This is a genomic window from Methylophilus sp. VKM B-3414 (genome assembly GCF_032248435.1).
Taxonomy (GTDB): domain Bacteria; phylum Pseudomonadota; class Gammaproteobacteria; order Burkholderiales; family Methylophilaceae; genus Methylophilus; species Methylophilus glucosoxydans.
In genome coordinates this window covers 115343-170955 of record NZ_JAVTLI010000006.1, presented here as the reverse complement: position 1 = coordinate 170955, position 55613 = coordinate 115343, and the positions used below count along the sequence as shown (strand labels likewise).

The following is a 55613-nucleotide window of genomic DNA, read 5'->3' as shown; positions in this document are numbered from 1 at the left end:
CGCTCCCGCAGAGTTTGAACGGCGGTATTTCGAGAGGCTCGAAAATATCTAGGCTAGCCGGGGCGATTCAGGCTCTTTAGCAATCTTTTTAACAATCTGTATTAAGTTGATATCTTTTTCACCTACTAATCCTACATTAGGGTGGTAGCGATAACCTGCATCTTCAGCTTCAACTTCTGCGAGTGAAAGTTTGGCATACTCTCTTGCCTTCTCAAACTCTTCGTTTCTACAGCAAATTGCAGCCATAACACCATAGTATCGGAAGCGTGAGCTTGCAAATGACAATATTAAATGCTCAGCATTCGCTTGGCTTAGTTTCTTTTCAGCTATCGACAGAAACTCGTCAAAATACTCTGGCATGCTGTACTCAACTGCAATCACTCCAAAAGTTAGCCATGCCCCAGTAAGATAATTGGGAAGTTTAACTTCACAGTTTATGGCATGTCTCAACTCTTCAATCGCCTGTCCCGGTTTACCAAGCTTTAACAGGCATGTAGCTCGCTGATGATGCACTTCTGCGAGATCAAAAGTTGTGGGATATTCGGATACAATTCGCTCAAGCAACTCGAATGCTGCGTTAATTTCACCAGCTTGCTCTAGATGTTCTGCTTGAATTCTAATTATTTGAGATCGTGAATCTGGATGCCGTGTACGTGAGAGCTTCTTCCAGAACTCCTCAGCATCAAGTTCACTCCATGTAGTCTTAGTGTACCAATCAGTACTGCTGGCCATATTCTATTGTTTCTTTTTTGAAATTCTTTTTAGTTTACCTCACGCAAAACAAAAAAGACCCAAGGCGTTAACCTTGAGTCTCTCTATAAATGGTGGCCCCTCTGTGAGTCGAACACAGCACCAACGGATTATGAGTCCGCTGCTCTAACCAAGCATGAGCTAAGGGGCCGGGAAGCGTGGGATTATAAACTAATCCTGACCGTTTTCTAAGAAGCTGCGCAGACGTTCCGAGCGGGTCGGGTGACGCAGTTTACGCAGGGCCTTGGCTTCGATCTGGCGGATACGTTCACGGGTGACATCAAACTGTTTGCCGACTTCTTCCAGCGTGTGGTCGGTGTTCATTTCGATACCAAAGCGCATACGCAATACTTTGGCCTCGCGTGGGGTGAGTGATTCCAGCACTTCACTGGTAGCGTCACGCAGGCTGGCGTAAACCGCTGCGTCCATTGGGGCCAGTGTGGTGTTGTCTTCAATAAAGTCGCCCAAGTGGCTGTCTTCGTCGTCACCAATCGGCGTTTCCATGGAGATCGGCTCTTTGCTGATTTTGAGGATTTTGCGGATTTTTTCTTCCGGCATATCCATTTTTTCAGCCAGAGTGGCAGGATCAGGCTCAAGACCAGTTTCTTGCAAGATCTGGCGGCTGATACGGTTCATCTTGTTGATGGTTTCGATCATGTGGACCGGAATACGGATGGTACGTGCCTGGTCAGCGATAGACCGGGTGATGGCCTGACGGATCCACCAAGTGGCATAAGTAGAGAATTTGTAACCACGGCGGTATTCAAACTTGTCCACGGCTTTCATCAGGCCGATGTTACCTTCCTGGATCAGATCGAGGAATTGCAGGCCACGGTTGGTGTACTTTTTAGCAATAGAGATCACCAGACGCAGGTTGGCCTCGATCATTTCGCGTTTGGCGCGACGGGCACGGGCTTCGCCAGTGGTCATTTGCTTGTTGATTTCACGCAACTCTTTAATTGGCAAGCCAACGCGGATTTGCAGATTTTGCAACCGCTCTTGCTGGTCCAGAATAGAGTGTCTAAAACGCTCTAAACGCTCACCGTAGGCAGGTTTACCTGCCAGCTCGTCATCCAGCCAGTTGAGGTTGATTTCGTTGCCAACAAAGCTCTTGATGAATTGCTGGCGGGGCATATTGGCTTTTTCTACGCAGAAATCCATGATTTTGCGTTCGTGCGTACGCACTTCTTCGACCATGTTACGCACTTGGTCGCACAAAGCTTCAACCTGTTTGGCAGAAAAGCGGAAAGCGGTCAGCTCGTCGAGCACTTGCTGATGCAAAGTCTTGTACTCGGCATCGTTGGTACCTTTAGCCTCGCGGATATTGTTCATTTTGGTATTGGCGGCACGAATCACGGCAAAGCGTGACAGGACCTCTTCTTTGAGTTTTGCCAAGGCCTCGGCCGAAAGCGCAGATGCTTTGGCATCGCTGTCTTCGTCCTCGTCTTCGTCTTCCTCGTCGGCGGCTTCCTCTTCTTCAGCATCCGCCACGGCCAAGGCGTCATCCAGACCGAGGTCGCTGTCGATCAAACCATCGACCAGCTCATCCACGCTCATTTCGTCTTTTTCGACTTTGTCCACCATCTCCAGCAATTGGGCGATGGTGGTTGGGCAGGCGGCAATCGCCTGCACCATATGCTTGAGGCCGTCCTCAATACGCTTGGCGATCTCAATCTCGCCTTCACGGGTCAACAGATCAACGGTACCCATTTCGCGCATGTACATACGCACGGGGTCAGTTGTACGCCCAAACTCTGAATCAACCGTAGCCAATGCCTGCTCTGCTTCTTCAGCGGCATCTTCATCTGTCACGGCAGGGGGTGCATCAGACATCAGCAACACTTCGGCGTCCGGGGCTTCTTCATACACCTGGATACCCATGTCGTTGATCATGCCGATAATGCTCTCGATCTGCTCGGAGTCTTGTACATCATCCGGCAGGTGGTCATTAATTTCGGCGTAGGTCAGGTAACCGCGCTCTTTACCTAATACAATCAGGGTTTTGAGGCGTGTACGACGTGCCTCGGCATCCATTGCCTGGGTGGCGGGGTCTTTGTGTGTTTCGACTTCGTTGATTCCGAGTTCTTTGTCTAAACTTTTATCTGCTTTGGGTCTGGCCATGGCCGATTCCACCTCTAAAATGATTGATGCCGAGTGCTGGCAAACGCTGCAGGCACATCACTCGATTTAACATTACGGGAAACCCTCTATTTTACCAGATTTTTGCACGTTTTTTAAGCATGCCCTCACGGTTTTTAGGGAATTACCGACTAGCGCTTGCTGGTTAATTGCCGCAAGGCTTCACGCTCTGCTTCAGACAACATTGAAAATGGCTTTTCAGTTAACTGCCCCAACAGGGAATTTTCACGTGCAGTGACCGCCATGTCTGATAATTGGGTACATGCCCCCTCAAATTCAAGCGTAAAGTCCAGGCTTTCATCCAACAAAGACAACTCGCGCTGCAATTGGTGTCGTAGCGACTCAGAAATATAGGGCGCAATCATCTGCAACAGCACCACAGGACGAGACTCAGGCTTGGCAATCGCTGCCTTCAACACCACGCGCAACATCTGCGCCTCATCACTCTCACCCGCCACCTGCTCGAGTAGCGCGGCCTGCGCCCATTGTGGCCGCATGAGCAACATCAACGCCAAACGCAGATGCAAAGATAACGGCGTACGCGAGCGTTGACGCACGGCTTTTTCCTTGGCTTTGGCGGTATTCGGCAATTTCAGCATGCGCTGCATTTCGCCTTGCGCCAGGCCGGTCATCTCGGCAACCTTTTTACGCAACAGCATGGCATAACGCGGCGCCTGAATTTGCTTAAGAATGGGCTCGGCGTCATTCAAGAATTGCACTTTATCCTCTTGCGAGGCCAGCGGGTTATGCTCACTTAAATGCTGAATGATATATTGCGACAAGGGCATGGCCTGATTCATCTCGGCCTCAAAGGCTTCTTTGCCAAACTCGCGCACAAAGCTGTCGGGGTCATGCTCGGCAGGCAAGAATAAAAACCGCAACTTAAGGCCATCTTTGATGGCAGGCAAGGCATTCATCACCGCCCGCCAGGCCGCAGTCCGCCCGGCTTTATCGCCATCAAAACTGAAAACGATTTCATCGGTTTGCCGCATCAGCTTGGCAATATGAAAAGGCGTAGTCGCCGTGCCCAACGCCGCGACGGCATATTCAATGCCATACTGCGCCAGCGCCACCACATCCATATATCCCTCCACCACCAACACCCGCCCCGCATCACGGATGGCGCGGCGCGCCATAAACAAGCCATACAATTCGTGCCCTTTTTGAAACACGGGCGTTTCCGGCGAGTTGTAATATTTGGGACTGTCTTCAGGGTTAATTACACGCCCCCCAAAGCCGATGACTTCCCCTTTTTGGTTATGGATAGGGAACATGATGCGGTCACGGAAACGATCGTAGCGACGACCCTGCTCGTTTTGCACCACCAGCCCGGCAGTTTCCAGCGGCTCGGCATCATATTGCGGAAAAACCGTTTGCAAATTTTGCCACCCGGCTGGCGCATAACCAATCTGGAATTTTGCTGCGACCTGCCCGCTTAAGCCGCGTGCTTTCAGGTAATCAATCGCCCGCGGTGATTTTTTTAACTCAGCTTTGTAATAATTGGCGGCCTGCTGCAAAGTCTCTTGCAAACTGAGTAGCACGGCTTTAGATGTTGGTGCAGGTTGGTTGGGATCACGCTGCTCCTGCGGCACGATCATACCGACTTGCTTGGCGAGGTCATGTACGGCCTCGACAAAACTCAAGCCGTTATATTCCATTAAAAAACTCAAGGCCGAACCATGCGCGCCACAGCCAAAGCAATGGTAAAACTGCTTGGTCGGACTCACGGTAAAACTGGGGGATTTTTCGTTATGAAACGGACAACAGGCTGAATAATTGGCCCCGGCTTTTTTCAGCGGAACAGACTTGTCGATGACATCGACAATATCTACGCGATTAAGCAGTTCTTGAATAAAACTTTCCGGGATCATAAATGCAAGTATCGCTGATGCGGGTCAAAAAAACAAAGGGCGCAAATGCGCCCCTGACTCAATGCCTGCAAAAACACACTACCCCAAGGCAACCTTGATCAAGCCAGACACTTTCGCCATATCTGCCTTACCGGCGACCAATGGTTTCACTGCACCCACCACTTTACCCATATCCTTGGCACCCGCTGCACCCGTTTCAGCAATCACTTTGGCGATCACCGCATTGATTTCTTCTTCGCTCAACTGGGCAGGCAAATAAGCCTGCAACACGGTGACTTCAAATTTTTCCTGATCAGCCAAATCCATGCGGTTAGCGCCTTCAAATGCAGCAATCGAATCACGACGCTGCTTGAGCATTTTCTCAATGGCGGCAATCACGGCATCGTCGTCCAACTCAATACGCTCATCCACCTCGCGCTGCTTGATGGCGGCTTGCAACAAACGAATCACGCCCAGCTTGGGCATGTCTTTCGCCCGCATCGCGGTTTTCATGTCTTCAGAGATTTGTGCTTTCAGGCTCATAGCGGGGATTATTCTCAATTAAAGAAGGACGTTAAAGCGTATGCTTTAAAAACAGCTAAAGGTTGCGGAAATCCACAACCTTCGCATATTTGTTTTTTCAAACCGGGTAGCCAAGGGATGACTTACCCGATCTGCACATCTACTTAAAAAATTAGTAGAGTTTGGTAGGCAACTGTTGGTTGCGCAGACGGCGGTATTGACGCTTAACCGCGGCAGCCGCTTTACGCTTACGCTCCCAAGTTGGCTTCTCGTAGAACTCGCGAGCACGCAAGTCGTTCAACAAACCGGTTTTCTCAATCAAACGCTTGAAACGGCGCATTGCAACGTCAAACGGTTCGTTCTCTTTCACACGAATAGCGGTCATGTAAATCCCTATCCTTCAAATATTGGTTAGACAATGGTGCTTGCGGATTGATGCAGCACTGAAAACCGCGTATTCTATCGCGCTTATTTGGATTTATCAATCCTTTCTGCAAAAAAACGTATGCGAGACTTATCTTAGATGTTGGTATTGGGCATTGAATCCTCTTGTGACGAAACCGGGGTGGCGTTATACGACACGCGCCGCGGATTGCTGGCGCACGCCCTGCACTCACAAATTGACATGCATGCAGCCTATGGCGGCGTCGTGCCGGAGCTGGCCTCCCGTGACCATATCCGCCGCGCACTCCCGCTCACACAGCAAGTCCTGGCGCAAGCCGATAAAACCCTGCAAGACCTCGAAGGCATCGCTTACACGCAAGGCCCCGGCCTGGCGGGCGCCTTGCTGGTCGGCACCAGCATTGCACAATCGCTGGCCATGGCCCTCAATGTCCCGTCTGTGGGAGTGCATCACCTGGAAGGCCATCTACTGGCACCCATGCTCGAAGAAAACCCACCCGCCTTCCCGTTTGTCGCCTTGCTGGTCTCGGGCGGACATAGCCAACTCATGCGCGTGGATGGCATTGGCCAATATGAACTATTAGGTGACACGCTGGACGATGCGGCTGGCGAAGCCTTTGATAAAACGGCGAAACTCTTGGGCCTGGGCTATCCCGGCGGCCCAGCGGTGTCTAAACTGGCCGATCAGGGCAAGCCACAGTTTCAACTGCCGCGTCCCATGCTCAACAGCCCGGATTTAAACTTCAGCTTTAGCGGCCTGAAAACGGCCGTGTTGACGCTGGTGAACAACCAGCCAGAATTGAATGAAGAAACAATTAAAGATATTGCCTGGGAATTTCAAGAATCCGTCACCGAGATTCTGGTGCACAAATGCCTGAAGGCACTCAAACAGACCAAACTCAAACGACTGGTGGTGTCTGGCGGCGTAGGCGCCAACAAACGCCTGCGTACCCGGCTCAATGAAGCCGCCGCCAAACGTGGTATCAGCGTCAATTATCCACGCCTAGAATTCTGCACCGATAACGGCGCCATGATTGCCTTTGCCGGTGCGATGCGCCTGCACGCCATGCAGCCAGGCAAGCAGGATTACAGCTTTAGCATCCGCCCACGTTGGGATTTGGCTGAGCTCAAAGCCCCTCAGTGATTGCCTGCTAAAGGGCGTTGCTGGGCTGTATTTCTACCGCCGATAAAATCTAAAAAAGACTCACAAAACGATCTTCCCAGTTTTCATATCTGGGTTTATCGGCAGTTAGCTATTTCTTTCCAAAACGGCTTTCAGTGCCGGCCAACAGTTTTTCAATATTCGATTGATGACGAATAATCAAAAACGCGGACATCACCACGACCACCGCCACATACACCGGATAAGGTGACAGAAACTGCCAGGCAATCAACGGTGCCAATACGGCAGCGACAAGCGCAGACAACGAAGAAATGCGGCTGATTAAAAACACCGCCAGCCAGACGGCAACCACACTCAACGCCAGCCAACCCGAAAAGGCAATCATCACACCCAATGCCGTCGCCACACCTTTGCCACCTTTGAATTTATGATAAATCGGGTACAAGTGACCAATAAACACCGCCAACCCCACCAGTGCAACCACGTCCATCAACATGCCTGCCTGCAGTGCCAACCAAGTGGGCAACCAGCCTTTGAACGCATCGCCCAGCAAGGTCAAAATGGCAGCAGATTTTTTACCACTGCGCGCCACATTGGTCGCGCCGATATTGCCACTCCCCACGGTGCGTGGATCTGGCAGGCGGTACAGCTTGCTGATAATAATGCCAAAAGCAATCGAGCCTATCAGGTAAGCCGCAGCGATCCACACCAATGCTTCAATATCAAAACCAATTTCGTTCATGCGCTTAATTCCACTGAAATGCAGCCGCTTAGCCAGCCACTGCACGATGTTGTATGATGCCGAATCATACTGGATTCCAGCCTGCGCGGAAATAAAAGGACACAGATTCATGGACACAATTTTTCTCGAACAAGTCAAAGTGCAAACCAAACTGGGCGTGCCAGAATGGGAGCGCACCGTGCCACAAACTGTGATTCTGGATATTGAAATCGGCTACGACTTTAGCAAAGCCTGCCTCAGTGACGCGATTGAAGACACGATTGATTATGGTCAGGTAGTCGCCCGCATTCGCGAAACATTAGCCGAGCATAGCTTTAAACTGGTTGAGGCCTTGGGTGAACATGTGTGCCAGCTGATTTTGCAGGAATTTAAAGCGCAGAATGTGAAGTTGAAGGTGAGTAAACCGGGGATATTGCCAGGATTGAAAGCGTTGGGGGTTACGCTTTATCGGACTGCTTAATTCTTAAGTTTTTTCGCTTAAGATATATTCTATATTCGCCTTTAGGCGACCGTTCTCTCTTATGCTTGCCCATAAGAAGAAGGCAAAGAACAAGACACCCTAGCTTCCAGTTGTTGCCTGCGCTACTCGGCGCAGCAAATAGGGGCTCGAAAAATCCGTGAGCGCCACTGGTAGTGGATTAAAGAAAAGAATTTTGGTTTTTAACTATTACAAACTTCTGCAATGCTTGTTTGGCGAGATAAATCCCATTCCATCACGCTGAGTAGCGGAAACAAAGTAAGGAAAAAGGGAGCGACTGTCTGAGCTCCGCGGCAGCTTGCGGGGTGTGCAAGCTGCTAGGGCGAGTTTCGTGACCGCTTACTTTGTTGAGCAACGCAAGGGAGCCGCAAGGCCGTGATGGCTGGGTGCCCTCCTCTTTGGTTACTTTCTGTGGGGCAAGCAACAGAAAGTAACTCGCCTAGAGGCGAAAGAAAACTTACCAATAAATAAAATCCGCTTGAAACGACATACAAGTGGACTCCGACCTCCGCCGGAATGGCGATACACAAGGCAACTATCCCCTCGGATGATGCGCCTTATGTAACTGCTGCAACCGCTCCCTCGCCACATGCGTATAAATCTGCGTGGTCGAAATATCTGCATGTCCCAGCAACATCTGCACTACGCGTAAATCCGCGCCATGATTGAGCAAATGCGTGGCAAACGCATGGCGTAACACATGCGGGCTGATATGCTGTGAAATCCCCGCCTGCAAGGCATACCGCTGAATAATGTGCCAGAACGCATGCCGTGTCATGGCATCGCCACGTGTGGTGACAAACACCGCATCACTCAGACTGCCTTTTAAAATCTCAGCGCGGGCGCTTGCCAAGTAACGGTCTATCCACTCGGCCGCTTCCTGACCCATGGGCACCAGGCGCGTTTTGCTGCCTTTACCGGTGACGCGCACCACGCCATCTTGCGTACTGACCTCGCTGATTTTGATATTCACCAGCTCTGAGACACGCAATCCGCTGGCATAGAGCAGCTCAAGCATGGCACGGTCTCGCATACCAAGCGGCACATTCACATCCGGGGCATTGAGCAAATCTTCCACCTGCGACTCACTCAGCGTTTTTGGTAGTGACCTAGGCATTTTGGGCGCTTCGATATGCAAGGTGGGGTCTTGATGAATCAGATTGGCGGCCAGCGCGTACCGGTAAAAACGGCGCAAGGTGGCTATCAGACGGTTGATACTCCGCACCTTCACTTGCGGGAAACGATGGGCAAGATACGCTTGCACATCATGCGACTGCACCTCCCACAAAGTATGGGTGTGCTGTCTGCACCACTCTGCAAAACCTTTTAAATCATTGCGGTAGCTGGATAAGGTATTGGGCGACAAGCCATCTTCCAGCCAGAGCTGGTCGATAAAGGTATCGATTTCAGGAAATGCTGCCGCCTCGGTCAAAGAATGCGCTTTTTGCTGCATCGGCGTTTATTTGTGGCCTTGCTCATGGGCGAGCAGCCAGCGTTTAATCTCCAAACCACCGCCCAAGCCTTGCATAAATCCGCCCAGCCCATGGCTGGCAACCACCCGGTGACAGGGATTAAACAAGGGCAAGGGATTGGCACCGCAGGCATTAGCCACGGCACGTGGGCCAGAGTCAACCGCTGCCGCTAACTGGCTGTAAGTCCAGGTTTCACCGACAGGGATCGCACGCATGGCCTGCCAGACGCGTTGCTGAAAAGCCGTGCCGAGAGTGGATTGAATGGGTTGCCAGACCATATGCGGATTTTCAAGATAAGTGGCGACTTGATCGGCCACGGCTTGCGCACGCGGATTGGGGCTGGCTTTGACGGGCAATGCATGTAGCAAGAATTGCAGCCGCTCACCGGCCTCATCGCTACGCACACCAACAAAGCCAAAGGGCGCAGGTACCAATGCATCGAGTTCATCATCAAGACGGTTCATGCGCCTATTTAACTGTAATCTTGGCCCGGGTGCAACCAACGATCGTTGGAATATGGCAATAAAAAAGCCCTTCAACTGAAGGGCTTTTTGCTGCAACGCTTGAATTAAGAGTTGTCTGCTGCGATGTCTTTTTCGCGCGCAACCAGTTTCTCTTTAATACGTGCAGATTTACCTGAACGCTCACGCAAGTAGTACAGTTTAGCGCGACGCACGTCACCACGGCGTTTCACTTCGATAGAAGCGATCAGTGGGGAGTAAGTCTGGAATGTACGCTCAACGCCTTCACCTGAAGAGATTTTACGCACGATGAAAGAGGAGTTCAGACCTCTGTTACGCTTGGCGATTACAACGCCTTCGTAAGCCTGCACCCGTTTACGGTTACCTTCAACCACGTTTACACCTACAACTACGGTGTCACCTGGCGCGAAGTCAGGGATAGCTTTGTTTAAACGAGCAATTTCTTCTTGCTCTAACATTTTGATAATGTCTGCCATGTCAGTTCCTTTTAATTGTAAAGTGACTCGTTCCTACTCGACGCCTTTTGATGCAACGTCTTTAAGTAGCCTAGCCTCTTCTTTCGTCAACGGCCTTTCAGCCAATAAATCCGGGCGTTTAGCCCTTGTTAGCAGCAGCGATTGTTGTAATCGCCATTGTCTAATCTTTTCATGGTGTCCAGACAGCAATACGTCGGGCACCTTTAATCCTGCAAATTCTTCCGGGCGCGTGTAGTGCGGATAATCGAGCAGGCCATTCACAAATGAATCTTCCTGCGCCGAATCAGCATCGCCAAGTGCCCCAGGCAATTGGCGGATGATGGCATCCAGCAACACCATGGCAGGCAACTCACCGCCACTTAACACATAATCGCCGATGGAGAGTTCTTCATCCACCAAGGTATCCAGCACGCGCTGGTCTACGCCTTCATAGCGGCTGGCTAACAGCACCAGCCCCGGTAATGCTTTGAGCTGCACCACTTTTTCGTGTGTCAGCGGTTTGCCCCGTGGCGATAAGTGGATCACCCTGGGCGTTATTTCTTTCGCACTTAAGCGCGCTTTGGCTTCGCCTATGGCATGTGCAAGCGGCTCCGCCAGCATCACCATGCCTGGTCCACCACCATATGGCCGATCATCAACGGTGTGATGCACATCCTGCGTATATTGGCGCGGATTGGTCAGCGTTAACTGATATAAGCCACGCTGTCTGGCACGACTAGTAATCCCGTATTCCGTCAGTGCTGCAAACATCTCAGGAAACAAACTGATCACTTCAATCTGCATCATGAGCTGCGCTTTCTTTTAAAAATCGGCATCCCACTCCACAAGCACGGTACCCGCCTGGATATCCACCTCTGGCACAGCGTCACTGGTAAACGGGATCAAACGCTCGCGATACTCTTCGCGCAGTTTGCCATCCTTGCCTTTGACCTGTGTCGGCTGCTTTTCACGCACGACCAGCACATCGTTTGCGCCGGTTTCCAGCACTTGCGTAATCTTGCCGAAGTCCACGCCTTCAGTATTGCTGACTTGCAAACCGATCAGATCAGACCAGTAATACTCGCCCTCTTCTGTCTCGGGCAAGGCCTCACGCGGTACAGCAATTTGCTGACCTTTGAGCGCAAAGGCGGCATCTCTATCGCCCACCCCTGACAACTTGATCAGCAACACATCGTTATGGATTTTGGCTTGCTCTACCGTCGTTTCACGCCAATTCGGCGCTTTACCGATCCACCAGGCTTCGTAGTCCAGCAGGCCATCCAGATACTCAGTATCAGGCACGACTTTTACCCAGCCATAAACGCCATATGGGGCGACAATGCGCCCCATCACAACCATGTTCTCAAACGCCATCTGTATTCAGGCGTTGAAACAATTACTCAGCAGCTGGCGCTTCAGCGGCAGCTGCTTGTGCGGCGGCAGCTTCTGCAGCAGCAGCGTCGGCTTCTGCTTTAGCCTTGGCAGCGGCTTCTGCAGCGGCAGCAGCAATGGCTTTCTCTTTGGCAGCTTCAGCTTTAGCAACTTCTTTCGCTTTAGCAGCAGCCATGCCTTCAACGCCTTTAGCGTGGAATTTAACCAGACGTGCTACGGTGTCGGACAGTTGTGCACCGTTCTCAACCCAGTATTGTGTACGTGCTTCATCGATACGCAGGCCTTCAGCGCCAGCGCGTGCAGATGGATTGTAGAAACCAACGCGCTCGATAAAACGACCGTCACGACGGTTGCGGGAATCTGCCACAACAACGCTGTAAAACGGGTTCTTTTTGGAGCCACCACGTGATAAACGAATAACGACCATAATCTTGTTCTCTTAAAAATGAATTTCTTTGCAGAAAGGCGCGGATTATACTTGATTTTTTAAAACAGTGGCAAGTCTTTTTCACTCACCTGACGATGCATTCCTGTACAGCGTCGGATCAGCCACGCCCGCTTGTATAAATCCCGCTTTACGGAAGCGGCAGGAGTCACACACGCCACACGCGGCGCCTTGACCATCGGCCTGATAACAAGAAACGGTTAAGCCATAATCCACGCCCAGCGCATGGCCGGTGCGGATAATGTCAGCCTTGGTCATATCGATCAACGGTGCATGCACGGTAATGGTTTGTCCCTCTACCGCTGCTTTGGTAGCCAGATTGGCCATTTGCTGGAAGGCTTTGACATATTCACCACGGCAATCAGGGTAGCCGGAATAATCCAGCGCATTGACGCCGATAAAAATATCCCGCGCCTGTAACACCTCGGCCCAGGCGAGGGACAAGGATAGCATAATCGTATTGCGTGCCGGCACGTAAGTGACAGGAATGCCCTGCGTCTCTTGCTCAGGGACGGCGATCGCATTGTCAGTCAGTGCCGAACCACCAAACAAGGACAAATCCAGCTGTACGGTTTTATGCTCGGCTGCCCCCAAGGCTGCCGCAACGCGTTGGGCGGCCTGCAGCTCGACATTATGGCGCTGATGATAATCCAGACTCAGGCAATAACAGTCATAGCCTTGCGATTTGGCAATCGCCAATACCGTACTTGAGTCCAGGCCGCCCGATAATAAAATCACCGCCTTAGGGTTTGCTGCTGTCACGCTTATACTCCTTGTTTCTCGCCCCAGAGAATTTTATGTAATTGAAGCTGCATACGCACCTTGAGGTGATCTTGCAAAATCCAGCTGGCCAAAGTTTCGCCACTGACCTCATGAAAGCTGGGCGAAAATAACTGATCGCAATCGACCGGGAATGCCCGGGTCTGCAACATCAATTTGGCCCAGTCATAATCTTCCCGGCTGCAAATCACCCATTTCACTTCATCACCGGCTTTCAGCAAAGGCAAGTTTTCCCAGCGGTTTTTTTCTACTTCACCCGACCCAGGCGTTTTGATGTCCATAATGACTTTCACGCGTGAATCGACCTCGGCGATATCCATGGCACCACTGGTCTCCAAAGACACCTGATAGCCAGCATCGCCCAGCCTGGTCAGCAATTCGATACAGCCCTTTTGCGCCAGCGGCTCGCCGCCGGTCACGCAGACGTAACGGGTATCGTAGGCTGCAATCTGCTGCATGATGTCATCCAGCGTCATATTGCTGCCGCCTTTAAACGCATACTCCGTATCACAATAACCACAACGCAATGGGCAGCCGGTCAGGCGGATAAAAATCGTAGGCAGCCCGACACGTGAGCTCTCGCCCTGCAGGGAGTAAAAAATCTCGAAAATTTTGAGTGTGGTCATGGGGAAACTAAAAGTAAACGGGCAGATATTGCTATCTGCCCGCTATTATCGCTGAAATAAGGTCATTTCAATAACGAAAATCTGCTATTTGATCGTTTCGAGCACTTTCAAGCGTTTTTGTGCGCTAGGCGTCACTTCAGCCGATGGATAAGCCGCAATGAGATCCTTCAAGGTCTTTTTGGCGGCCGGAATCTGCCCCAACTGAATCTGACTATTCGCCAGATTCAGCATGGCATTCGGTGCCAAGGGATGCGTCGCATAACTCTCCAGAAACTTCTGCTGTGTGGCAGCAGAAGATTTGTAGCTCTTCAGTGCAAACTGGGTATATCCCATGCCGTACATGGCATCTGGCACCAGCTTGCTATTAGAGTAAGTCTTCAGGAACGCATCATAGGCATTAAAGGCCTCTTTGTACTTGCCTGCCTGGTTGAGCGACTCTGCCTCGGCAAACGCGCTGGTTTCCTGCTGGGAAACATCAGCTTTTGCATCGCCAGTCGTGCCACTCGCGCCTGCGACAGGTAAGCCTTGACCATTTGTCACTGATTGTGCCAAGGTTTCCAGCTTGCGCACACGCGTATCCAGATCGGTGTAAGACGCATTCTGCTTGGTACGCATATCCTCAAGCTGATGGGTCACCACTTCAAGATCACCCTTCAGTTGTGCCACATCCTGACGGAGCTGCTCCAGCTGATTCTGCATGTCCAGCAAACCCTTGCCGTTGATCAGCATTTCCAGACTTTGCACGCGCCTGTCCAGCGATTGCTGGGTGCGTGTCAGGTCTGTGATGGCTTTTTGCTGTGCATCATAATCTGCACCCTGCTTGGTTTCGAGCTCAAGAATACGCTTTCTGGCTTCAGTATCATCGAATAAAGCCGCCTGGCTGACGGTAGACACCGTCAAGCCAAGGGCCATCAATACCGCAGCGTATCGCAAATTACTGACCTGCATAAACGATGTCTACGCGGCGGTCTTGCTGGAAGCAACCGTCATCCGCGCAGTTTTGTTTCGCACGCTCTTCACCGTAGCTCACGGTTTCGATCTGGCTATCGCTCACGCCCAATACGTTCAGCGCATTTTTCACAGCCACGGAACGACGCTGACCCAATGCCAGGTTGTACTCGTGTGTGCCACGCTCGTCGGTGTTACCCTGCAGTACCACTTTAGTTTGTGGGTGGGCGATCAGGTATTTGGCGTGGTTAGCGATCAGGCTCTTGTACTCTTCACGAATCGCGTCGCTGTCGTAGTCAAAAAATACCTGACGCTTGGCCAATTCAGCGGCACTCAACTCGTCTTTGCTGGTATCCACATCAACGGTTTTGATATTGATTTTGTCTGTGTTTGCAGAGCCATCATTACCATTGCCGTTTTGTTTTGCCATTGGGCGAGTCACGCTGGAATCTTCAACCTTGGCTGGGTTCATCGGGGTGCTTTTACAAGCGGTTAGCACTAATGCCAGTGCTGCAATTGTCCAAATACTCTTGTTCATACTTTCTCCTTAAAAATGATTGACTGAATAAAATTAACCAAAAAGACGATAATTGTTACGACTACTTGGCTGAAGCTTGTGCAGGACCCCAGGCGGGCTCACGAATATCACCGCCGGCCTCAGACAGACGCTGCCTGACCAGGCCATCCACGGTCACTGTCGCCAAGGTCCCTTTGCCGCCCACCCGGGTGGCATACATGATGGTACGTGCGTTCGGGGCAAAGCTCGGCGACTCATCTTGCGAACCATTGCTCAGCAGTTTGACATTGCCAGACGCCAACTCCTGAACGGCTACTTTAAAAGAACCGCCGTCATTGCGAATGTAGGTTAAATACTTGCCATCGGGGGAAAAGCGCGGGCTCACGTTATAGCCACCCTCAAAAGTCACGCGCGAAGGGGAGCCACCAGAAGCAGGCACCTTGTAAATCTGAGGGCGTCCGCCACGGTCTGAGCTGAAGTAAATAAACTGGCCATCAGGCGAGAACGCTGGCTCGGTATCAATCGCACTGCTTTTGGTGATTTGCTGCAAGTTGGAACCATCCGCAGCAATAGTATAAATCTGTGAGTTGGCACCATAGGTCAACACCACCGCCAATTTGCTACCGTCTGGCGACCAGGCCGGGGCACTGTTATTCCCCTTGAAGTTAGCCACCACTTTGCGCTCACCCGTATACAAGGACTGCACAAAGACAATCGGTTTCTTTTTCTCAAAAGACACGTAAGCCATCTTGGTGCCATCTGGCGACCAGGCCGGTGAAATAATCGGCTCATTCGACGACACCAGCGTTTGCGCATTGTAGCCATCGTAATCCGCAATTTGCAGCGTAAAGCGCTTACCTGTTTTGGTAACGTAAGCAATGCGCGTGGCAAAGGCGCCGGGCTGACCGGTAAACTTTTCATAAATCTGGTCGGCAATCATGTGCGCGACATGGCGGTATTGACTAGCAGAGACGGTATACGTCAGTTGCAGCAACGCCGTTTGACGCAACACATCCATCACCTGCACCGAGATCTTGAGATTGCCGTTGCCTGTTGACTGCACTTCACCCAGGCTCAAGCCTTGTGCCTTGAGCGCAGTCCAGTCGGTATATTTGATTTGAGAAGCATTGGTCGGCAACGCTGGCATGCCGCTGGTATTGATAATACGGAACATGCCACTGCTACGCAGGTCGTTACTGATGATCTCATGCAAACGGCTTTGTGCTTGCGGATTGTCTGTCTCGGCCATCGGCAGAATCGCGACTGGAATCTGAATGGCACTACCGCCACTGATCTCAAGCTCTAGTGCCGCATGGGCAGGGATAACCGCCAGCAGCGCAACGAATCCGGCAAAAATAGCAGTAGCAAATGCGTGCATCAAACCTCGTGTGTGTGTTTTCATGGTAACAATATTATTCATCTGGTTTGCTTATATATCTGAATTATAACGAAAAGCCGCTTCATCGTCATTGCTTGCTTAGCCACGTGGCTTCAACTTCAAGCGAATCTGATCTACCATTTTTCTACGTGCCGCAGGATCATCCGGCAAATCGAAGGGCTTGGCCGCCAAAATGGCACGGATCACAGCATCATCACAAATGGCATCGCCCGACCCTCGCACCAGCTTGGGCATGCCGGAAATATCTCCCGAATTCATCATCTGGATATCTACCAGCAACTCGGGGTTAGAAACAGGGCACAAGCCGGGGTTCACATTGCTACGGATTTTGCGGCTCATCAAGCCCATGTAATAACTGAGCACAGACGGATCAACCGCTGCAGCCGCCGCCGACTGCTGTGCGTCCAACTCTTGCTGGCGCATCGCATCCTGAATTTTTTTCAGCTTTTCTTCTTCCTCTTGTTTACGCAAGGCTTCCTGAATTTTTTTCAGTTTTTCTTCCTGCTTTTTCTGCTCAAGTTCCTTCTTTTTCTCTTCATCTAGCAGGCGCTTCTTCTCTTCCTCCTGCTTTTTGAGTGCAATTTCCGCCTCTTGTTCCGCTTGCTTGACTTGAGGCGCAGGCTCAGGCTTGGGTTGCGGTTTAGGTTCTGGCTCAGGCGGCTTGGGCGGCGGTGTCGGTTCTGGTTTGGGTTCAGGCGGTGGTGGCGTCGGTTCTACTGGCTTTTCCACTGGCTTGGCAGGCTGTTTACTAGGCAAGCTATCCCACAAGGTCGCCTCCATCACACTGGGGGTCACGTGGACCGCTTTCCAGTCAACCATAAAGATCATGCCCAAGCACAGTAACACGTGCATGAGCACGGATAAGATCGCTGCCCGTTTGCGTATCGCCTGATCTTGTGGGGAGTAAGTGACTTTCATGCGCTTTAAGCAACCTGCCCGTTATTTCTCATTCTGAAACAGCAAACCAACTTGATTCACCTGCGCCTGTTTGAGCAAATCCATGACGGACACCACCTCACCATAAGGCGTGTTTTTATCTGCAGACACCACCACCGGCTTTTGTGTCTCAGACAGGCGCTGACGAATCAAAGCCAGCATATCGTCACGCTGCATCTCTTTGCCTTCCATCATCACTGTGCCTTCTTTTTGCACGGTGATCACAATCGGGTCACCACTCTGCTTGAGGGCCTGCCCGACTTTGGGCAACTCCACCATGCCGGGATTGGTCATGGGCGCGGTCACCATAAAAATCACCAGCAACACCAGCGTGACGTCGATATAGGGGACGACGTTAATCTGGTTCATCATGCGACGTTTACGCGTTCTGCTCATCGCGGCTCCTATCAGGCTCTACGTTGCAAAATGTTGGTAAATTCTTCGATAAAGCTCTCGTAACGGACAGAGAGGCGGTCTACGCCCGCAGCAAAGCGGTTATAGGCAATCACGGCTGGGATCGCGGCAAACAACCCGATCGCAGTCGCCACCAGCGCCTCGGCAATGCCAGGGGCAACCTGGCTCAATGTCGCCTGCGCAACGTTAGACAAGCCACGGAAGGCGTTCATGATGCCCCATACGGTGCCGAACAGGCCGATGTAAGGACTGACCGAACCTACGGAAGCCAAGAATGGCAGGTGCGCATCCAGATAATCCAGTTCGCGGTTATACGCTGCACGCATGGCACGACGCGTCGCCTCCATCACATCACTGACTTCGGTATCTTTTTGCTGCTTGTAACGGATAAATTCTTTTAACCCGGCCTGAAAAATGCTGGCCATGCCTTGAGGTGTTTTGCGACCAGTCGTGATGCGCTCGTACAGCTCGTTCAAATCACCGCCGGACCAGAATTGCGCTTCAAACTGATCCACATTTTCGTTGGCAGCCTTGAGTGAAAAAACCTTAATGAAGATATACCACCAGGAGGCGAGTGAGGTCAGCAGCAGAATCAGCATCACCAGCTGAACTGGCAAACTGGCCCCGCTCACCAGGGTAAAAATCGACATATCGTTCGCTACATTCATGAAGACTCCAGTGCAATTTTGATACGGGCCGGAATACCCGTGGGTTTAAATGAATCCGCATCAACACAGGCGACTTTCACCTGTGCCTCAATTAAAAGCGTGTCGCCACGCATGACCTGCTGCTGGCAGCTAAAACTGCCACGCCCCATCTCCAGCAACTGCGAAGCCACCCGCAACTGGTCATCCAGCCGGGCCGGTTTTTTAAATTGTAGCTGCATGCTGTGGACGACAAACAACACATGTTCTTGCTGCTTGAGCGCGCTTTGGTCAAAGCCCGCAGTCCGCAACCACTCGGTGCGCGCACGCTCCATAAAATTCAGGTAGCGGCTGTGATAGACCACACCACCGGCATCGGTATCCTCGTAATACACACGTACAGGAAACTCAACCATGTTATTGCCCGGCATCTTGCCATAAATCGGCTGACACCATGCTGACAGGCGCTTTCAAGCCAAAATGCTGGTAAGTCAACTGCGTGGCCACGCGTCCGCGCGGCGTGCGCATCAGATAGCCTTGCTGAATCAGATAGGGCTCCAGCACATCTTCTATGGTGTCACGCTCTTCACCAATGGCCGCGGCAAGATTGTCCAGTCCCACTGGCCCGCCACCAAACTTTTCAACCACCGCCTGCAATAACTTGCGATCCATCACATCCAGCCCTTGCTGATCGACATCCAGCATTTTCAAGGCGGCATCGGCAATCGTATCGGTCACAATGCCATCCGATTTGACTTGCGCATAATCCCTAACCCGGCGTAGCAGGCGGTTGGCAATCCGCGGTGTGCCGCGTGAACGTCTGGCAATCTCCAGTGCCCCGGCAGCTTGCATTTCAACCTCGAGCAAGTTGGCCGACCGCATGACAATCTTGGAGAGCTCGGCGTGACTGTAAAACTCCAGCCGCGCCACAATGCCAAAGCGGTCACGCAAGGGGTTGGTCAACATGCCCGCGCGCGTGGTCGCCCCCACCAGCGTAAAAGGCGGCAAATCCAGTCGCACACTGCGTGCTGCAGGTCCTTCACCGATCATGATATCGAGTCGGTAATCTTCCATGGCCGGATACAAAATCTCCTCAACCACCGGGCTCAGGCGATGAATCTCGTCAATAAATAAGACGTCGTTGGGTTCAAGATTGGTCAGCAATGCAGCCAGATCGCCGGCTCGCTCCAACACTGGGCCCGAGGTCATGCGCAGGTTTACGCCCATCTCTTTAGCCACAATGTGAGCAAGCGTGGTTTTACCCAGACCAGGCGGGCCGAACAGCAGCACATGATCAAGTGCCTCTTGTCGGCCACGGGCCGCATTAATAAAGATTTCGAGTTGACCGCGCGCCTTCTCCTGCCCCACATACTCATCCAGATGCTTGGGACGCAAGGCACGCTCAAGCGCCTCTTCTTGAGTGCTGGCAGTAGCGGGAGCGACGAGTCTATCGGTTTCTATCATGGGTGATGGGCGATGAAGTGCAATGCAATACTCAACAATGAAGGCCTCATGCCGCGATTGAATCAGTTATTTTTGTCATCATACCATGCAGCGTATGACTATTACAGACTCGCGCTCGGCCTGGCCGGACTACTTGGCCAGATACTTGAGCGCCTGCCGGATACCATCGCTCACACTAATGCCAGGCTCCAGCAACTTCAGGGTCGCAGCCGCCTCACGCTCATGGTAACCAAGCGCCACCAGTGCATTGAGGATATCATCTGTCGCCGCTTTGACGGCCGGTTGCGCCGAGGTGGACCCCGTCACTACAAACTTGTCTTTAAGCTCCAGCAACAGGCGCTCGGCCGTTTTTTTGCCAATGCCGGGAATCCGCGTCAGCAAGCCGACTTCTTGCTGGCTGACAGCGAGCATCAAATCATTCACGCTGACACCACTCAAAATCGCCAGCGCAGACTTGGCACCAATGCCATTCACCTTCAACAACTGCTTGAAGGTATTTTTCTCTTGCTCACTGCCAAAGCCATACAGCAGTTGCGCATCCTCGCGCACCACCATATGCGTCAAAATCTGCACAGGTTGCCCCAGATCGGGCAAATTATAAAAAGTGCTCATCGGCACCTCTACTTCATAGCCCACGCCATTGCAATCCACCACAATCAAGGGTGGGGACTTTTCCAGCAAGCGGCCATTCAGGCGTGCGATCATATCAATCTTCCATTTCTAACTCTGAAGCCGGTCGTCGCCAAAGCCCCTAAGCCCTGACCGCCATGCGCATGACAAATCGCGCAAGCCAAGGCATCCGCAGAGTCCGGGCTAGGCGTAGCTGGTAATTTAAGCAGGCGCTTGACCATCTCTTGCACCTGCTCTTTTTGCGCATGGCCGTTACCCACGACCGATTGTTTCACTTGCAGCGCCGTATATTCAGCCACCGGCAGTTGACGGATCACCGCCGCAGAAATGGCAGCGCCGCGCGCCTGACCCAACAATAGCGTGGACTGAGGGTTGACATTAACAAACACTTTTTCAATCGCCACTTGCGTGGGCTGATAGGTTGAAATCACCTCAAACAAGCCGTCCAGAATAACCTTCAGGCGCTCGGGCAAGGCCTCTTTTTCCGATTCGCCCTCTGCGGTTTTTTTAGCTGAAGCGGTTTTAATCACGCCACTGGTCACGTAGGACAATTTGCCATCCACGGCCTCGATGACGCCAAAACCCGTAATTCTCAGGCCGGGGTCTATGCCCAAAATACGCTGACTACTCACGTCAAGACACCCAGTTCAAGCTGGTTGGCCAGAAAGGCGTGCACCGCCAATCGCGCCATTTAATCTTCTTCAATCACGGCAGAAGTGTAGACCTCTTGCACGTCATCGAGGTCTTCGAGCATGTCGAGAATTTTTTGCATTTTGACCGCATCATCGCCAGTAAACACCACTTCATTCAGCGGCTTCATGGTCACTTGCGCCATCACCGCCTTCAGGCCCGCAGCCTCAAGCGCTTCTTTCACCGTCACAAAATCGCCAGGGGCCGTGATCACTTCTATGCTGCCATCCTCATCGGCAATCACATCTTCCGCACCTGCTTCCAGTGCCGCTTCCATGACGGCATCTTCTGACACACCAGGCTCAAACACCAGCTGACCACAGTGCTTGAACATAAAAGCCACGCTACCATCAGTGCCGAGGTTGCCACCATGCTTGGTTAGGGCATGGCGCACATCCATCACCGCACGCTGACGGTTATCGGTCAGACAATCAATAATGATGGCTGCACCATTAATGCCATAGCCTTCATAACGAATTTCTTCGTAGTTAACACCCTCGAGCTCACCCGTGCCTTTTTTGATCGCACGCGTGATATTGTCTGAAGGCATATTCTCTTCTTTGGCCGCTGCCACGGCCGCACGCAGACGCGGGTTCATGGCTGTATCACCGCCACCCATGCGCGCAGAGACCGTGATCTCTTTAATCAGCTTGGTGAAGATTTTGCCGCGCTTGGCATCCTGACGACCTTTACGATGTTGGATATTGGCCCATTTACTATGTCCAGCCATATAACTTCCTTGTATTTTTTAACAACGGGATGAAATGTTTTAACTGGCGGATTTTACCACAGGCGCAAGCAGGCTTGGCGGCGGCTTGATTGAAGGCAGATAGGCAAGACAAATAAGAACAGGGCCTGATTTACGCAAGCCCTGCGCAATGAAAAAACCGGGAGAACAGCGAAAAATGCCGCTAAACGTTGGCACTCGCCGGCGGGATACCGTGATAGGCAGGCCGCATCATCAGAATGGAAACCAGGCTGAGCGAAAACAAAATCAGTGCCATGCCGATCATCTCCATGCCATCCGGCACTTCATGCAACTGTATCCAGGCCGCAATCACCCCAATCACGGGTGCCAGCATGGAGGCCATACTGGCCACCCCGGCGGGCAACCGCTGCAAGGCAAACAGCCAGAGTAACCAGGCCAACGCGCCACATAACACCACATTAAACAATACCGCGCCGATCAGATAACCCGACCATTGCATAGTCGGCGCAGGGACCAGAAAGGCAATCAGCACCATGGGCAGCGAACCCAGCAACATTGGCCAGGCAGTCAGATTGATCAGGTCTAGCGTTGGATGACGTCTATGCAATTGCTTGGTCATAATCGCAGACACCGCCCACGACACGCCGGACAACACAGCCAACAGCATGCTGAAGCTGTCTGCACGCAAATGCAAAGGATCAAAAATAAACAGCATGCCCAACACAGCCGAAATCACCGCCAGCCATTGCCAGCCGTGGATACGCTCACCGAGCATGGGCCAGGCAAACAGCAAGGTCCAGAAAGGCATGGTATAAGTCAGCACCGCCGTCTTGCCCGCGCCGCCTTGCACCAGCGCCCACATGAGCACGCCGGTAAACCCCACATTCTGCAAAATGCCGAGCAGCAGCATGGTTGGAAACTCGGTCAAGCCCATTGGCCGCCGCGTCACATACAGCACCAAAAACAACACCAGCGCGCCAAAAAAGGTACGCATGGCGGCAAACTGGAACGGCCCCGCATATTGCAACGCGCTTTTCATCACCACCCAGTTATAGCCCCAGATCAGCGTCAGCACCAGCAGTGCTGTCAGTGCCTGTGAACGCTGTTTAACCAATTGATCCATGACGTTATCCGCTGATTTAGTTCCAGATATGGGTCACTGCCAGCCACTGCCCATCAGGCTGCTTTTGAAACACCACTTGTACATTGCCGCCAAACTGCTGCTTGACGCCATCCTCAGCAATCATGGCTGCTGCCCAATGTCCGGTTTGAGTGACCAGCGTTTCGCTGACCACCGCCTCGTTCATCGTCAGCGCATGTTCAATGACCCCAGCCTGAATCAGGCCAGCAAAAAAATCTGCCACCGCCTGACGGCCCTTCACGACCTGGCCAGCGGGCGCAGGCATCACGATCGCCTGCTCTGCATACAAGGCCGTAATCGCCTGTGGATTTTTGCTGTTAAAGGCGGCATCAAACTGCTGGTTTAACGCAATGAAGTGATCAACATTAGTCATACAAAACTCCTGAATTAAAGACACATTACTATTTAAAATCCCAGGCTGAAATGCCCTGGTCTATCACCCCTAACAGCGCTTGCAAATCCTGGCGCTGCTGCTCGTTTAACCCTTGCATAGACTGGCGCAGCCGCGTGTAATAATCCGGCATCACGGCATCCAGCCGGGCTTGCCCGGCTTCAGTCAGACGCACTTTGACACTGCGCCTGTCTTCTGGCACCAAGATACGCTGGACCAGGCCACCTTGCTCCAGGCCATCCAACAACCCAGTCATGGTGGCGCGCGTCACCCCCAGCTTTTCTGCCAACACCGAGGGCGTAGAAGTCAGGTCAACTTCGCGCATCAACAAAATCAACACCCACCAGCGCCCCTGTAACAAATCGTGTTTACTCAGGCAGGCATCCAGCGCCACTGACAAATCGGTGGCCACACGCAGCAACATCAAGAAGCTGGCAATGGCCGTGACATCGGCTTCCGGATAGCGCTGGGCAAACCGTTGCAGGACTTCTGGGCTAGGAAGATCTCTAAGCTGTAACATAATTAGCCACATTATAGTTAGCCAGCTAATTATGTCAATAAAAATCTGAGGTTTTACTCCACGACACATCGGTGTATATTTAGACGCTCGTGCCCTATGAAAGGAGGAAGTCATGAAGACGCTTCAGCAAGTACTCACTCATAAAACACATCAAGGCATCATTAGTATTGCGCCCAACCGACCGGTGTTTGACGCACTGGTGATTCTGGCGGAATACCAGATTGGTGCACTGGCTGTGATCAAAGACGGCGAACTGGTGGGAATCTTCTCGGAACGCGATTATGCGCGCGAGATTATCCTGAAAGGCCGCTCATCCAAAACCACGCAAGTCAGTGAAGTGATGACAGAAAAAGTCATCACAGGCAAACCGGGTGACCTGGTCGAGTCGGCCATGAACACCATGCTGGAAAAGCGTATCCGCCACTTGCCCGTGGTCGATCATGGCAAACTGCTAGGCATGCTTTCGATCGGGGATATTCTCAAAGAGACGATAGACTACCAGCAATCACTGATCAAGCAGCTGGAAAGCTATATTCATAGCTGATGCATTTCAGCAGACAACAAAAAAGGGGAGCTGACTCCCCTTTTTTGATTGCCTAGTTTGATTCGCACTTACAGATATTTGGCAACCATGGCATTATCCAGGGCAGATGCGGCAATCGGCAGTTTGACAAAATGCCCGCTGCCAGCAGCCTGCTGCACGGCTTCGCCCCGCTTATCAAAAAGCTGCTCCACCACAATGTCGCGGTTACCACTGGGGTGTATCAGTTGCAATTTGTCGCCTACGGCAAATTTGTTACGCGCCTGAATGGAAGCCAGTCCCTGCTCTGCATCATAGGCCACCACATCGCCGACATACTGGCTGCGATTGGCACTCGAGTGCCCCTGGACGTAATTTTGGTGCTCGGCGGTATGGTGACGCTGGTAAAAACCATCGGTGTAGCCCCGGTTGGCCAGGTTCTCCAACTCGCCCAGCAAACGCCAGTCAAACGGACGCCCAGCCACGGCATCATCAATCGCCTGGCGGTAATTCTGGCTGGTACGCGCCACGTAGTAGCGCGACTTGGTACGTCCTTCAATCTTGAGCGAATCGACGCCAATGGCAATTAGCTTCTCCACGTGCTCAATCGCCCGCAAGTCCTTGCTATTCATGATATAGGTGCCGTGTTCGTCTTCCATGATAGGCAAAAGCTCGCCAGGACGGCCTTTTTCCTCGATCAGGTAAACCTGGTCTGCCGCCGGATGGCGCGGTAATGAGCCACAGGAAGACAGATTGGATTGTTCCAGCTCGGCCTGAAAATCAAACTCTTTTAAACGGATCACGCCTGCGGCATCGGGCTGGGCATCATGCACCTTATAATCCCAGCGGCAACTGTTAGTACAGGTCCCCTGATTGGGATCGCGCGAATTGAAATAGCCTGACAGCAGGCAACGGCCGGAATAAGCGATACACAAGGCACCGTGAATAAACACCTCAAGCTCCATATCCGGGCATTCCTGGCGGATTTCGGCAATCTCGTCCAGCGATAACTCACGTGACAAAATCACCCGTGTCAGGCCCATTCGCTGCCAGAACTTAACCGAAGCGTAATTGACCGCATTGGCCTGCACCGACAGATGGACAGGCATGTCCGGCCATTGCTCGCGTACCATCATGATCAGGCCAGGGTCGGCCATAATCAATGCGTCGGGCTGCATGTCAATCACCGGCGCCATGTCGCGCATATAGGTTTTCACTTTGGCGTTATGCGGTGAAATATTGCTGGCGACAAAAAACTTTTTGCCGCGTGCATGCGCCTCCTGAATGCCAATTGCCAAGTTTTGCATTGAAAAATCATTTTCACGCACGCGCAAGCTATAGCGCGGCTGTCCGGCATACACCGCGTCGGCGCCATAATCAAACGCCGTACGCATGCGATCAAGATCACCGGCGGGCGCTAACAATTCAGGGGATTTCATTTCAATTTAGTCCATTAAAAAAGCTTATAGGTCAATCACTTGCAGCGAATGCCATTTATTCGCCGATAATTTTCACCAGTACACGCTTGTTACGGCGGCCATCAAACTCACCGTAAAAAATCTGTTCCCATGGGCCGAAATCCAGCTTGCCTTCAGTAATCGCCACCACCACTTCGCGACCCATGATCTGGCGCTTGATATGCGCATCTGCATTATCCTCACCAGTATCGTTATGGCGATAGCCACTCACCGGCTCGTGGGGCGCCAACTTTTCCAGCCATATTTTGTAATCATGGTGCAGGCCGCGCTCATCGTCGTTGATAAACACGCTGGCAGAAATATGCATGGCGTTAATCAGCACCAGGCCTTCTTGCACGCCACTTTCACGCACACACGCAACCACGTCACTGGTGATATTCTTGAAATCCATGCGTGCCGGAATGTTAAACCACAGCTCTTTACGAAAACTTTTCATGCTTTCCCTTTCCCCAAATAATGTTATTTTAACATTGACGGTGAGCAGGCCAAACGCGCCCACGCAGCGCAAATAAAAAAGGCCTCCTGAGAGACCTTTTTATGCATGCATCACGACTAACTATGGACATCCAGGCTTTGGCTAAACGTTTTGCCTTCATTATCCGTGGCGACCACTTCGAGCTTGCCCGGCGCATCGGGGATAAAACTGAACTTCATGTAAGGATCTTCACTGGTGCCCACACCGACATCGACCGTCATCAACTCCTTGCCGTTGTAGGTAAAGGTGGTTTTGTTAATATAAAACGCAGGCACATAGCCTTGTGAAACCAGATCGCGCTGCAAGCCGGTTCGCATCACATGTTTGATGTTAAACGTGGCCGTGGCGGGCTCACCAAATTTTGGCGCATCCACACTCATTTTGATCTTGCCCGCCGCCGCCCGCACTTCGGATTCATTATTATCGACGGTACCGCCACAGCCGCCCGCCGCACGAATCTCACGCTTACCCATATACAGCTTGCCATCTGCAGTTTCGCCAATCAGGCGCACATAAGAATCGGTTTCCTGACGGATACGGGTCGCCATCTGAAAGCCGTTCAAGCTGTCGGTCAAATGATAAGTGGACGCCAATTGTATCGGGTTGGCATCGACGATCACATACAGTTTCTTTAACTGGATGCCGTTGGCCGCCGCCTTGTCGTAAATGAAAGTGACGGGCACCTGTGCGCCGCTCTCGGCGCGGCGTGGCCCCTCCACTTTCAGGAAGTCAACTTCCTGAATCTCCCGCTTGGGGAAAAAAGCCTCTTTCACTACTGACCATAACTTGGGATCCGCCTCTGCATGCACCACACTTGCCGCACAGAAAGCCAACAACCCCACGACCATCATCCATGTTTTTTTCATACGATTCCCCATCTTCCATTTTTATCTTAGATTGCATGAAAAGGATTTTCTTATGCTTTGACAAATACAATATGTGATACGCATCACATTGCCACTCACATTTTGCTCGGGTCGCCAGATGGCCGCATCACATACGCCGGGTCACGGTACTCTTCAAAATTCAGCTCTACGCCATTACCGGCCGGATCCCGCAAGTTGATCTGGCGAACCCCATTGGCCAAGATGCGCGTGGTGTAAGTGATGCCGTGCGCCTGCAAGTGCACCTCCATGGCAGGCATGTCTGTGCAGGTGAATGAAACATGGTCATAGGTGCCATGCACATGCAACTGCGGCGCTTCTGCCGTTTTGTACTCGGCCAGATGAATCACATCGTTATCCCCGATATACAGCCAATAGCCATAGGTGGTACTCGCCACCCGCTTGCCCACCGTCAGCCCAAGCACCTCGCAATAAAAATCGCGCAGTTTGTGCATGGTTTCGCGGTCAGAGCGAAAATTGACATGATTGATTTCGGTCAGTGGCATAGTAATCCTGTGAGGTCCCGTGTGTTAAGTGGCATGCAAGTCGGCCACTATAGTACAAAACTTAATCGCCCTCAAATTGATACAAGGCAAAGCCTTGGACGCCAGCATTGGCTAAATGTTGCATCCCGCCCAAATCGGGCAGATCAATGATAAAAGCAGCCTGCGTTACCAGCCCGCCCAGCTGCCGAATCAACGCGACCGCGGCCAGTGCGGTGCCACCGGTAGCGATCAGATCATCCACCAGCAAAATGCGCTCATTTGCCTGAATCGCATCGGCATGAAGCTCCAGTGTATCGGTGCCATATTCGAGACTGTAAGACTGCTTGATGGTCTGCGCTGGCAATTTGCCCGGTTTGCGCACCGGCACAAAGCCTGCTCCCAGGCGTGCAGCCAATGCTGCGCCAATAATAAACCCCCGCGCCTCCACGGCGACCACCTTATCTACCGGCATCTGGGAACAATGTGCTGCCAGCGCATCCAGCACCGCTGCAAACCCGTGCTTATCCTGCAACAAAGGCGTGATATCCCGAAACTGAATGCCGGGTTTTGGGTAATCGGGAATCGTGCGTATCAGTGACAACATACTCTAAACATCCAATAAAAAACGCGCCCGTCTGGGCGCGTTGATCACAAAACAGAGACCTGCAACAATCTCGTGGCAAGTCGCCCGCATGTTAGCTGCCAGCAGCGTTTTGCTGACGTACGCGAATATGCAATTCACGCAATTGCTTCTCGTCCACCTCGTTAGGCGCATTGGTCATCAGACATTGTGCACGCTGGGTTTTCGGGAAGGCAATCACATCACGGATAGATTCAGCGCCAGCCATCAGGGTAACCAAACGATCCAGACCAAATGCCAAGCCGCCATGCGGTGGCGCACCGTATTGCAGTGCATCCAGCAAGAAGCCAAATTTCTCTTGCGCTTCTTCCTTGCTGATCTTCAATGCATCAAACACCTTGGACTGCACCTCTTGCTTGTGGATACGCACGGAACCACCACCCACTTCCCAACCGTTGAGCACCATGTCATACGCTTTAGACAAGCAAGCGCCTGGATTGCTGACCAACAGGTCTTCATGACCATCTTTTGGTGCAGTAAACGGGTGATGCAAGGCGACCCAACGGTCTGCATCTTCGTCGTGCTCAAACATCGGGAAATCCACCACCCACAATGGCGCCCACTGACGACCATCGACATGGCCTTTTTCATGGCCAACCTTGGTGCGTAGCGCACCCAGGGCTTCATTGACGATCTTGGCTTTATCGGCGCCAAAGAATACGATGTCCCCGTTTTGCGCACCCGTGCGCTCAAGCACGGCTTGCAAGGCATTGACGTGAATGTTCTTCACAATCGGGCTTTGCAGACCTTCTTCGTTCAGTTTGGTAATGTCGTTGATCTTGATATAAGCCAGCCCTTTGGCGCCATAAATTTTGACGAATTCGGTATAGGCATCAATCTCAGAGCGGCTGATGGCCGCACCGTTAGGCACGCGAATCGCAGCCACGCGGCCACCGGCCATATTGGCAGCACCGGCAAACACTTTAAAATCCACATCCTTCATCACATCGGTGAGCTCAGTGATTTCCAGTGTCACGCGCATATCAGGCTTGTCAGAACCGTATTTGTTCATGGCCTCAGAGAAGGGCATGCGCGGGAATTTGGCGGGCAGGTCGATGTCCTGCACCTTTTTCATCATGCGACGAATCATCTCTTCGACGATGTCCATGATGTCGTTTTCTTCCAGGAAAGAAGTTTCAATATCCACCTGGGTAAATTCTGGCTGACGGTCTGCGCGCAGGTCTTCGTCACGGAAACATTTGGTGATCTGGAAGTAACGGTCAAAACCGGACACCATCAGCAACTGTTTGAACAATTGTGGTGACTGTGGCAGTGCAAAGAACATGCCGTGGTGTACGCGTGAAGGCACCAGGTAATCACGCGCGCCTTCTGGCGTCGAACGGGTCAGCATCGGCGTTTCTACTTCGATAAAGCCATTTTCATCGAGGTAGTCACGCAGGTTTTTCGCCACTTTGTAACGCAACATGAGGTTTTTCTGCATGGCCGGGCGGCGCAGATCGATATAGCGATGCTCCAGACGAACGGTCTCGGTCAGATTGTCGTCATCCAGCATGAACGGCGGTGTCAATGAAGCATTCAGCACTTCGATCTCTGTCGCCAGCATCTCCACTTCACCCGTTGGCAGATTGGGATTCACGGTGCCTTCAGGACGGGCACGCACTTTACAGACCACACGCAACACAAATTCATTACGTACGGTTTCTGCGATGGCAAATGCGTCTTTGGTATCCGGGTCAATCACGATTTGCGCCAGACCTTCGCGGTCCCGCAAATCAATAAAAATCACCCCCCCGTGGTCGCGACGACGGTGAGCCCAGCCACACAGGGTCACGGTTTGTCCAATATGTTCGCGGTTCAAGTGACCGCAGTAATGTGTACGCATCATAATAATTTTATAAAGTTAAAGTGGTGTTGCGGTTAATGTTGTTTAGGCAAGGGCGCCACTGTACCCATGCTGATGATGTATTTCAAGGCCTGATCTACGCTCATATCCAGCTCAATCACATCCGCCCTGGGCAGCATCAAAAAGAATCCTGAGGTCGGATTAGGCGTGGTCGGCACATACACACTGACATATTCTCCCTGCAAGTGCTTACTCACATCGCCACCCGGTGTACCGGTTAAAAAGGCGATGGTCCAGACGCCCTGCCGTGGGTACTGAATCAACAATGCCTGGCGGAATGCGTTACCGGAGTCAGAAAACAAGGTATCTGATACTTGCTTGACGCTGGAATAAATAGACTTGACCACAGGCACGCGGACCAGCAAACCTTCCCATAACACAATCAGTTGCTGACCAAAAATATTAGTCGCTACCAGACCGGTCGCCAAAATAATGCCCACGGTCAGAATCACGCCAAAGCCTGGAATATCCACACCCAGCCAGGCTTCTGGCCGCCAGGCGGCGGGCAACAACAGCAGACTCTGGTCCAGCGTTTGCACTAAAGTTTTTAGCACCCACACCGTAATGAACAATGGAACCAGTACCAACAACCCTGTAATAAAGTATTTTTTCATGCTTGTCTTTTTAGTGGCAGGCGCAACCCGGTGAGCACTTGGCAGCGTCTCCGGCACTGGCAGATTCAGACGTAGAGCTGCTCTTGGCTGACTGGTTATTTTTGAAATCGGTGGCATACCAGCCACTGCCGGTCAGCTGAAAATTGGGCGCCGACACTTGCTTGCTAAAGGTTTGCTGCTGGCATTGCGGACAAGCCTCCACTGCAGGCGCAGAGACCTTACGCATCAACTCTTGCTGGTAACCACAGGCGGTACATTGAAAATCGTAGATAGGCATTTTGAACGTCAACCGAAAGATAACTTGCTTAAAAACTGAACAAAGACAAATTATACCCGATTCGCGTTACAAATCATAAAAAGCAGCGCGATGTATTTGAATTAAAAAGACTTTAAGGAACCCGCCATGCAATCACTGTCACTTAAAATACCCCTTAGCCTGATCGCACTATTTTTTCTGAGCTTAGCCAGCCGCGATTTGAACATCCATCACACCATGTTATCGCTAGATCAAAAAGCCGACACAGTGAAAGTAGCAGCCCTCACGCCAGCCGAATTGGCAGCCACCAAGCGCCCGCTCAGGATAAAACAGGCGGACTAAGCAACCCCCAGCTAAACCATCAGCCACTAAAGCTGTGATTCATAAGCTGATTGGTCAAGCAGCCCTTCTGCACCACTGGCAGCCGCTGCCAGCTTGAACAACCACGTGTCATAAGGATGATCATTAATGCGCTCAGGTGAAGACAATGCCTGTTCATTGACGGCGTCCACAACCCCGGTCAAGGGCGCATAGAGATCAGAACCGGTCTTGACTGACTCAATCAGGCCGCACACAGCCCCTTGCTCAACAGACTGCCCCACTTTGGGCGGGTCGACAAACACCACATCCCCCAGCATATTTTGGGCGTAGTCAGTAATCCCAACCAGCCATAATCCATCTTCGCCTTGCGCTGCCCAGGTGTGGTCTTTGGAAAAGAAGTATTTCAAGCCTGCTGACATAGAATTTAAAAATCAAAAGTTTAGTAGATAATTATTGTGCCATAGTCTGCACAACGCGCCAAAACTTATTCAGACAGGCAAGCAAATTGCTTAACTTTTCACACGAAAAAATTGCGATAAGTGATTGACGCTGAATAATTACTGGGCAATAATGAGGCGGGTTTCAGGAAGGTTGATTATGAGTTTTTACAAGCACTGTTTTAAAGTTTTACTAATGTGTTCAATTGCTTTTGCACCTGCGGGTCAAGCCATTGCCAAATCATCCTCCAAGAAACAAACCGTTTCTGCGAGCAAAAGTAAAAAATACAGCGCGCGCGTTTCTTCGCAGTACAGCGTTAACCCTGAAAAAACCAAAGGGATGCGCCCGGTGAAATTACACTCGCATGCCAGAAAAGCGGCGCGACCGACGGTCGATGCCGAGATGTTTGATTCGTTCCAGGGCAAATCGCTCAACAATGGCAATTTGTCCATCGCCTCCACCAAGGCGCTGGTCATGAACCAGAACACGCACGAGATCATTTACTCCAAAAACCTCGATACGCCGACGCCGATTGCCTCCGTCACCAAACTCATGACTGCCATGGTGGTGCTGGACGCAAAACTTAATCTAAATGAAGAAGTGTCCATTACTGAAATGGACGTTGACTACCTGAAAGGCACTTCTTCACGCCTGCCAGTCGGCACCACCATGACACGTGCCGACCTGTTGAACCTGGCTTTGATTGCTTCCGAAAACCGTGCAGCTTCTGCGCTGGCAACGCACTATCCAGGTGGTAAGGCCCGTTTTATCCAGGAAATGAACGCCAAAGCAGCCAGCCTGGGCATGATGAATACGCATTTTGAAGACTCCACCGGCCTGACCAGCAACAATGTCTCAACCGCCATGGACTTGGCCAAGATGGTTCACGCCGCGTATCAGTACCCATTAATACGCCAGATTACGACGACGTCTGACTACGACTTATATGTGAATAGCAGACGCCAGCCGATACACTTTCACAATACCAATGCCTTGGTGCGTGACAGCTCCAACAGCAGCTGGGAAATTGGCCTCTCCAAAACAGGGTATATCAGTGAAGCAGGCCGCTGCCTGGTAATGCAGGCAACCATTGCGGGTGAACCGCTCATCATGGTGTTGCTGGACTCCGTTGGTAAATTGACCCGAATTGGCGATGCCAAACGCATCAAAAAATGGATGGAACACAACTACAGCACCCTGACCTCCCAGAGTGCAGGCTCCGGCATTGTGCTGACCGGCCTGTCGATGAGCAAGTCTCTGAATGAAGAAGCCAACTAATCCTGAACTCTCATAAAAAAGGCCCGCATCCAGCGGGCCTTTTTTATGAGAGAAAGTTTAATGCTCTGCGCCATCAAACTCAGGATCATAACCTTCACTGATCGCCGATTTTTGCTTGTGCTGCTGCCACTGTTTGCGCAAAGCTTCTTTTTTCTCGGGACTCAAGCTTTGAAACTGCTGGTAACGTTTGCGCGCATTCTCGCGCTCGTATGGCGTCATGCGGCTCCATTTCACCAGTTGATGCTGGATGCGCTGCTGCTTCTGCGCATCCATTTTTGGATACTCCTTGGCAATATCGAGCATTTTTTCACGCTGCCAGGGCCGCAAGCTATCCCACTCACTGGCCAAAGGCGCCAACACGGTTTTCTGCTGTTCCGTCAACTGTGCCCAAGTCACATTGGCCGCAGGATCGGCCGGGGCCAGGTCATTCTTGATCGCCCCGATATCGGCCATCGCCATCACGCTCGAGGCAGCGGCCTCGCCCGGGAACGCTTCTGCAGCCACAAAACTCGGCAACGAAGTGCCGAAACAGAATATCCACCCTATCCACAAAGAATGATTTCGTATCATTTCTCATTATTCCATGAAAGCATTTTGTATCGCCCGGCGCACAACCCTACCCAAAGCGCCATCAAATATCTTCTGAATACTGCCAGGCAGCAAACCCGTTATCGACAAATGCCTCGACAGGCATATCATCGCTGAGCAACAGCGCATCATCATTCTGGCTGTTAGAGATAAACATCAAGCCCACCGCAAAAAAGATAGAGAACGCGGCCATCCCAGCGACACGGGGATGCCCCCATGAAGCCCATGACAACACATCCGACCAACCGGAACGGGCCTGATGCGCAGCTGCATGTTGCGCCAAAGCAGCCTGACGGGCCTTCGCCAACCGGTCTTGTACTGCGGCAGACAGCGGCCGATCATCCTGCTTGAGTGCCTGCACCCCTTCGCGCAGAGGGGTGGGCAAGTCATCATCCACGTGACGTTGTATCCTCATGCCTTACTCCTTGTTTGGCAGTTTCCGGCGACCAATGCCGGCCTGCTCCATTAACGTTGATAACGCACTGACTGCTCTGGAGCAGTGCGTTTTAACACTTCCTTCTGAACATCCCATCACCGACGCTGTTTCAGCAACGTCTAATTCCTCCCAATAACGCAGGACGAAGGCTTCCCGTTGACGTGCCGGTAATTTTGCCAGGGCTTTTTCAATCAGGCGCATCACTTGTGACCGCTCGAGTTGCTCGGCAGGATCCCCTTCCTGGGTTTCCACCTCTATCGTTTCAAGTGGGTCATAGTCTTCATCCTCTTGCGAACCGAGTGACGAAAACAGACTGGTCCACAAGTTGCGCACTTTCTGCCGCCGCCAGTAGTCGCGCATGGTATTTTGCAAAATGCGCTGAAACAACAATGGATATTCTTCAATCGGCTTGCTGGCGTATTTTTCAGCCAGCTTCATCATGGCATCCTGCACAATATCCAGTGCGGCATGATCGTCACGCACCGCATACGCCGTTTGCCTGAAGGCCCGTTTTTCAACCTGGCGTAAAAAATCCGATAGTTCTTGCGCACTCGCCACTACAAATTCCCATTCCCGCGATCGTCAGTTTCTCATGCTGACAAAGGTGCCATTTTTGCGACATTGTTGTGAGTGTTTATCCGTCTAAAACAAATATGCACGGTTTTATCTCCCTCTGGCAGGGAGTATATCAGTTTTAAATTTAATTACTGTTAGAATAAGCCTGCGAATTGCCACGTGATAACGGCCACAAGCTCAATAGCAAAAGCACACTATTTATGCTCACAATTAAAAAATAATGTTTATGCCTTCTCCAGTAAATTGCCAAGTAGTGCAAGCCGCCGCTCGGCAAACCTCCGTTTTTTCTGCGTGCGCCTTATGATGATCAGCACGATTGAAAGAACCCCTGATATCCAGCACTTGCGCCTGTATACGCTCTTCAGGCTGGGGGCCTCGGGCATGCTGTTTGGTAGCCAGTTGTGGCCATTTTTTCGCAACGCCCCGGCAGAACCCTCACTCACCTTTTGGGCATTGCTGTTATTCTTTTTGTACGCGATTGCCGTCAGTGTCAGCTTTGAGTCCCTGCAATGCAAGCAAGGGCTAGCCGTCAAGATCCAGACCAGCCTCGACATTGTTTTTATCGTGCTCATGCTGCATTTTTTACCTGGCAACCAGAGTGCGATTGGGTTGCTGCTCATCATCAATATCATCTTTGCCGGGCTGATCAGCGATGGCCGCTTTGCCATGTTTTATGCCGCCATTGCCACCATAGGCATTCTGCTCGAGAACACTTTTCAGCTGTTAAACCGCAACGTGCCCATGAACGATTACAGCAATGCAGTGCTGTTGTCATTGAGTTGCTTTGCCACGGCCTGGCTGGCACAAACGCTGACTGCACGCATGCAAAGCAGTGAAAAGCTGGCCAGCCAGCGTGGGCGTGATATTGAACATTTAGCCAAAACTAACGCCCTGATCACGCAAGAAATGCCTAACGGGGTGCTGGTGATAGACCAGCACCAACAGCTCAAACACTACAACCTGCAAGCCTGCAAGCTGCTGGGGTTGGAAGAATCACAAATGCTGGCAGCGCTGGAACTCTCCACCCCGGTGGAGCAACTGATTCCGGCAATCATGCAATTATTGCGTACGACGCCCTCGGCCAAACTGGCCTCGCCAGATGCCACCAAACTCAGTATCAACAATCGCGACCTCGGTATCCGCTTTCACGCCATCTCAGAAAATGCAGACAATGGTGTGGTAATTTTTATTGAGGACTGGTCACAAATACAAACCCAGGCCCACCAGGTAAAACTGGCAGCACTGGGCAGGCTGACAGCGAATATCGCGCACGAAATCCGCAATCCGCTCAGTGCGATTAGCCATGCGACGCAACTCATGCAAGAAGACTCGCAGCAGCCTGGCACGCAGCGCATGCTGCAAATTATTTCTGACAATGTGCAGCGGCTGGACCAGATTATCAAGGATGTGCTGGAGTTGAACCGGCGCGACCGCACCAATCAGGAAAAATTAAATATCAACAGCTTTGTGCTGGAGTTTTATCAACAGTTTTGTGCGGTAGAAAAGATTGCCCTGAGTGATTTCACGCTCAGTTTGCCTGCAGCAGAGACCGGCATTATTTTTGATCGTCGGCACATCAACCAGATTTTATGGAATCTGTGTAAAAATGGATGGCGACACAGTCAGCAACAGGCACAAAGCCTGCAACTGAGCGTCTTGAGCGATAAAAGCGGACAGTTTATTCACCTGCTGGTCAAAGACGATGGCCAAGGCGTGGACCCGAAAATTCAACCCCACTTGTTCGAACCGTTCATGACCACGGAGAAAACCGGGACCGGGCTGGGCTTGTTTATCGCAAGAGAGCTGGCTGAGGCCAATGGCGCAAAATTAAGTTATACCACGGGGGCCGGTGGCACCCAATTTTCACTGACAGTTAAAAAGGCAATTGTTTAAATGGCAAACACTTATCGTTGTCTGGTAGTTGATGACGAAACCGATATTCGCGAACTGGTCGTCCTGACACTGGAACGTATGGGCATACAGGCCGAGAGCGCCAGTACCGTCACAGACGCAAAACATATGCTGCAGTCTTTCAGCTATGACTTGTGCCTAACCGATATGCGCCTGCCGGATGGCTTGGGCCTGGAACTGGTACAGCACATCAATGCACAATTTCCGGGGCTGCCCGTCGCGGTAATTACGGCTTATGGCAGTGCAGAAAATGCGGTTTCTGCGCTCAAGGCCGGGGCCTACGACTACATCACCAAACCGATTTCACTCAAACAGTTGCGGCCATTGGTCGAGTCTGCGCTCAAGCTTTCCTCGCAAAAAGAATCTCAAGGAGCCAACACCGTCGATTTGATTGGGGCGTCTCCGGCCATGGGCTATGTCAGGACCATGATTGCCAAGCTGGCACGTAGCCAGGCCCCTGTTTACATCAGCGGGGAATCTGGCAGTGGTAAGGAGCTGGCCGCACGCCTGATCCACCAGAACAGCGCCCGCAAGGACCAGTCTTTTGTAGCAGTTAACTGTGGCGCCATCCCCGAGAACCTGATGGAAAGCGAATTCTTTGGCTATAAAAAAGGGGCTTTTACCGGCGCCGTTCAGGATACGCAAGGCCTGTTTCAGGCCGCCAGTGGTGGCACCTTGTTTCTGGATGAAGTAGCCGACCTGCCGCTGGCCATGCAGGTGAAACTGCTGCGCGCGATTCAGGAGAAAAAAGTCCGCGTAGTGGGGAGCACCATTGAAGAGGCCGTAGATGTACGCATCATTTCTGCCACGCACAAAAACCTCAATGCCATGATGGAAAAAGGCGAATTCCGGCAGGATTTGTATTACCGGCTCAATGTGATTCAGCTCAAAATGCCGGCCTTGCGTGAGCGCCCCGAAGACATTCCGGAGTTGACAGAACGTTTGCTGACCAAGTTGTGCCAGACACAAGGCATAGACATCCCGGTGATTGCCGATGATGCCAAAGTGTTTATTCAGCAACTGCCCTTTCATGGCAATGTCCGTGAACTGGAAAACATGCTGGAACGCGCACTGGCGCTATGCGATGGCCAGACCATTACGGTAGAGGACTTGTCGCTGGAGGACATGCCTGCGCAACTGAGTGATCGCCCGGTGTTGCCCTGGAAGGCCCCTGTATTGGAGCGCGCCAACGAACCCGTGGCGAAAGCGGCTGAGGTGGTCCCGCCAGCCAGCGCCGCACCCGCGACGGCCCCCGGGACCATGTTACCGATGGATGTGAGCTTGTCTGATTATCTGGAAGACATTGAAAAGCGCACGATTCTGCAAGCCCTGGAGAAAACCAACAACAATAAAACTGCGGCGGCCAAATTACTGGGCATCAGTTTCCGCACTTTGCGCTACCGTTTATCCAAGCTAGGATTATCGAAAGAGCAAGACGCGGACCTGGACGACGCAGACGGCGACGAAGAGTAAAACAAAAAGGCGACCAGAAGGTCGCCTTTTTTCATCCAGTCAGGGTTAGCTTAATACAATCGCCAGATAGGCCAGGTAGAACAGGCCGTTGACAAGCAGGTGCCATACCAGCAAACCACCTTTGGCAATGCGGTAACGCACCCAGATGGCCGCCAACAGGGTGATCAGGATGCCCAGCGCGACCTCTTGTCGCGGAGACCAGTCAGTCAACATAATGCCGATAGCCGGCAACAAAGTGCCTTGAAACACCATGGCACCGGTAATATTGCCAAACGCCAGCGTGTCTTTGCCTTTGCGTATCCACAAAATGCTGTTCACCTTTTCGGGCAATTCTGTAGCAATCGGGATAATCAGCAAAGACAGCAACAAGGCTGACACGCCCAAAATGGCAGCCGCAGTTTCCACCTCGTTAATAAAGCCTTTGGCACCGACGATAAGCAAGCCCAAGCCAAGCAACAATTGCAGCAGAATGGTGACCATGTTGGTGGGCAAGCCCAACCGGGATAACATCATGACATCCTCGGCCTCGGTCGCGTGCCCCTCCTCCACCAGGCCTTTAGACGCCTTGATGGTCATTAACACATACACAAAGTAGATCAGAATCATGAGGATACTGATACCGTAGCGCACCATGGGGACGGTGTGCGGAATAAACATGGCCACCGTGGCAAAGATAAACGCCAGAATAAAGAAATTCAGATCACGGATCAGGCCGGTGCGCTCGGGACGGATATGACCGTGTGCGCCACGACGCTTTAAGACTGAAAAAGCCATCAGACTGATAGATAAGGTTGCCAGCATCAATGGCGCACCCAAAATCGCACCCACCCCGATGTCATTGCCGGCATGGCTATCGCCCGTGGAGGACGTATACGAAAAAATCGCCAGCAATGGCACCAGCGTCTCTGGCAACGCCGTCCCCACCGCCGCAAAAATTGAGCCGGTCACGCCTTCAGAAATCCCCAGGCGCTCCCCTAAATGTTCCAGCGCGTTGGTAAACACCTCTGCGGCCACTAAAATCAGCACCAGCATCAGCAATAATTGTAAAAAAACCATACCTGTCCCTGTCTAGCGGTCATCAATCCTGCATGCGTCCACCGCCCGATTCGCATGTGCATGCCAAAGGTGTGCACGCGGGCGAAATCATAACGCAATTCGGTCAAATTCACCTACAATGTTCGTATGTCACGTCATTTGTCACCCATGATAGAAATTGATCATGCTGGCTTTGCCAGTCATGCGCGCATCATCACTTCGCCCAATCAGGACGACCGGCCTGAGCATGCGGCCATCGACATGATCGTGATCCACAATATAAGCCTGCCACCGCAACAATATGGCGGCGAGGGCATTACACAGTTATTCACCAACCGGCTGAATGCGGATGAACACCCTTACTACGCAGAAATTGCGCAGCTCAAAGTGTCTTCACATTTTCTGATCCGCCGAACCGGTGAGCTATTGCAGTATGTGAGTTGCGCGCAGCGGGCCTGGCATGCCGGCGCTTCACAATGGCAAGGCCGCGAACGATGCAACGACTTTTCAGTTGGCATTGAACTGGAAGGCTGTGATATTGAGGCGTTTGAAGATGCGCAATATGTCACCTTGCAAGCCTTGGTCAAGGCGCTACAGCAACGCTATCCCATCCAGCATATTGTCGGCCACGCAGACATTGCACCGGGGCGAAAAACCGACCCCGGCCCGTTTTTTGACTGGCAGCGCCTCTCTACGAATACTTAAGACTTCATAGCCTTATCCAGGCTCACTGCCATCACCCCTGCCAGCACCAGCAGGGTACCCAGCCCCTGTACCCATGAAAGATGCTCGCCCAGGAACAGGTAAGCAAGCAAAATGGTAGAGACCGGACCAATCGCACTGATCAGCGAGACTTTGCGGCTCCCCAATTGCTGGATGCCGAGATTCATCAACATTGAAGGTAGAACAGTCGCCACCAGCGCCATCAACAAAGCCAACCAGTAAACGGCCTGCGGGAATGAGACCACCTTTTCGTACGAACCATTGCAGGCAAAATGTGTAGCGCTCGCAAGCGCAGCCAAGCCCATGGTCAACGCAGTAAAGCGGCTGGCCCCCAACTTGGGAATCAGTTGCCCGCTCACCAGTAAATAACCGGCATAGACAATCGCACTAAGTAACACCAGCCCAGCGCCATACAAGGTGTCTGCAGAATCGAATCCCGCCAGCGCCACATCATGCCAGACCACCAGCACGACACCTGCATAGCTGGTCACCATGGCAAACCACTCACGCCGGGTAATCTGGTGTTTAAGAAAAATCGCACTCATCACAACGACCAAGGTTGGGTATAGGAATAAAATGACTCGTTCCAGCCCTGCAGAGACATAACGCAAGCCTTCAAAATTAAGCCACATCGACCCATACCCGCCAGCCATCGCTAACAATGCCAGCTTCCACCAGTCGTGGCGCGCCATACGCACAGGCGTGCCTTGGCGCATAGCCCACCAGCCAAGTGCAGCGAAGAAAGGAATAGCAAACGCCATCCGCAAGGAGATCAAGGTCGCTGCATCTACATGATAGCCATAGGCCAGCTTGACCATAATCGCTTTTGACGAAAAGGCCACGGAGGATAACAGTACCAACATGGCACCGTAATAGGGGTGTGTCGCGTCTTTCATATGTGCCCTAAATAAAAGGGCTCGCCGGGAGGTAGGAACAACAGATCAACCGCGGAGAGCCCGCGGTTGCATGAGATTTACGACAAGCAGCAACCGCGGCACGCTGAGGCGACCAGCCACAATGCCTTTCGGTGCATTGCCAACACAATAGTTGAGAAAAATTGCTTGTTCATAAGGTTGGGCAATTTACGTGGATTGGCAAAAATGGTCAAGCGTCTTGTGATACACCGACGACAATTGCCTGATGTTGGATGATTGCCACGATAGCCTCAACTTAAGCCAAGCGGCTTTTGCAGGGTGATCAGCTGCATGTTTTCGACCTTGGCCTGCCACATCTCTGGCTGGTAGGGAAACGGCCTGACCTCCCCGGTCCGCTGATAACCCAGCCGCTGATAAAACGCGATTAATGCCTGCCGCAGACTGACAACCGCCATTTGGCTGGCACGCACCTGCCAATGCTCCACCGCCCATTGCTCAGCCGCCAGAATCACTGTTTTGCCATACCCGCGGTTCTGCGCAGTCGGCTCTACGGCAATCATGCCCAGATGCACGGTCTGCTGTACAGCATGCCATTCGGCACACAGCGTCACCGTCAATTGTGATGCCAGCCAGCCTGTGAGTATCTGAATATCATCCCGTGCGAGCAAACTCAGCACTTCCGCTGACGTGGTACGCTTGCCATCGAGCAGATCAGCCTCCGTGGTCCACCCCGCCCGGCTGCTCTCGCCGCGATATGCACGATTTACCAGTGCCGCGATTCTGTCGGCCTCCTGCGCTTGCGCAGGTCTAATCACTAACTCAGTCATGACCTTATTGTGCTAATTTTTCAATGCGATGTTGTACCACCAAACTGCCTATCATATCGCCCTCGACATTCACGGCAGTACGGACGGTATCGAGCAAGCGGTCTATAGGCAACAAAATGGCAATGGCTTCAGCCGGCAATCCTACACTTTGCAACACCATCACCATTGTCACCATGCCCGCACTGGGAATCCCCGGGGCCCCCATGGCCGCGATCATGGTGGTTAAACACACCACCAACTGCTGCCCCAGCGACAAATCAATCCCGGCTAACTGCGCCACAAACAAGGCCGCGGCTGCCTCATACAGGGCTGTGCCGTCCATATTCATGGTTGCCCCTAGCGGCACCACAAACCCGGCAATTTCAGGCTTCACATGCATGTTTTGCGTCGCACACCGCATCGTCACCGGCATGGTCGCATTGCTAGAACTGGTGGCAAAGGCCGTCACCAACGCCTCCCTGGCTTGTCGCAAAAACCACACGGGATGTTTGCCTGTAAACAGAAACAACAAGACCGGTAAAACAATCACGCCATGAAACAAGGTCGTCCCGGTCACCACCAGCATAAACTTGGTCAAAGAGGCAAACAGGCTCACATCCTGGGTTGCGACCAGCTTGAATAACAGTGCAGCAATCCCCCATGGTGCCAGCCGCATGATCCAACCAATCATCTGCATGCTAAGGCCCATGCCCTCTTCAAACAACGCCAGCCATTGCGGATAGCGCTCGGACGCCATCACCAGCGCAATGCCCAAACACATGGCATAAGCCACAATCGCCAGAATATTACCCTCGGCCAGCGCCTTGAAGGGATTCATGAATATGCCGTGCAAAAACTGTGTGAAAAACTCGGGCAGGCTCATCTGCCTGGATTCAAACTGCTGCATGGCATGCGAAAACATTTCCAGATGCAGCCCTGCCCCCGGTTTAAAAAGATGGCTGGCAGTCAACCCAATTACCACCGCGATGATGGTCGTGGTAGCAAAAAACAGCAAGGTTGTTTTCCACACCACATCAATCTGACGATGCTGGCGCAGATTGGCGATGCCAGTCACAATCGCGCAAAACACCAATGGGATCATCACCATTTTCAACAAATCAATGAACAAAGTACCCACTAAGTTCGCCGCATATAACACACCCTCTGGCGCTTTTCCCTGCGCAAATAACCCCAGCGTTACAGCCACTACAACAGCCAGTAGAATTTGTCCGTTCAGTCCAAGCTTACTCATGTGCGTACCCTAAAATTGTCGGCTGAGGTTGCAATAAACAAAGAGGCAGCCAAAGCTGCCTCATCAATGGCATTAAGCAAACTCGTTACAGTGAATACCTAAAAATGAACTTGTCTCGTATATTGCAAAGATGGATGGCCGCAGTGACAGCGAGGAGCCTAACTCAATCTACCGCCATAACGTTACACTTCAGTAAGCGCCGATGTTTTGATCTCTACTTTACCAAACTTCGATATAAATCAACGTAAGATTTAACCATTTGGTCCGCTGTAAAATGCTCCCAATATCTTTCTTCAGCCCGCCTTCCCATTTCAGCCGCCTGATCAGGATGCTCCCATAAATACTGCATCGCTTGACGTAAAGCCGCAGGATCACTTGGGGGCACAACCAAACCCGTTTCATTTGCAATATTAATAAAAGTGGTGCCGGTGCCGATCTCACTAGAGATCATCGGTTTGCCATACATGGCGCCCTCCAGCAATGAGATACCAAATGCCTCCGACCTTAAGTGAGAAGGAAAAAGAACGCCATAACACAAAGTTAGCAACGCAACTTTATCCTCGTCCGGCAATTGTCCCAGAAAGTGAATATTGCGTAGCCCCAGTTTGATCGCCTGCTGCTTTAGCTCGCCCTCAATGGGACCTGCACCGACAATGACAATCGGATAATCTAGCCCTTTTGCGGCCTCTAACAAAATGTGCAGGCCTTTGTAATAACGGATAACACCTACAAACAAAAAGAATTTTTGGCCAACCCTGCCTTGCCAGTAGTTCAGCCTTTCGACTGATGGAACGGGGTAAGTTGCCTTATCTAATCCAATCGGAATAACGCTGACTTTATTCTTGTACTTTGTGAGTACATCACTGGTCGCCAAATAATTAGGGGATGTTGCGACAATACTGTTGACCGCGCCAAGAAACTTCCTCTTCAAAGGCCGATAAAACTTGAGGAGATGCTTCTGGCGAATAATATCCGAATGATAGGTTAATACTGTCGGCTTTTTCACCATGGTCGCAAAGTGAACAACATCCATGAACGGCCAAGGAAAATGGTAATGAATCACGTCAGCCTTTTTGGCTAGTTGCGCAAAACGCAAAAACGCTGACACTGAAAATCCTGTCGATGCAATCTGCAAGTCTAACTTTGCACGATGCGCCCAATAGCCATCCATCTCAATCACACGAGGCACTCGCTTTGGCGTCAGAGACAACACATCAGTCTGCACACCCCACCTATTTGCGCCTCTTGCGATCTGATTGATCACTTGCTCAACCCCTCCCATGGTATCTGGGAAAGATGTTTTATAAAAATGCAGTACTCTCATACCCTTAACCTGTAACAGTTATCTCGCGATTGATTTAAACCATACAGCATAAGGCTGAGCCAACCACCACTTTAATGGCACACTTCCATGATATTTGCGCACAACTGATATCGCCTCCTGATAATGGCGACGTCGCAACGTTTTGGTCTTGGTAGCCTCATGCTCTCGATTCACTGCTACGTAGTGATCTACAAATGCCAGTACCCCCACATGTTTAAAAAGGCGCCACCATAAATCATAATCCATGACCATGTGTAACTTATTATCTACCCCACCAACCGCATCCCATGCTGAACGGCGGATAAGTGTTGCAGGTTGCGAAATAATACAGCGTAAAGCCAGTCGATCTTCATCAAATGGCTCTACCCATACAGGCTTACGCTTACCTGTGTGCTCTATCACGTTCCACGCCCGTCCATACACTGCAGGAGCATCAGGATTTGCCTGCAAAGCACAGATCAAAGTCGATAACGCATTCGATAAAAACCAATCATCACTGTTTAACCAACAGACAAATGGAGCCTTACCCAAGCTGATGCCTTCATTAATAGCAGCTGCTTGACCATCATCTTTGGCGCTACGCCAACCAGCTAGACGGTCTGACCACTTATGGATAACATCGATGGAGTTGTCTGACGATCCCCCATCCATCACAAACACTTCAACAGGGACATTCTGCTCAAAAATTGAAGTCAATGCATCATTCAGAAAGCGCCCTTGATTAAAAGACGGTACAACGACTGTCACCAGAGGATTAACTTCTGAACGCGCTGAGGACATAGAACTATTCGAAAGATTTGGTCAGAAAATTGGCATATGACATTGCAATCCCTGCACGCAATGAAGTTTGTGCACGCCATCCAAGTTCAGCGAGTTTATTAACATTCAATAACTTACGTGGCGTACCATCGGGTTTACTGGCATCAAACACAATTTCCCCTTGAAACCCGACGACATCCATTACTGTCTCGGCTAACTCACGAATCGTCACATCCTGCCCAGTACCAACATTAAACAACCCCTCCTTGATATCATCGCGCTCCATTAAGAACACGCATGCATCTGCCATATCATCCACATACAAAAACTCGCGCATGGGCTTACCAGACCCCCAAACCACATAACTGGCATCATTGCGTAATTTAGCTTCATGCGCTTTACGGATCAATGCAGGTAATACATGGCTATTGTTGAGGTCGTAGTTGTCATTCGGGCCATACAAATTTGTGGGCATCACCGAGACATATTGTGTGTTGTACTGGCGATTATAACTTTCACATAACTTGATCCCTGCAATTTTTGCGATTGCATAAGGCTCGTTCGTCTGCTCCAAAGGGCCGGTCAGCAAGTACTCTTCTTTAATGGGCTGCGGACAGTCACGTGGATAGATACAACTAGATCCGAGGAAAAGCAATCTTTGCACACCAGACTGCCAAGCAGCATGCACAATATTTGCTTCCATCATTAAGTTCTGATAGATGAACTCTGCACGGTAGGTATTGTTGGCATGTATACCACCAACCTTTGCCGCGGCTAAAAATACATAGTCTGGTCGCTCCTGTTGAAAGAACTCTACAACCTTAGGCTGGTATGTTAAGTCCAGTTCCGCATGTGAGCGCGTAATCACATTTGTATAGCCTGCTGATTGAAGGCGTCGAACGATGGCAGAGCCCACCATCCCGCGGTGACCTGCTACGAAAATCTTCGCATTCTTATCCATAGCATTACTCATGGTAGTCTGGAGTACTGAAACCATGTCGTCGTACCAACTCGTCACGCTCGGCTGACTTCATGTCTTCCCTCATCATTTCACTCACCAATGCTTCAAAGCTGATTTTTGGTGTCCACCCTAACTTTTGTTTGGCTTTACCTGCATCCCCAAGCAATGTCTCCACCTCTGTTGGGCGGAAATAACGAGGGTCAACCGCGACGATGCATTTACCCGTGGAATCAAAGCCTTTCTCATCAACACCCTGACCCGACCAACGAATCGAAATGCCAATCTCCTTTGCAGCAGCATTCACAAACTCTCGTACGCTATACTGAACACCTGTTGCAATCACAAAATCCTCAGCAACCTCCTGCTGGAGCATCAACCACTGCATCTCTACATAATCCTTTGCATGCCCCCAGTCACGCTTTGCATCCAGATTGCCCAAAAACAAACAATCTTGCAGGCCCAACTTGATACGCGCAAGCGCACGTGTGATCTTGCGCGTCACAAACGTCTCACCACGTACGGGACTTTCATGGTTAAAAAGAATGCCGTTACACGCGTAAATACCATAAGCCTCACGATAGTTTACTGTGATCCAATATGCATATAATTTTGCCACTGCATAAGGCGACCGAGGATAAAACGGCGTTGTCTCCTTTTGCGGAATCTCCTGCACCAAACCGTAAAGTTCTGAGGTCGACGCCTGATAAAAGCGTGTTTTTTTCTCAAGTTTGAGAATACGGATTGCCTCTAAAATACGCAAAGCACCTAATGCATCTGAGTTGGCCGTATATTCTGGCTCTTCAAACGAAACAGCCACATGCGACTGCGCCGCGAGGTTATAAATCTCATCAGGTTGCACTTGTTGAATAATACGGATCAAACTTGACGAATCCGTCATATCGCCATAATGAAGTACAAATCGACGATCTGTATCATGCGGATCTTGATAAAGATGATCAATACGATCTGTATTGAACAACGAAGCACGGCGCTTTATGCCGTGTACCTCATACCCTTTTTCTAACAATAGCTCTGCGAGATAAGAGCCATCCTGCCCTGTTACACCAGTAATTAGTGCTTTTTTTATCATTTTCAACTTTCAATTTCTTTATTTAAATATTAGATATTGCATCATTTCAATTTGTTTTTATATATAGATATAGTCTCAGCGTTTGATATCTTGATTGGTTCAGAAACTCTCTCAAAGTTACCTGTGTTAATCAACATGTCTCGAAACTGAAATTCATATGGTGTAATCGCGTGATGTTGTATTAGCTTAGTCCCATCTTCTGGCAGAATTAAATAATTAGCATTTTGATTTGCTTCATTTACTAAATAAGTTAGCTTATCCTCGGGCTTATCACCTGGTAAATCAAGCCATTCTCTGTGATTTGCAAGTCCAGATGGTTGTAGCGCCTGTAAAGATAAGTTGTTTTTGGCAACAATATTATTTATTGAAACTGTAAAACCCTGATCATAGATGAGTGAATTTAAAATAGCTACGGAATCTAATCCGCCTATAAAGGTCATTTCAAATGTTGCATGTTTTCTTGAAGATCTTTGCATGTCACTTTGAATAGCAGTAGTAATTTTGCTTATACCATCCCCGGATGCAATCCACTCTGAATTAATATCTAAGTGTTTTTTATATCCATTCAGTATGTTTACAGCTATAGCTAGAATACTAAAAAATATTATTACTTTATCTAGCGGCTTTTTAGATCGACTATTTTCAAATGGCCCCAAAAAAAACATTAGCAGCCCTGGTACGGATGCCATAGAAACATAAGGGTTAATTGCAGTTCCAAATAATATGAGAAATGCAACAGGAACCACGCCGCCATATAGCATTACCCAGTTAACGGTAGAGTGCTTAAAATTGAAATTCAAAAATAGTTGAAATAAGAAAACTCCCATTCCCAGAATTACAAAGGGTATTCCAATATTATTTTTAAATAAGAAGCGCAAATGTTTAACACTTTCTGAAATGGGTAATGATGCATTTGCATCATCATTCCAAATAAAATAATAATAATGAAGGTAATCAAAATTTAAGATAAAAAACCATATAGTTAACCCAATCACAATTGCTAATGCTAACAGGTACGGTTTTAGTAATTTCAAATAGCTTTTTTGCCCCCCAAATAAATCTAGCAAAAATATCGGTCCAAATATAAGTAATGCGTAAACAGGAGTAGTAGCTCTTACAAGAAATGAAACGCTTAGCATCACGCTGAACAAAATCCAGAATCTCAACTTTTGAGTATGTCTGGCAATAACAAAAAAAGCTAACGCTGAGCCAATCGATAAGGCTTGTGACAAATCCATTCTGAAGTCGGAAAGGCCTCCATTATAGAAAAAAATGGCTGTATAACTTACCAGAACAAATGAAAAAATCAGTGATAGCTTGGCTGAATAATTTGTAATTAGTCTGAAATAAAAAAATGCAGAAAAAGACTGGGCAAAAACAAGTGGCAATTGAATAAATATTGCATCCGCACGTGCCGGAGAGCAAAAAACACCAAGTAGCGCAGCCTCAAACCATGGAAAGAAAACAGTACCCCCTATCGCTGCCTGTCCAATACCGGCTAAAAACCCTTGGCTATTGGATGTATGCATTACGATTGCAAGTTGATTCAAATACGACATTGAATCGTAAAAAGGGCTGTATTTAGAGTAGTAAAGGTGGTTTAGATAAACTGCATAAAATCCCAAAAGAGATACATATATAGCAATAGCTGCAATTGATAAAAACAGTGGTGAAGCAGGGTTGAACCGTTTCAAAATCAAACCTTACGTTAACATTATTATTTAATAAAGCCTTGCTTATATAGGCTCTTGTAATAAGTTTGCAATGCGCATGCCAACTTTTCGTCCTTCTCTAATGGCATAGTTAGTACCTCTATCTTCGGGATAGATTTGTGCCATAGAGCAAATATGCATGCCCTCCTCATAGGCATCTTCTGATGGAATTAACTGACTGTAGTTTTTTTCAACTACAGGCTGAGACCATCTAGCTCGCCATAAATAATGCTTAAGTATCCAATCAGTGTTAAAAGCCGGAAACATTCGTTTCAGGTAAGGAAGTGCATACTCCATAAATTGATCGGCATTCATGGAGTATAAAGGATCAGTATGCGGCAAATATTTGGATAGATATACAATATGGCGTCCGTCGTAAGTTTCAGGCTTTTCAAAGTTGGTATGCTCAATAACGCCAACAAAAGGAAAGTCCGGATCATTTACATTTAACCAATATGTTTTAGACAATGGCTGTGTTAACTCTAAAACCAAACAGACATTGCCGATGTATTCAATTCGATTTAAAGATGCCACGTAAGCAGGGGTTGCCCATGAAGAAATCATATCAGCAATCAAAGGCAATGCAGGGGTTGCAATTACTCTGTCACAGTGAAAAGAAGTTGAATTGGTGACAACCTCCCATCTCCCATCATGAGGCTGAAAGCGATTAACTGGCGAGTTAAGCTCGATTCTTCCTCCGTATTCAACAATTCGCTTTGCTAGTGTTTCGGCCAATAAAGCAAAGCTACCTTTCAAGTACGCTAAACGCTCCTCACCCCCTTTGCCCCTGCTACCCCCCCTCAGCTTAAGCTTATTCCAGAACCAAACAGCAGATACCTTTTCAGCGTATGGTCCAAACTTTCCCTTTAAGAGAGGCTGCCAAATCACCTTATAAACTTGCTCCCCACCCAACTCTCTCAACCACTCTTCAGCAGTTTTACTTTCTAAAACTTTCCAATTCTTGATACGTCTTGCCTTCAAGGCAAGTAAGCCTAAACGAATTCTGTCAAGAAATGCTAACGGAGTAAAATTAAGCAGATCCCTTGGAGTTGATAACTTAAAAAAATTGTTTGCGTAATAGACACCTGTATTAGTTGGGTTAATTTTGACGTTATCAGCAAGGCCAAGCTCACTGATTAAGCTCATAACTTCCAAATCGTTTGTAAACCAATGATGATAGAACTTGTCAAGACGTTCGCCGCCCACTTCAAATGCAGAAGCCAAACCACCAATGTCATTTGAAGCCTCTAACACAGTTACGGCAATGCCCCTTTTTGTTAATTCATACGCCGCTGCAAGTCCAGAAAAACCTGCCCCAATGATGATTACTTCTTTACTGTTAGTATTAGGCATGCATTTCCATATTCTTTTATTTAATCTTTAGTTTTGATAAATGCTCTATTTCTTGGAGCATTTATTCCCCATTTGCTTTTAGCTTACAATTGCTTTTTACTATAAAAAAATTTTAAACAACGATTTTCTGACAGGCGTACTGATTCGCGAAACTATCATTTAAGCAATGAAATATACTATTAACCATTCTTATTCTATTACAAAATCTAACACATAGAGTACTATGACAAACTTACAGACCAAAACCTCCAAAAGCTAGATTAAACAAGTTTCTACTTGCTTGCTTTAAAGGTAATTTTTCTATTGATTGAATACTGAATAATTACTATTACAGGCAATAAAATCAGCTTTGCAATTTCTGCTTTTAGCAATGCCAGATCAACTAGTAGCCATAACATAATTACCGAACTGGAATATCCTGCAGCACCTACCATTAAAAACTTTATTAGACGCAAATAAACTTTATCTTTAATAGCAAAAGTAAATTTTCTATTAAGAAAAAAACTGACAAATGTACCGGACAAATACCCCAAAAAATTTGCTGATTGATACCACAAGTCCAACTTTAATAAATATAAAAATACAATATAATCAGTAGTAACACCAACAACACCACAAAAGCAATAAAGAATAAACTCCCTCAATTTAGCCATATTCCTAAAGATATCCCTCATTTCAATCCTGTAGGGCTTCTTGTTAAAGCTGGAGGATTTTTTTCAAATCCTATGTATTCCTGAACAACGTACAACGGTCTGCTTTTTATTTGGTTATATATTCGCCCTACATACTCACCCAAAATGCCAGTACAAATCAATTGAACACCGCCAATAAATAAAACAGAAATCATGATCGCTGCCCATCCCTCAACCCAGATATTTGTAAATAGCCGGAGAAACAAAACGTATAGAATTGCAAATAGAGAGATTAGGGAACACATAACACCCAGCGCTACAGACATTTTCAACGGTTTCGTTGAAAATGACATAATGCCGTCGGTTGCAAATTTAATCATTTTTCTTAAAGGATACTTGCTAACCCCAGCAAATCTCTCTGCGCGTTTATAAGGCAAGCTTATTTGGTTAAAACCAACCCAGCTTACCATCCCTCTGATAAATCGCTCTTGCTCAGGCATTGCTCTTAATGTATTGACAACGTTTCGACTCATCAATCTAAAGTCGCCAGTGTCTAACGGAATAGGCACATCAGATAAACGATTGAGTAATCTATAGAATGCTCTAGCAGTCACTAATTTAAATGCTGACTCGCCAGCCCTTTCACTACGCGTGCCATAAACAACATCATATCCTTCAGCCCACTTATCAAGCATTTGATGTATAAGTTCTGGGGGATCCTGTAAATCCGCATCAATAAGAACTACAGCGTCGCCATTTGCAGCATCTATCCCAGCAGTAACAGCAATCTGGTGTCCAAAATTACGAGCAAAAGCAATTAATTTGATGTGTTTATTATTAATGGCATACTCTTTCAGAATGTTACGAGTTTTATCTTTACTACCATCATCCACAAAAATTAGTTCTACACTGATACTAGAGCTTGCGAGTTCACCAATCAATCTTTCCAAACGACCAACTGTTTCTTTTATAACCTCTTCTTCGTTGTAGCACGGTATGACAATAGATAATAGTTTTTTACCGTCAATCATTTGAAACTCCCTCAACATTCGCTCTCAATGAAAAATAACTTTTTTACGCCTTGATACCAAACCTAGTTTTAAGCCTGTAAATCATGTCGACGAAAATATGCTTAAGTAAGTAAGGCAACACTGCCTTACGAATTTGTTTGCACTCAGGTAAATACCCCAAAGTTCGCTCTCGAATTCGCCCCATCTCTTGATATCCAATTTGACTTATCGCAGCTGATGTTTTTTGATGCTCATGAATTCGAAATGCTCCAAGAAACTGCGGAATATGTCCAAACTTGGCACCTGCATCCCTAAAGCGTACGAGCAAATCCCAATCCATAGCAAAGCGGAATGACTCATCAATTTTCCCACCAGCTTTTTCCCAGATGCGACGACGCCAGAATAGGGTTTCTTGCGGCACGTAATCGACCCATGAAAGAATGGCACTATCATGTCCGGGAAGAATCCAGCGTCCAATTTCCATATCATTTACATCAATCAGCAACCGATTACCATAAACTACATCAACCTCGGGATGCCGATTAAAATAATCAGCAACAATATGCAAAGCACCTGGTAAAAGTAAATCGTCTGAGTTCAGCCATGCCATAATCTCACCATTTAGCTGATTAAATCCGCGATTAATCGCTTGAGACTGCCCAGAGTCTTTTTCAGACACCCAACCAGACAAAGCATTTTCATATCGCCTTAAAACTATAGTTGTCGAGTCTTTAGAGCCACCATCTTGAACAAAATATCGAAGATTAGGGTATGCCTGATCTACAACACTTTTTATCGTGCGCTCAATATATTCGCCTTGCTGATACGAAGGGGTGACAATTGATATGCATGGATAAGCAGATAGCTTAGATATGCATGGGCTTGCTAGGCAACTCATTGGTCGCGGAGAGTATTGAGAAAGTTGCCCCAATCGAGGTCGGATCACATTATAAAATGCTCGAACCAATCTTGCGATAGGGGCAAATGGACTTAACCCACCATATGCCAAATGATATGCCCGCAACGCACCTGCATGTTGGCCTAATTCTTGACGATAGTTGATCAGTTGAGCATTCTGCTCTTGAATAATACGCTCTTTCTCAACCAATTGAGCCTCGAACTCAGCCAGCTTTTTATCCTGTAAGGTAATAGTAGCAGCTTGATGTAACGACTTTTGACTGGGGCTCTTAATTTTTTCCTGAAGATATTTAAGGGCCACATGAGTATTATTTTTAAAAGCGACCAGATATCCACCCTCAAGATACAGGTAGTCTAGTCCAGATTCAAAGAAGCCATGTAACGCATCTTTTGGTGAGCAAACGATAGGCTCTTCATGTATGTTAAAAGAAGTATTCACCAAACTTGGACGGTTAGTCTTTTTCAGATAACTCGTGAGTATGGCGTGTATAAGTGGATTGGATTCAGGGCGGACCAATTGTGGGCGGGCAGTGCCATCAACATGCACAACTGCAGGACATGCGTTGATCATTGTTGAAGTACAGTTAACAGTAACTGTCATAAACTCTGCAGTATGTAAAACTTTATCGATATCAAGATAACAGTCTTGTGCATCCTCAATACGGGTTATCGGTGCAAAAGGCATGAACTCAGTCCTATTCAGACGATCATTCAGACTCTGATTAATATCGCTTTTGGTCGCTTGTGCAATAATCGATCGATTACCTAATGAGCGAGGCCCAAATTCCATTCCCCCCTGAAATATCGCGACCACTTGATCCTCTGAAAGAAGGTCTGAAAGCGTCTCTGCAGCATTTGGCAATCGCTCAAACTCTATACACTCATTTGTCAACAAAGTCTCTATTTCGCGAGGATCATAAGACGGCCCGAGGTACATAGATTTTATTTTTTGTGGTTCAAACTGAGCCTGCCCCACAAGCGCATGCCAGGCAGCTCCCAAAGCCGTTCCATCATCCGTCATAGGAGGAGCAACGAAAAGTTTACTGAATCCCGACTCAACGACTCTCTGATTAATTTTTACGTTTGCAAATAATCCGCCTGCCAAACATATATTTTCACTCGTCCATCCATTTTTTTTGGCACGATCTAATATTTCCAATATATGTTGTTCAGCCATCTCTTGAACAGTTGCAGCAAGCTCTTCTTTGGTAAAAGCTTCCGCGGCCTGCCTGTAAACGTCCATTTTTCCTTCTCGAACGTTAAGTGCGGGGACTTGATCAACAGAATAAACAGAACTCCACTCAACAGTCGATTCTATTGATAAGAAATCTGCATCAAATAAATTCTTCAGAAAATAACGACAAGCATCTGAAGCTTTACCATATGCCGCCAACCCCGTGATTTTCCCCTCATGTTTATTAGGGCTAAACCCCAACAATCCAGTAACAAAGGTATAAAGGGAAGTTATTTTGGCGTAATGTAGCGCGCTGAACTGATCTAAAGCCTGTATTCCCTTTTCACGATCACAAAGGTATAACCCTCCAAACCAAGGGCTATTACACATACCCCCGTCGTAAGTTAAGCAAAGCGCTGACTCAAATCCACTTGCCCAAAATGCTGATGCAGCGTGCGCCATTTGATGACAGACAAATACCTTTTCAGCAGGAAGTGATTTAATAAAATCATAAAAAGGTTCTTCATGAACCAACCCAGCCTCACGCACTTGCGGCAGAGGCGTGGCAAGCAACTTACTTTCATAATTAGCGGGGAACGAAAAATACTGATCCGTTGAGATAGCAATTTTGGCTATGCGATCCCAGGGCATTTTTTCTAGCAGTGCAAATGGCGGGCGGCCATCTTGCTTGACACGGCTCAATCGCTCTAAAGAACATGCAAAAATGGGCGATCCATCTGGGGCAGTAACCGCAATTGCCGTATCGTGCATACCACTATAATTAATTCCTAATATGCTATTAGTAGGAATACTTTCAGGCATTACACTTTTCATCAGTTCAATTCTCTATTCATTAATTTGCAACTCTTAGCTATCGCATATAAGTTTCTTTTACCTTGAGGCTCTATTATTCCACCATGAAATGTAGCCTGAACAGTGGTTACTTTACTGGAGCTGAGAGGTATTAAAAGCTTATTTATGCCAGGTACAAGTGCCATATACTCATCGCATTGATCAACAATCAACCTTAAGTAGGATGACTCTAAAGAAGGAAAAACATCTAGATTTATTTCCAATAAACATGTTTTATCAGAAAAAATCGAAAAGTACCATTCACGCTTCACCCAACCATCAGAGTAACAGCCCCCCCAAGCACTTGATCCATTTTTCAAAACATCTTCTAACCCAAGATTCTGCATAAGAGCTTTAGTCTCAGGCTGAAGCAAAATCCGTCCAAACTCTCGAACTTGCGCATCAAGCAGGAACTCACGCATCTTGTCTTCTGCTAACTCCCAATGCGACCAGAAGACACATACCTTCGATAATGAGGAGTCAGTCAGACGACAATCGGGACTCAGAACCATATATGATGGCGGTTGCTGATTTACCTTATATATCAATGAGGTTACGTTTTCTATTGAAGAGTTTTTCCACGCATAATAGTCATGAAAAAATTTATATGCGAAAGCCCCATAAACGATAAATTCGCTGGGAGATTCACGGGAAGTAAGGATTTTTGTTAAAGAGACCTTCGAGCGAAACATACTAAGAATTTTTTTATTCAGTATGTATAACGGCTCATCCATAAAAAGATAAGGAATATCAAACTTAATAAAGCCTTCTGATGGCAATCGCCAGTTCTTTTCTGGAATCTCAACCCATGGCCTGTAAAACCACTTTGGCTTATCAGA

Annotated in this window: 62 protein-coding genes and 1 tRNA gene (1 of these 63 cut by a window edge); 8 read left to right on the top strand and 55 right to left on the bottom strand. The window is 49.5% G+C overall.

Annotated elements, in window-relative coordinates; all coding sequences use genetic code 11:
- Nucleotides 1-48: 48 nt before the first annotated feature.
- The 6 genes from Q9292_RS07200 to rpsU form a co-directional block, all read right to left on the bottom strand.
- Nucleotides 49-732, bottom strand: a complete 684-nt coding sequence (locus tag Q9292_RS07200) for a hypothetical protein (protein WP_313986366.1) — start codon at nt 730-732, stop codon at nt 49-51.
- A gap of 90 nt (nt 733-822) precedes the next feature.
- A tRNA-Ile gene (locus Q9292_RS07195) sits at nt 823-901 on the bottom strand.
- 20 nt (nt 902-921) lie between these two features.
- Nucleotides 922-2871: an RNA polymerase sigma factor RpoD gene (rpoD, locus tag Q9292_RS07190; protein WP_194749144.1), complete on the bottom strand. Its 1950-nt coding sequence runs from the start codon at nt 2869-2871 to the stop codon at nt 922-924.
- 149 nt (nt 2872-3020) lie between these two features.
- Complete coding sequence (gene dnaG / locus Q9292_RS07185) at nt 3021-4760, bottom strand: DNA primase (RefSeq protein WP_313986364.1); 1740 nt, start codon at nt 4758-4760, stop codon at nt 3021-3023.
- Nucleotides 4761-4838: 78 nt separating this feature from the next.
- On the bottom strand, nt 4839-5282 hold the full coding sequence (locus tag Q9292_RS07180; RefSeq protein ID WP_194749142.1) for a GatB/YqeY domain-containing protein: 444 nt from the start codon (nt 5280-5282) through the stop codon (nt 4839-4841).
- Between the two features lie 151 nt (nt 5283-5433).
- Nucleotides 5434-5646 (bottom strand): 30S ribosomal protein S21, encoded by a 213-nt coding sequence (gene rpsU, locus Q9292_RS07175; protein WP_018987466.1) that lies wholly within the window; start codon nt 5644-5646, stop codon nt 5434-5436.
- Between the two features lie 138 nt (nt 5647-5784).
- Between rpsU and tsaD the strand changes: the two genes are divergently transcribed.
- Entirely contained in the window at nt 5785-6807 is a 1023-nt protein-coding gene (tsaD, locus tag Q9292_RS07170; RefSeq protein WP_313986360.1) for a tRNA (adenosine(37)-N6)-threonylcarbamoyltransferase complex transferase subunit TsaD, read from the top strand.
- 109 nt (nt 6808-6916) lie between these two features.
- Here the strand turns inward: tsaD and plsY are convergent, their stop codons facing one another.
- The gene (gene plsY / locus Q9292_RS07165; protein WP_194749140.1) at nt 6917-7528 is read right to left on the bottom strand and encodes a glycerol-3-phosphate 1-O-acyltransferase PlsY; all 612 of its coding nucleotides are present in this window, start codon (nt 7526-7528) and stop codon (nt 6917-6919) included.
- 109 nt (nt 7529-7637) lie between these two features.
- Between plsY and folB the strand changes: the two genes are divergently transcribed.
- Nucleotides 7638-7988: a dihydroneopterin aldolase gene (gene folB / locus Q9292_RS07160; RefSeq protein ID WP_313986358.1), complete on the top strand. Its 351-nt coding sequence runs from the start codon at nt 7638-7640 to the stop codon at nt 7986-7988.
- 553 nt (nt 7989-8541) lie between these two features.
- On the opposite strand, the gene xerD is transcribed toward folB, so the two are convergent.
- From xerD to Q9292_RS07050, 22 genes are all read right to left on the bottom strand, one after another.
- On the bottom strand, nt 8542-9459 hold the full coding sequence (gene xerD, locus Q9292_RS07155) for a site-specific tyrosine recombinase XerD (protein WP_313986356.1): 918 nt from the start codon (nt 9457-9459) through the stop codon (nt 8542-8544).
- 6 nt (nt 9460-9465) lie between these two features.
- Nucleotides 9466-9942, bottom strand: coding sequence for a methylated-DNA--[protein]-cysteine S-methyltransferase (locus Q9292_RS07150; RefSeq protein ID WP_313986354.1), 477 nt, complete (start codon nt 9940-9942; stop codon nt 9466-9468).
- 104 nt (nt 9943-10046) lie between these two features.
- Nucleotides 10047-10436 carry a 50S ribosomal protein L19 gene (gene rplS, locus Q9292_RS07145; RefSeq protein ID WP_194749841.1) on the bottom strand — a complete coding sequence of 130 codons (390 nt, stop codon included), beginning with the start codon at nt 10434-10436 and terminating at the stop codon, nt 10047-10049.
- Nucleotides 10437-10469: 33 nt separating this feature from the next.
- A complete protein-coding gene (gene trmD / locus Q9292_RS07140; RefSeq protein WP_228518971.1) occupies nt 10470-11219 on the bottom strand; it encodes a tRNA (guanosine(37)-N1)-methyltransferase TrmD in 750 nt (249 codons plus the stop codon).
- A gap of 18 nt (nt 11220-11237) precedes the next feature.
- Complete coding sequence (rimM, locus tag Q9292_RS07135) at nt 11238-11774, bottom strand: ribosome maturation factor RimM (RefSeq protein WP_194749839.1); 537 nt, start codon at nt 11772-11774, stop codon at nt 11238-11240.
- 37 nt (nt 11775-11811) lie between these two features.
- Nucleotides 11812-12234 (bottom strand): 30S ribosomal protein S16, encoded by a 423-nt coding sequence (gene rpsP, locus Q9292_RS07130; protein WP_194749838.1) that lies wholly within the window; start codon nt 12232-12234, stop codon nt 11812-11814.
- An 81-nt stretch (nt 12235-12315) separates the two neighbouring features.
- A complete protein-coding gene (gene queC, locus Q9292_RS07125) occupies nt 12316-13014 on the bottom strand; it encodes a 7-cyano-7-deazaguanine synthase QueC (RefSeq protein WP_194749837.1) in 699 nt (232 codons plus the stop codon).
- A 2-nt stretch (nt 13015-13016) separates the two neighbouring features.
- Nucleotides 13017-13658 (bottom strand): 7-carboxy-7-deazaguanine synthase QueE, encoded by a 642-nt coding sequence (gene queE / locus Q9292_RS07120; RefSeq protein WP_275356506.1) that lies wholly within the window; start codon nt 13656-13658, stop codon nt 13017-13019.
- Between the two features lie 84 nt (nt 13659-13742).
- The gene (locus Q9292_RS07115; protein WP_313986350.1) at nt 13743-14606 is read right to left on the bottom strand and encodes a YbgF trimerization domain-containing protein; all 864 of its coding nucleotides are present in this window, start codon (nt 14604-14606) and stop codon (nt 13743-13745) included.
- The gene (gene pal, locus Q9292_RS07110; RefSeq protein ID WP_194749834.1) at nt 14593-15144 is read right to left on the bottom strand and encodes a peptidoglycan-associated lipoprotein Pal; all 552 of its coding nucleotides are present in this window, start codon (nt 15142-15144) and stop codon (nt 14593-14595) included. Before pal ends, Q9292_RS07115 begins: the two co-directional genes overlap by 14 nt.
- A gap of 61 nt (nt 15145-15205) precedes the next feature.
- Nucleotides 15206-16501, bottom strand: a complete 1296-nt coding sequence (tolB, locus tag Q9292_RS07105) for a Tol-Pal system beta propeller repeat protein TolB (RefSeq protein ID WP_409934479.1) — start codon at nt 16499-16501, stop codon at nt 15206-15208.
- 99 nt (nt 16502-16600) lie between these two features.
- Nucleotides 16601-17440 (bottom strand): cell envelope integrity protein TolA, encoded by an 840-nt coding sequence (tolA, locus tag Q9292_RS07100; protein ID WP_194749832.1) that lies wholly within the window; start codon nt 17438-17440, stop codon nt 16601-16603.
- Between the two features lie 21 nt (nt 17441-17461).
- The gene (locus tag Q9292_RS07095; RefSeq protein ID WP_194749831.1) at nt 17462-17854 is read right to left on the bottom strand and encodes an ExbD/TolR family protein; all 393 of its coding nucleotides are present in this window, start codon (nt 17852-17854) and stop codon (nt 17462-17464) included.
- An 11-nt stretch (nt 17855-17865) separates the two neighbouring features.
- Nucleotides 17866-18540, bottom strand: a complete 675-nt coding sequence (gene tolQ, locus Q9292_RS07090; protein WP_194749830.1) for a protein TolQ — start codon at nt 18538-18540, stop codon at nt 17866-17868.
- Nucleotides 18537-18932: a tol-pal system-associated acyl-CoA thioesterase gene (gene ybgC / locus Q9292_RS07085; protein WP_313986343.1), complete on the bottom strand. Its 396-nt coding sequence runs from the start codon at nt 18930-18932 to the stop codon at nt 18537-18539. The genes tolQ and ybgC overlap by 4 nt, the downstream gene beginning before the upstream one ends.
- 1 nt (nt 18933) lies before the next feature.
- Nucleotides 18934-19980 (bottom strand): Holliday junction branch migration DNA helicase RuvB, encoded by a 1047-nt coding sequence (ruvB, locus tag Q9292_RS07080; protein ID WP_194749828.1) that lies wholly within the window; start codon nt 19978-19980, stop codon nt 18934-18936.
- 129 nt (nt 19981-20109) lie between these two features.
- Entirely contained in the window at nt 20110-20685 is a 576-nt protein-coding gene (gene ruvA, locus Q9292_RS07075) for a Holliday junction branch migration protein RuvA (protein WP_194749827.1), read from the bottom strand.
- Nucleotides 20682-21242, bottom strand: a complete 561-nt coding sequence (gene ruvC, locus Q9292_RS07070) for a crossover junction endodeoxyribonuclease RuvC (protein WP_194749826.1) — start codon at nt 21240-21242, stop codon at nt 20682-20684. Before ruvC ends, ruvA begins: the two co-directional genes overlap by 4 nt.
- Before the next feature lie 59 nt (nt 21243-21301).
- Nucleotides 21302-22030 (bottom strand): YebC/PmpR family DNA-binding transcriptional regulator, encoded by a 729-nt coding sequence (locus Q9292_RS07065; protein ID WP_194749825.1) that lies wholly within the window; start codon nt 22028-22030, stop codon nt 21302-21304.
- Nucleotides 22031-22211: 181 nt separating this feature from the next.
- Nucleotides 22212-23132, bottom strand: coding sequence for a DMT family transporter (locus Q9292_RS07060; protein WP_313986338.1), 921 nt, complete (start codon nt 23130-23132; stop codon nt 22212-22214).
- A 16-nt stretch (nt 23133-23148) separates the two neighbouring features.
- Nucleotides 23149-23523, bottom strand: coding sequence for a YybH family protein (locus tag Q9292_RS07055; RefSeq protein WP_313986336.1), 375 nt, complete (start codon nt 23521-23523; stop codon nt 23149-23151).
- A gap of 28 nt (nt 23524-23551) precedes the next feature.
- Nucleotides 23552-24061 carry a MarR family transcriptional regulator gene (locus Q9292_RS07050; protein WP_313986334.1) on the bottom strand — a complete coding sequence of 170 codons (510 nt, stop codon included), beginning with the start codon at nt 24059-24061 and terminating at the stop codon, nt 23552-23554.
- Between the two features lie 112 nt (nt 24062-24173).
- Here Q9292_RS07050 and Q9292_RS07045 point away from each other — a divergent pair, with 112 nt between their 5' ends.
- A complete protein-coding gene (locus tag Q9292_RS07045; protein WP_194749821.1) occupies nt 24174-24605 on the top strand; it encodes a CBS domain-containing protein in 432 nt (143 codons plus the stop codon).
- A 68-nt stretch (nt 24606-24673) separates the two neighbouring features.
- Here Q9292_RS07045 and yegQ read toward each other — a convergent pair whose 3' ends face one another.
- The 8 genes from yegQ to Q9292_RS07005 form a co-directional block, all read right to left on the bottom strand.
- Nucleotides 24674-26020 (bottom strand): tRNA 5-hydroxyuridine modification protein YegQ, encoded by a 1347-nt coding sequence (yegQ, locus tag Q9292_RS07040; protein WP_313986332.1) that lies wholly within the window; start codon nt 26018-26020, stop codon nt 24674-24676.
- Between the two features lie 55 nt (nt 26021-26075).
- A complete protein-coding gene (locus tag Q9292_RS07035) occupies nt 26076-26495 on the bottom strand; it encodes a secondary thiamine-phosphate synthase enzyme YjbQ (RefSeq protein WP_194749819.1) in 420 nt (139 codons plus the stop codon).
- A gap of 116 nt (nt 26496-26611) precedes the next feature.
- Nucleotides 26612-27400 (bottom strand): quinoprotein dehydrogenase-associated SoxYZ-like carrier, encoded by a 789-nt coding sequence (locus tag Q9292_RS07030; RefSeq protein WP_313986329.1) that lies wholly within the window; start codon nt 27398-27400, stop codon nt 26612-26614.
- A gap of 95 nt (nt 27401-27495) precedes the next feature.
- Nucleotides 27496-27924, bottom strand: coding sequence for a VOC family protein (locus Q9292_RS07025; protein WP_313986327.1), 429 nt, complete (start codon nt 27922-27924; stop codon nt 27496-27498).
- Between the two features lie 61 nt (nt 27925-27985).
- Nucleotides 27986-28507 (bottom strand): adenine phosphoribosyltransferase, encoded by a 522-nt coding sequence (locus Q9292_RS07020; protein ID WP_313986325.1) that lies wholly within the window; start codon nt 28505-28507, stop codon nt 27986-27988.
- 91 nt (nt 28508-28598) lie between these two features.
- Nucleotides 28599-30389, bottom strand: a complete 1791-nt coding sequence (gene aspS, locus Q9292_RS07015) for an aspartate--tRNA ligase (RefSeq protein WP_194749815.1) — start codon at nt 30387-30389, stop codon at nt 28599-28601.
- Between the two features lie 32 nt (nt 30390-30421).
- Nucleotides 30422-31021, bottom strand: a complete 600-nt coding sequence (locus tag Q9292_RS07010; RefSeq protein ID WP_313986323.1) for a DUF502 domain-containing protein — start codon at nt 31019-31021, stop codon at nt 30422-30424.
- A 10-nt stretch (nt 31022-31031) separates the two neighbouring features.
- Nucleotides 31032-31298, bottom strand: a complete 267-nt coding sequence (locus Q9292_RS07005) for a zinc ribbon domain-containing protein (protein ID WP_313986321.1) — start codon at nt 31296-31298, stop codon at nt 31032-31034.
- 126 nt (nt 31299-31424) lie between these two features.
- Here Q9292_RS07005 and Q9292_RS07000 point away from each other — a divergent pair, with 126 nt between their 5' ends.
- Nucleotides 31425-31619, top strand: coding sequence for a hypothetical protein (locus Q9292_RS07000; protein ID WP_194749812.1), 195 nt, complete (start codon nt 31425-31427; stop codon nt 31617-31619).
- A 26-nt stretch (nt 31620-31645) separates the two neighbouring features.
- On the opposite strand, the gene Q9292_RS06995 is transcribed toward Q9292_RS07000, so the two are convergent.
- Nucleotides 31646-32017, bottom strand: coding sequence for a glycine cleavage system protein GcvH (locus Q9292_RS06995; RefSeq protein ID WP_313986318.1), 372 nt, complete (start codon nt 32015-32017; stop codon nt 31646-31648).
- Between the two features lie 214 nt (nt 32018-32231).
- Here Q9292_RS06995 and pbpG point away from each other — a divergent pair, with 214 nt between their 5' ends.
- Nucleotides 32232-33314, top strand: coding sequence for a D-alanyl-D-alanine endopeptidase (gene pbpG, locus Q9292_RS06990; protein WP_313986316.1), 1083 nt, complete (start codon nt 32232-32234; stop codon nt 33312-33314).
- Between the two features lie 57 nt (nt 33315-33371).
- Here the strand turns inward: pbpG and Q9292_RS06985 are convergent, their stop codons facing one another.
- The 3 genes from Q9292_RS06985 to Q9292_RS06975 all read right to left on the bottom strand — a co-directional run bounded on the left by Q9292_RS06985 (nt 33372) and on the right by Q9292_RS06975 (nt 34896).
- Nucleotides 33372-33773, bottom strand: a complete 402-nt coding sequence (locus tag Q9292_RS06985) for a DUF3106 domain-containing protein (protein ID WP_379073753.1) — start codon at nt 33771-33773, stop codon at nt 33372-33374.
- Nucleotides 33774-33945: 172 nt separating this feature from the next.
- Nucleotides 33946-34317, bottom strand: coding sequence for a DUF3619 family protein (locus Q9292_RS06980; protein ID WP_194749808.1), 372 nt, complete (start codon nt 34315-34317; stop codon nt 33946-33948).
- Nucleotides 34318-34320: 3 nt separating this feature from the next.
- On the bottom strand, nt 34321-34896 hold the full coding sequence (locus Q9292_RS06975) for an RNA polymerase sigma factor (RefSeq protein WP_275356485.1): 576 nt from the start codon (nt 34894-34896) through the stop codon (nt 34321-34323).
- 318 nt (nt 34897-35214) lie between these two features.
- Here Q9292_RS06975 and Q9292_RS06970 point away from each other — a divergent pair, with 318 nt between their 5' ends.
- Together Q9292_RS06970 and Q9292_RS06965 are read left to right on the top strand one after the other, a co-directional pair.
- On the top strand, nt 35215-36807 hold the full coding sequence (locus tag Q9292_RS06970; RefSeq protein WP_313986313.1) for a two-component system sensor histidine kinase NtrB: 1593 nt from the start codon (nt 35215-35217) through the stop codon (nt 36805-36807).
- The gene (locus Q9292_RS06965) at nt 36808-38298 is read left to right on the top strand and encodes a sigma-54 dependent transcriptional regulator (RefSeq protein WP_313986311.1); all 1491 of its coding nucleotides are present in this window, start codon (nt 36808-36810) and stop codon (nt 38296-38298) included.
- A 45-nt stretch (nt 38299-38343) separates the two neighbouring features.
- On the opposite strand, the gene Q9292_RS06960 is transcribed toward Q9292_RS06965, so the two are convergent.
- Nucleotides 38344-39354: a sodium:calcium antiporter gene (locus Q9292_RS06960; RefSeq protein WP_313986309.1), complete on the bottom strand. Its 1011-nt coding sequence runs from the start codon at nt 39352-39354 to the stop codon at nt 38344-38346.
- A 126-nt stretch (nt 39355-39480) separates the two neighbouring features.
- On the opposite strand from Q9292_RS06960, the gene ampD reads away from it, so the two are divergent.
- Entirely contained in the window at nt 39481-40038 is a 558-nt protein-coding gene (ampD, locus tag Q9292_RS06955; protein WP_313986307.1) for a 1,6-anhydro-N-acetylmuramyl-L-alanine amidase AmpD, read from the top strand.
- On the opposite strand, the gene Q9292_RS06950 is transcribed toward ampD, so the two are convergent.
- The 13 genes from Q9292_RS06950 to Q9292_RS06890 all read right to left on the bottom strand — a co-directional run.
- Nucleotides 40035-40952, bottom strand: coding sequence for a DMT family transporter (locus Q9292_RS06950; protein ID WP_313986305.1), 918 nt, complete (start codon nt 40950-40952; stop codon nt 40035-40037). The genes ampD and Q9292_RS06950 overlap by 4 nt on opposite strands.
- A gap of 269 nt (nt 40953-41221) precedes the next feature.
- The gene (locus tag Q9292_RS06945) at nt 41222-41758 is read right to left on the bottom strand and encodes a GNAT family N-acetyltransferase (RefSeq protein WP_313986303.1); all 537 of its coding nucleotides are present in this window, start codon (nt 41756-41758) and stop codon (nt 41222-41224) included.
- A gap of 4 nt (nt 41759-41762) precedes the next feature.
- On the bottom strand, nt 41763-42989 hold the full coding sequence (locus Q9292_RS06940) for a dicarboxylate/amino acid:cation symporter (RefSeq protein ID WP_275356479.1): 1227 nt from the start codon (nt 42987-42989) through the stop codon (nt 41763-41765).
- 214 nt (nt 42990-43203) lie between these two features.
- A complete protein-coding gene (locus Q9292_RS06935; protein ID WP_313986300.1) occupies nt 43204-44313 on the bottom strand; it encodes a glycosyltransferase family 4 protein in 1110 nt (369 codons plus the stop codon).
- 18 nt (nt 44314-44331) lie between these two features.
- On the bottom strand, nt 44332-45093 hold the full coding sequence (locus Q9292_RS06930; RefSeq protein WP_313986299.1) for a glycosyltransferase family 2 protein: 762 nt from the start codon (nt 45091-45093) through the stop codon (nt 44332-44334).
- 4 nt (nt 45094-45097) lie between these two features.
- Nucleotides 45098-46033 carry a GDP-L-fucose synthase gene (locus Q9292_RS06925; protein WP_313986296.1) on the bottom strand — a complete coding sequence of 312 codons (936 nt, stop codon included), beginning with the start codon at nt 46031-46033 and terminating at the stop codon, nt 45098-45100.
- A gap of 4 nt (nt 46034-46037) precedes the next feature.
- Nucleotides 46038-47123, bottom strand: coding sequence for a GDP-mannose 4,6-dehydratase (gene gmd, locus Q9292_RS06920; RefSeq protein ID WP_313986294.1), 1086 nt, complete (start codon nt 47121-47123; stop codon nt 46038-46040).
- Between the two features lie 41 nt (nt 47124-47164).
- Nucleotides 47165-48817 (bottom strand): hypothetical protein, encoded by a 1653-nt coding sequence (locus Q9292_RS06915; protein WP_313986292.1) that lies wholly within the window; start codon nt 48815-48817, stop codon nt 47165-47167.
- A gap of 42 nt (nt 48818-48859) precedes the next feature.
- The gene (locus tag Q9292_RS06910; RefSeq protein ID WP_313986290.1) at nt 48860-50188 is read right to left on the bottom strand and encodes an NAD(P)/FAD-dependent oxidoreductase; all 1329 of its coding nucleotides are present in this window, start codon (nt 50186-50188) and stop codon (nt 48860-48862) included.
- Nucleotides 50189-50460: 272 nt separating this feature from the next.
- A complete protein-coding gene (locus Q9292_RS06905) occupies nt 50461-50841 on the bottom strand; it encodes a GtrA family protein (RefSeq protein ID WP_313986288.1) in 381 nt (126 codons plus the stop codon).
- 17 nt (nt 50842-50858) lie between these two features.
- The gene (locus Q9292_RS06900; protein WP_313986286.1) at nt 50859-51851 is read right to left on the bottom strand and encodes a glycosyltransferase family 2 protein; all 993 of its coding nucleotides are present in this window, start codon (nt 51849-51851) and stop codon (nt 50859-50861) included.
- 43 nt (nt 51852-51894) lie between these two features.
- A complete protein-coding gene (locus Q9292_RS06895; RefSeq protein WP_313986284.1) occupies nt 51895-54756 on the bottom strand; it encodes a carbamoyltransferase C-terminal domain-containing protein in 2862 nt (953 codons plus the stop codon).
- On the bottom strand, nt 54756-55613 hold the 3' portion of the coding sequence (locus Q9292_RS06890; protein WP_313986282.1) for a hypothetical protein. 342 nt of this gene lie beyond the right edge of the window; the window shows 858 of its 1200 coding nt (coding positions 343-1200); its start codon lies off the right edge, out of view — the gene reads right to left on this strand; its stop codon occupies nt 54756-54758. Before Q9292_RS06890 ends, Q9292_RS06895 begins: the two co-directional genes overlap by 1 nt.

What these genes read in the sequence shown, in the direction of transcription:
- Q9292_RS06970 (WP_313986313.1), top strand. Translation starts at nt 35,215, where the DNA reads ATGATGATCAGCACGATTGAAAGAACCCCTGATATCCAGCACTTGCGC.
- rpsU (WP_018987466.1), bottom strand. Translation starts at nt 5,646, where the DNA reads ATGACCGCTATTCGTGTGAAAGAGAACGAACCGTTTGACGTTGCAATG.
- gmd (WP_313986294.1), bottom strand. Translation starts at nt 47,123, where the DNA reads ATGATAAAAAAAGCACTAATTACTGGTGTAACAGGGCAGGATGGCTCT.
- Q9292_RS06950 (WP_313986305.1), bottom strand. Translation starts at nt 40,952, where the DNA reads ATGAAAGACGCGACACACCCCTATTACGGTGCCATGTTGGTACTGTTA.
- rimM (WP_194749839.1), bottom strand. Translation starts at nt 11,774, where the DNA reads ATGGTTGTGATGGGGCGCATTGTCGCCCCATATGGCGTTTATGGCTGG.
- Q9292_RS07150 (WP_313986354.1), bottom strand. Translation starts at nt 9,942, where the DNA reads ATGAACCGTCTTGATGATGAACTCGATGCATTGGTACCTGCGCCCTTT.
- Q9292_RS06930 (WP_313986299.1), bottom strand. Translation starts at nt 45,093, where the DNA reads ATGTCCTCAGCGCGTTCAGAAGTTAATCCTCTGGTGACAGTCGTTGTA.
- tsaD (WP_313986360.1), top strand. Translation starts at nt 5,785, where the DNA reads ATGTTGGTATTGGGCATTGAATCCTCTTGTGACGAAACCGGGGTGGCG.
- Q9292_RS07200 (WP_313986366.1), bottom strand. Translation starts at nt 732, where the DNA reads ATGGCCAGCAGTACTGATTGGTACACTAAGACTACATGGAGTGAACTT.
- Q9292_RS06980 (WP_194749808.1), bottom strand. Translation starts at nt 34,317, where the DNA reads ATGAGGATACAACGTCACGTGGATGATGACTTGCCCACCCCTCTGCGC.
- dnaG (WP_313986364.1), bottom strand. Translation starts at nt 4,760, where the DNA reads ATGATCCCGGAAAGTTTTATTCAAGAACTGCTTAATCGCGTAGATATT.
- Q9292_RS07050 (WP_313986334.1), bottom strand. Translation starts at nt 24,061, where the DNA reads ATGTTACAGCTTAGAGATCTTCCTAGCCCAGAAGTCCTGCAACGGTTT.
- rplS (WP_194749841.1), bottom strand. Translation starts at nt 10,436, where the DNA reads ATGGCAGACATTATCAAAATGTTAGAGCAAGAAGAAATTGCTCGTTTA.
- trmD (WP_228518971.1), bottom strand. Translation starts at nt 11,219, where the DNA reads ATGCAGATTGAAGTGATCAGTTTGTTTCCTGAGATGTTTGCAGCACTG.
- Q9292_RS06910 (WP_313986290.1), bottom strand. Translation starts at nt 50,188, where the DNA reads ATGCCTAATACTAACAGTAAAGAAGTAATCATCATTGGGGCAGGTTTT.
- Q9292_RS06995 (WP_313986318.1), bottom strand. Translation starts at nt 32,017, where the DNA reads ATGTCAGCAGGCTTGAAATACTTCTTTTCCAAAGACCACACCTGGGCA.
- Q9292_RS06985 (WP_379073753.1), bottom strand. Translation starts at nt 33,773, where the DNA reads ATGGCGATGGCCGATATCGGGGCGATCAAGAATGACCTGGCCCCGGCC.
- tolQ (WP_194749830.1), bottom strand. Translation starts at nt 18,540, where the DNA reads ATGAATGTAGCGAACGATATGTCGATTTTTACCCTGGTGAGCGGGGCC.
- Q9292_RS07000 (WP_194749812.1), top strand. Translation starts at nt 31,425, where the DNA reads ATGCAATCACTGTCACTTAAAATACCCCTTAGCCTGATCGCACTATTT.
- xerD (WP_313986356.1), bottom strand. Translation starts at nt 9,459, where the DNA reads ATGCAGCAAAAAGCGCATTCTTTGACCGAGGCGGCAGCATTTCCTGAA.
- Q9292_RS07060 (WP_313986338.1), bottom strand. Translation starts at nt 23,132, where the DNA reads ATGGATCAATTGGTTAAACAGCGTTCACAGGCACTGACAGCACTGCTG.
- Q9292_RS07055 (WP_313986336.1), bottom strand. Translation starts at nt 23,523, where the DNA reads ATGACTAATGTTGATCACTTCATTGCGTTAAACCAGCAGTTTGATGCC.
- Q9292_RS06900 (WP_313986286.1), bottom strand. Translation starts at nt 51,851, where the DNA reads ATGATTGACGGTAAAAAACTATTATCTATTGTCATACCGTGCTACAAC.
- Q9292_RS07030 (WP_313986329.1), bottom strand. Translation starts at nt 27,400, where the DNA reads ATGAAAAAAACATGGATGATGGTCGTGGGGTTGTTGGCTTTCTGTGCG.
- tolA (WP_194749832.1), bottom strand. Translation starts at nt 17,440, where the DNA reads ATGAAAGTCACTTACTCCCCACAAGATCAGGCGATACGCAAACGGGCA.
- Q9292_RS07180 (WP_194749142.1), bottom strand. Translation starts at nt 5,282, where the DNA reads ATGAGCCTGAAAGCACAAATCTCTGAAGACATGAAAACCGCGATGCGG.
- Q9292_RS07010 (WP_313986323.1), bottom strand. Translation starts at nt 31,021, where the DNA reads ATGAAAAAATACTTTATTACAGGGTTGTTGGTACTGGTTCCATTGTTC.
- plsY (WP_194749140.1), bottom strand. Translation starts at nt 7,528, where the DNA reads ATGAACGAAATTGGTTTTGATATTGAAGCATTGGTGTGGATCGCTGCG.
- ybgC (WP_313986343.1), bottom strand. Translation starts at nt 18,932, where the DNA reads ATGGTTGAGTTTCCTGTACGTGTGTATTACGAGGATACCGATGCCGGT.
- Q9292_RS06965 (WP_313986311.1), top strand. Translation starts at nt 36,808, where the DNA reads ATGGCAAACACTTATCGTTGTCTGGTAGTTGATGACGAAACCGATATT.
- Q9292_RS07045 (WP_194749821.1), top strand. Translation starts at nt 24,174, where the DNA reads ATGAAGACGCTTCAGCAAGTACTCACTCATAAAACACATCAAGGCATC.
- tolB (WP_409934479.1), bottom strand. Translation starts at nt 16,501, where the DNA reads ATGCACGCATTTGCTACTGCTATTTTTGCCGGATTCGTTGCGCTGCTG.
- ampD (WP_313986307.1), top strand. Translation starts at nt 39,481, where the DNA reads ATGTCACGTCATTTGTCACCCATGATAGAAATTGATCATGCTGGCTTT.
- folB (WP_313986358.1), top strand. Translation starts at nt 7,638, where the DNA reads ATGGACACAATTTTTCTCGAACAAGTCAAAGTGCAAACCAAACTGGGC.
- Q9292_RS07115 (WP_313986350.1), bottom strand. Translation starts at nt 14,606, where the DNA reads ATGCAGGTCAGTAATTTGCGATACGCTGCGGTATTGATGGCCCTTGGC.
- Q9292_RS06935 (WP_313986300.1), bottom strand. Translation starts at nt 44,313, where the DNA reads ATGAGAGTACTGCATTTTTATAAAACATCTTTCCCAGATACCATGGGA.
- Q9292_RS06925 (WP_313986296.1), bottom strand. Translation starts at nt 46,033, where the DNA reads ATGGATAAGAATGCGAAGATTTTCGTAGCAGGTCACCGCGGGATGGTG.
- rpoD (WP_194749144.1), bottom strand. Translation starts at nt 2,871, where the DNA reads ATGGCCAGACCCAAAGCAGATAAAAGTTTAGACAAAGAACTCGGAATC.
- Q9292_RS07035 (WP_194749819.1), bottom strand. Translation starts at nt 26,495, where the DNA reads ATGAAAAGTTTTCGTAAAGAGCTGTGGTTTAACATTCCGGCACGCATG.
- rpsP (WP_194749838.1), bottom strand. Translation starts at nt 12,234, where the DNA reads ATGGTCGTTATTCGTTTATCACGTGGTGGCTCCAAAAAGAACCCGTTT.
- Q9292_RS06940 (WP_275356479.1), bottom strand. Translation starts at nt 42,989, where the DNA reads ATGAGTAAGCTTGGACTGAACGGACAAATTCTACTGGCTGTTGTAGTG.
- yegQ (WP_313986332.1), bottom strand. Translation starts at nt 26,020, where the DNA reads ATGAAATCCCCTGAATTGTTAGCGCCCGCCGGTGATCTTGATCGCATG.
- Q9292_RS06905 (WP_313986288.1), bottom strand. Translation starts at nt 50,841, where the DNA reads ATGGCTAAATTGAGGGAGTTTATTCTTTATTGCTTTTGTGGTGTTGTT.
- Q9292_RS07020 (WP_313986325.1), bottom strand. Translation starts at nt 28,507, where the DNA reads ATGTTGTCACTGATACGCACGATTCCCGATTACCCAAAACCCGGCATT.
- Q9292_RS06960 (WP_313986309.1), bottom strand. Translation starts at nt 39,354, where the DNA reads ATGGTTTTTTTACAATTATTGCTGATGCTGGTGCTGATTTTAGTGGCC.
- queE (WP_275356506.1), bottom strand. Translation starts at nt 13,658, where the DNA reads ATGACCACACTCAAAATTTTCGAGATTTTTTACTCCCTGCAGGGCGAG.
- ruvB (WP_194749828.1), bottom strand. Translation starts at nt 19,980, where the DNA reads ATGATAGAAACCGATAGACTCGTCGCTCCCGCTACTGCCAGCACTCAA.
- ruvA (WP_194749827.1), bottom strand. Translation starts at nt 20,685, where the DNA reads ATGATCGCACGCCTGAATGGCCGCTTGCTGGAAAAGTCCCCACCCTTG.
- Q9292_RS06895 (WP_313986284.1), bottom strand. Translation starts at nt 54,756, where the DNA reads ATGAAAAGTGTAATGCCTGAAAGTATTCCTACTAATAGCATATTAGGA.
- Q9292_RS07005 (WP_313986321.1), bottom strand. Translation starts at nt 31,298, where the DNA reads ATGCCTATCTACGATTTTCAATGTACCGCCTGTGGTTACCAGCAAGAG.
- Q9292_RS07065 (WP_194749825.1), bottom strand. Translation starts at nt 22,030, where the DNA reads ATGGCTGGACATAGTAAATGGGCCAATATCCAACATCGTAAAGGTCGT.
- aspS (WP_194749815.1), bottom strand. Translation starts at nt 30,389, where the DNA reads ATGATGCGTACACATTACTGCGGTCACTTGAACCGCGAACATATTGGA.
- Q9292_RS06945 (WP_313986303.1), bottom strand. Translation starts at nt 41,758, where the DNA reads ATGACTGAGTTAGTGATTAGACCTGCGCAAGCGCAGGAGGCCGACAGA.
- Q9292_RS07095 (WP_194749831.1), bottom strand. Translation starts at nt 17,854, where the DNA reads ATGAGCAGAACGCGTAAACGTCGCATGATGAACCAGATTAACGTCGTC.
- Q9292_RS07025 (WP_313986327.1), bottom strand. Translation starts at nt 27,924, where the DNA reads ATGCCACTGACCGAAATCAATCATGTCAATTTTCGCTCTGACCGCGAA.
- pbpG (WP_313986316.1), top strand. Translation starts at nt 32,232, where the DNA reads ATGTGTTCAATTGCTTTTGCACCTGCGGGTCAAGCCATTGCCAAATCA.
- pal (WP_194749834.1), bottom strand. Translation starts at nt 15,144, where the DNA reads ATGAACAAGAGTATTTGGACAATTGCAGCACTGGCATTAGTGCTAACC.